Annotated in this window: 61 protein-coding genes, 13 tRNA genes, 3 rRNA genes and 3 pseudogenes (2 of these 80 running past the window's edge); 73 read left to right on the top strand and 7 right to left on the bottom strand. The window is 41.4% G+C overall.

Translation table 11 applies throughout. The annotated features are described in order from the left end of the window. The 47 genes and pseudogenes from comA to rplQ all read left to right on the top strand — a co-directional run. Window positions 1-190 carry the end of a peptide cleavage/export ABC transporter ComA gene (gene comA, locus BZG42_RS00375; protein WP_155996236.1) on the top strand. The gene continues 1,964 nt to the left of window position 1, outside the view, so only the last 190 of its 2,154 coding nucleotides appear in the window; the start codon falls outside the window, past its left edge; its stop codon occupies window positions 188-190. A 5-nt stretch (window positions 191-195) separates the two neighbouring features. Then, entirely contained in the window at window positions 196-1,566 is a 1,371-nt protein-coding gene (locus BZG42_RS00380; protein WP_328706654.1) for a bacteriocin secretion accessory protein, read from the top strand. Between the two features lie 429 nt (window positions 1,567-1,995). Further along, the gene (ruvB, locus tag BZG42_RS00385; protein ID WP_155996235.1) at window positions 1,996-2,994 is read left to right on the top strand and encodes a Holliday junction branch migration DNA helicase RuvB; all 999 of its coding nucleotides are present in this window, start codon (window positions 1,996-1,998) and stop codon (window positions 2,992-2,994) included. 170 nt (window positions 2,995-3,164) lie between these two features. Further along, window positions 3,165-3,788, top strand: coding sequence for an HAD-IA family hydrolase (locus BZG42_RS00390; RefSeq protein WP_155962542.1), 624 nt, complete (start codon window positions 3,165-3,167; stop codon window positions 3,786-3,788). Window positions 3,789-3,890: 102 nt separating this feature from the next. Further along, window positions 3,891-4,790, top strand: coding sequence for a helix-turn-helix domain-containing protein (locus tag BZG42_RS00395; RefSeq protein WP_155996234.1), 900 nt, complete (start codon window positions 3,891-3,893; stop codon window positions 4,788-4,790). Between the two features lie 215 nt (window positions 4,791-5,005). After that, on the top strand, window positions 5,006-6,235 hold the full coding sequence (locus tag BZG42_RS00400; protein WP_155996233.1) for a bifunctional folylpolyglutamate synthase/dihydrofolate synthase: 1,230 nt from the start codon (window positions 5,006-5,008) through the stop codon (window positions 6,233-6,235). Window positions 6,236-6,436: 201 nt separating this feature from the next. Then, window positions 6,437-7,936: a quinol oxidase gene (locus BZG42_RS00410; RefSeq protein WP_155996232.1), complete on the top strand. Its 1,500-nt coding sequence runs from the start codon at window positions 6,437-6,439 to the stop codon at window positions 7,934-7,936. 137 nt (window positions 7,937-8,073) lie between these two features. Beyond that, window positions 8,074-10,011 (top strand): DNA mismatch repair endonuclease MutL, encoded by a 1,938-nt coding sequence (gene mutL / locus BZG42_RS00415; protein WP_155996231.1) that lies wholly within the window; start codon window positions 8,074-8,076, stop codon window positions 10,009-10,011. Between the two features lie 28 nt (window positions 10,012-10,039). Beyond that, window positions 10,040-10,630 (top strand): Holliday junction branch migration protein RuvA, encoded by a 591-nt coding sequence (gene ruvA / locus BZG42_RS00420; protein ID WP_155969326.1) that lies wholly within the window; start codon window positions 10,040-10,042, stop codon window positions 10,628-10,630. Window positions 10,631-10,679: 49 nt separating this feature from the next. Further along, complete coding sequence (locus BZG42_RS00425) at window positions 10,680-11,234, top strand: DNA-3-methyladenine glycosylase I (RefSeq protein WP_024532323.1); 555 nt, start codon at window positions 10,680-10,682, stop codon at window positions 11,232-11,234. 58 nt (window positions 11,235-11,292) lie between these two features. Further along, window positions 11,293-12,475 (top strand): annotated as a pseudogene (locus BZG42_RS00430) (competence/damage-inducible protein A). Window positions 12,476-12,526: 51 nt separating this feature from the next. Next, entirely contained in the window at window positions 12,527-13,669 is a 1,143-nt protein-coding gene (gene recA, locus BZG42_RS00435) for a recombinase RecA (protein ID WP_024532325.1), read from the top strand. Window positions 13,670-14,197: 528 nt separating this feature from the next. Beyond that, entirely contained in the window at window positions 14,198-14,596 is a 399-nt protein-coding gene (spx, locus tag BZG42_RS00440; RefSeq protein ID WP_024532326.1) for a transcriptional regulator Spx, read from the top strand. Window positions 14,597-14,699: 103 nt separating this feature from the next. Beyond that, window positions 14,700-14,966 carry an IreB family regulatory phosphoprotein gene (locus BZG42_RS00445; RefSeq protein WP_002939360.1) on the top strand — a complete coding sequence of 89 codons (267 nt, stop codon included), beginning with the start codon at window positions 14,700-14,702 and terminating at the stop codon, window positions 14,964-14,966. Next, entirely contained in the window at window positions 14,966-15,385 is a 420-nt protein-coding gene (gene ruvX, locus BZG42_RS00450; protein WP_032537883.1) for a Holliday junction resolvase RuvX, read from the top strand. The genes BZG42_RS00445 and ruvX overlap by 1 nt, the downstream gene beginning before the upstream one ends. A gap of 11 nt (window positions 15,386-15,396) precedes the next feature. Beyond that, entirely contained in the window at window positions 15,397-15,702 is a 306-nt protein-coding gene (locus BZG42_RS00455) for a DUF1292 domain-containing protein (protein ID WP_024532328.1), read from the top strand. 324 nt (window positions 15,703-16,026) lie between these two features. Beyond that, window positions 16,027-16,572: a nucleotidyltransferase family protein gene (locus tag BZG42_RS00460; RefSeq protein ID WP_236563891.1), complete on the top strand. Its 546-nt coding sequence runs from the start codon at window positions 16,027-16,029 to the stop codon at window positions 16,570-16,572. 93 nt (window positions 16,573-16,665) lie between these two features. Beyond that, entirely contained in the window at window positions 16,666-17,136 is a 471-nt protein-coding gene (locus tag BZG42_RS00465; protein WP_155996229.1) for a sigma-70 family RNA polymerase sigma factor, read from the top strand. Window positions 17,137-17,669: 533 nt separating this feature from the next. Beyond that, window positions 17,670-17,978, top strand: a complete 309-nt coding sequence (gene rpsJ, locus BZG42_RS00470; RefSeq protein ID WP_002939332.1) for a 30S ribosomal protein S10 — start codon at window positions 17,670-17,672, stop codon at window positions 17,976-17,978. Between the two features lie 265 nt (window positions 17,979-18,243). Beyond that, entirely contained in the window at window positions 18,244-18,870 is a 627-nt protein-coding gene (rplC, locus tag BZG42_RS00475; protein WP_024532330.1) for a 50S ribosomal protein L3, read from the top strand. Between the two features lie 24 nt (window positions 18,871-18,894). Next, window positions 18,895-19,518 carry a 50S ribosomal protein L4 gene (gene rplD, locus BZG42_RS00480; RefSeq protein WP_024532331.1) on the top strand — a complete coding sequence of 208 codons (624 nt, stop codon included), beginning with the start codon at window positions 18,895-18,897 and terminating at the stop codon, window positions 19,516-19,518. Beyond that, window positions 19,518-19,817, top strand: coding sequence for a 50S ribosomal protein L23 (locus BZG42_RS00485; RefSeq protein ID WP_024379978.1), 300 nt, complete (start codon window positions 19,518-19,520; stop codon window positions 19,815-19,817). The genes rplD and BZG42_RS00485 overlap by 1 nt, the downstream gene beginning before the upstream one ends. A gap of 17 nt (window positions 19,818-19,834) precedes the next feature. Further along, entirely contained in the window at window positions 19,835-20,668 is an 834-nt protein-coding gene (rplB, locus tag BZG42_RS00490) for a 50S ribosomal protein L2 (protein ID WP_024391479.1), read from the top strand. 90 nt (window positions 20,669-20,758) lie between these two features. Beyond that, on the top strand, window positions 20,759-21,040 hold the full coding sequence (gene rpsS / locus BZG42_RS00495) for a 30S ribosomal protein S19 (protein ID WP_000533766.1): 282 nt from the start codon (window positions 20,759-20,761) through the stop codon (window positions 21,038-21,040). A 17-nt stretch (window positions 21,041-21,057) separates the two neighbouring features. Continuing rightward, window positions 21,058-21,402, top strand: coding sequence for a 50S ribosomal protein L22 (gene rplV / locus BZG42_RS00500; protein ID WP_002936662.1), 345 nt, complete (start codon window positions 21,058-21,060; stop codon window positions 21,400-21,402). A 12-nt stretch (window positions 21,403-21,414) separates the two neighbouring features. Further along, entirely contained in the window at window positions 21,415-22,068 is a 654-nt protein-coding gene (rpsC, locus tag BZG42_RS00505; RefSeq protein WP_024391478.1) for a 30S ribosomal protein S3, read from the top strand. Between the two features lie 3 nt (window positions 22,069-22,071). Then, complete coding sequence (rplP, locus tag BZG42_RS00510) at window positions 22,072-22,485, top strand: 50S ribosomal protein L16 (protein ID WP_024532333.1); 414 nt, start codon at window positions 22,072-22,074, stop codon at window positions 22,483-22,485. A gap of 9 nt (window positions 22,486-22,494) precedes the next feature. After that, window positions 22,495-22,701, top strand: a complete 207-nt coding sequence (rpmC, locus tag BZG42_RS00515; RefSeq protein WP_024532334.1) for a 50S ribosomal protein L29 — start codon at window positions 22,495-22,497, stop codon at window positions 22,699-22,701. Window positions 22,702-22,724: 23 nt separating this feature from the next. Continuing rightward, window positions 22,725-22,985, top strand: coding sequence for a 30S ribosomal protein S17 (rpsQ, locus tag BZG42_RS00520; protein WP_000440801.1), 261 nt, complete (start codon window positions 22,725-22,727; stop codon window positions 22,983-22,985). A gap of 24 nt (window positions 22,986-23,009) precedes the next feature. Further along, window positions 23,010-23,378, top strand: a complete 369-nt coding sequence (rplN, locus tag BZG42_RS00525; protein ID WP_002936658.1) for a 50S ribosomal protein L14 — start codon at window positions 23,010-23,012, stop codon at window positions 23,376-23,378. 79 nt (window positions 23,379-23,457) lie between these two features. After that, entirely contained in the window at window positions 23,458-23,763 is a 306-nt protein-coding gene (rplX, locus tag BZG42_RS00530) for a 50S ribosomal protein L24 (RefSeq protein ID WP_024532335.1), read from the top strand. 23 nt (window positions 23,764-23,786) lie between these two features. Continuing rightward, complete coding sequence (rplE, locus tag BZG42_RS00535; protein ID WP_018377731.1) at window positions 23,787-24,329, top strand: 50S ribosomal protein L5; 543 nt, start codon at window positions 23,787-23,789, stop codon at window positions 24,327-24,329. Window positions 24,330-24,343: 14 nt separating this feature from the next. Further along, complete coding sequence (locus BZG42_RS00540) at window positions 24,344-24,529, top strand: type Z 30S ribosomal protein S14 (protein ID WP_024532336.1); 186 nt, start codon at window positions 24,344-24,346, stop codon at window positions 24,527-24,529. A 587-nt stretch (window positions 24,530-25,116) separates the two neighbouring features. Beyond that, window positions 25,117-25,515 (top strand): 30S ribosomal protein S8, encoded by a 399-nt coding sequence (gene rpsH, locus BZG42_RS00545; RefSeq protein ID WP_024532337.1) that lies wholly within the window; start codon window positions 25,117-25,119, stop codon window positions 25,513-25,515. 362 nt (window positions 25,516-25,877) lie between these two features. Next, complete coding sequence (rplF, locus tag BZG42_RS00550) at window positions 25,878-26,414, top strand: 50S ribosomal protein L6 (RefSeq protein WP_024532338.1); 537 nt, start codon at window positions 25,878-25,880, stop codon at window positions 26,412-26,414. 88 nt (window positions 26,415-26,502) lie between these two features. Beyond that, entirely contained in the window at window positions 26,503-26,859 is a 357-nt protein-coding gene (gene rplR, locus BZG42_RS00555; RefSeq protein ID WP_002936641.1) for a 50S ribosomal protein L18, read from the top strand. A gap of 18 nt (window positions 26,860-26,877) precedes the next feature. Continuing rightward, entirely contained in the window at window positions 26,878-27,372 is a 495-nt protein-coding gene (gene rpsE, locus BZG42_RS00560; RefSeq protein WP_024532339.1) for a 30S ribosomal protein S5, read from the top strand. 14 nt (window positions 27,373-27,386) lie between these two features. Continuing rightward, window positions 27,387-27,569 (top strand): 50S ribosomal protein L30, encoded by a 183-nt coding sequence (rpmD, locus tag BZG42_RS00565; RefSeq protein ID WP_024532340.1) that lies wholly within the window; start codon window positions 27,387-27,389, stop codon window positions 27,567-27,569. A gap of 131 nt (window positions 27,570-27,700) precedes the next feature. After that, entirely contained in the window at window positions 27,701-28,141 is a 441-nt protein-coding gene (rplO, locus tag BZG42_RS00570; RefSeq protein ID WP_024532341.1) for a 50S ribosomal protein L15, read from the top strand. A 13-nt stretch (window positions 28,142-28,154) separates the two neighbouring features. Next, a complete protein-coding gene (secY, locus tag BZG42_RS00575) occupies window positions 28,155-29,465 on the top strand; it encodes a preprotein translocase subunit SecY (protein WP_155996228.1) in 1,311 nt (436 codons plus the stop codon). 93 nt (window positions 29,466-29,558) lie between these two features. Next, window positions 29,559-30,197 carry an adenylate kinase gene (locus BZG42_RS00580; protein WP_024532343.1) on the top strand — a complete coding sequence of 213 codons (639 nt, stop codon included), beginning with the start codon at window positions 29,559-29,561 and terminating at the stop codon, window positions 30,195-30,197. Between the two features lie 124 nt (window positions 30,198-30,321). Then, the gene (infA, locus tag BZG42_RS00585) at window positions 30,322-30,540 is read left to right on the top strand and encodes a translation initiation factor IF-1 (RefSeq protein WP_002936627.1); all 219 of its coding nucleotides are present in this window, start codon (window positions 30,322-30,324) and stop codon (window positions 30,538-30,540) included. Window positions 30,541-30,564: 24 nt separating this feature from the next. Continuing rightward, complete coding sequence (gene rpmJ, locus BZG42_RS00590; RefSeq protein WP_001808836.1) at window positions 30,565-30,681, top strand: 50S ribosomal protein L36; 117 nt, start codon at window positions 30,565-30,567, stop codon at window positions 30,679-30,681. A gap of 19 nt (window positions 30,682-30,700) precedes the next feature. Next, the gene (rpsM, locus tag BZG42_RS00595; protein WP_002936622.1) at window positions 30,701-31,066 is read left to right on the top strand and encodes a 30S ribosomal protein S13; all 366 of its coding nucleotides are present in this window, start codon (window positions 30,701-30,703) and stop codon (window positions 31,064-31,066) included. 17 nt (window positions 31,067-31,083) lie between these two features. After that, window positions 31,084-31,467 carry a 30S ribosomal protein S11 gene (gene rpsK, locus BZG42_RS00600; RefSeq protein ID WP_004195509.1) on the top strand — a complete coding sequence of 128 codons (384 nt, stop codon included), beginning with the start codon at window positions 31,084-31,086 and terminating at the stop codon, window positions 31,465-31,467. Between the two features lie 43 nt (window positions 31,468-31,510). Then, a complete protein-coding gene (locus tag BZG42_RS00605; protein WP_024532344.1) occupies window positions 31,511-32,449 on the top strand; it encodes a DNA-directed RNA polymerase subunit alpha in 939 nt (312 codons plus the stop codon). A gap of 14 nt (window positions 32,450-32,463) precedes the next feature. Then, window positions 32,464-32,850, top strand: a complete 387-nt coding sequence (gene rplQ / locus BZG42_RS00610) for a 50S ribosomal protein L17 (protein ID WP_024532345.1) — start codon at window positions 32,464-32,466, stop codon at window positions 32,848-32,850. Between the two features lie 204 nt (window positions 32,851-33,054). Here the strand turns inward: rplQ and BZG42_RS00615 are convergent, their stop codons facing one another. After that, window positions 33,055-34,311, bottom strand: coding sequence for an ISL3 family transposase (locus BZG42_RS00615; RefSeq protein ID WP_159780049.1), 1,257 nt, complete (start codon window positions 34,309-34,311; stop codon window positions 33,055-33,057). A gap of 130 nt (window positions 34,312-34,441) precedes the next feature. Here BZG42_RS00615 and BZG42_RS00620 point away from each other — a divergent pair. From BZG42_RS00620 to BZG42_RS00705, 18 genes and pseudogenes are all read left to right on the top strand, one after another. Further along, window positions 34,442-34,747: pseudogene (locus BZG42_RS00620) on the top strand (ATP-dependent zinc metalloprotease FtsH); the annotation flags it as partial. 233 nt (window positions 34,748-34,980) lie between these two features. Continuing rightward, complete coding sequence (locus tag BZG42_RS00625; RefSeq protein WP_120171140.1) at window positions 34,981-35,253, top strand: hypothetical protein; 273 nt, start codon at window positions 34,981-34,983, stop codon at window positions 35,251-35,253. A gap of 328 nt (window positions 35,254-35,581) precedes the next feature. After that, a 16S ribosomal RNA gene (locus BZG42_RS00630) occupies window positions 35,582-37,140 on the top strand. Window positions 37,141-37,307: 167 nt separating this feature from the next. Beyond that, window positions 37,308-37,380, top strand: a tRNA-Ala gene (locus BZG42_RS00635). Between the two features lie 294 nt (window positions 37,381-37,674). Next, window positions 37,675-40,577 (top strand): 23S ribosomal RNA (locus tag BZG42_RS00640). A 221-nt stretch (window positions 40,578-40,798) separates the two neighbouring features. After that, window positions 40,799-40,914: ribosomal RNA gene (gene rrf, locus BZG42_RS00645) — 5S ribosomal RNA — on the top strand. The 16S, 23S and 5S rRNA genes sit together here with 13 tRNA genes alongside, the layout of an rRNA operon. A 116-nt stretch (window positions 40,915-41,030) precedes the next feature. Next, window positions 41,031-41,103: transfer RNA gene (locus tag BZG42_RS00650), tRNA-Val, on the top strand. Window positions 41,104-41,188: 85 nt separating this feature from the next. Further along, a tRNA-Gly gene (locus tag BZG42_RS00655) sits at window positions 41,189-41,259 on the top strand. A 33-nt stretch (window positions 41,260-41,292) separates the two neighbouring features. After that, window positions 41,293-41,366: transfer RNA gene (locus BZG42_RS00660), tRNA-Ile, on the top strand. A gap of 8 nt (window positions 41,367-41,374) precedes the next feature. Beyond that, window positions 41,375-41,446: transfer RNA gene (locus BZG42_RS00665), tRNA-Glu, on the top strand. A 5-nt stretch (window positions 41,447-41,451) separates the two neighbouring features. Then, window positions 41,452-41,541 (top strand) — tRNA-Ser (locus BZG42_RS00670). A 67-nt stretch (window positions 41,542-41,608) separates the two neighbouring features. Next, a tRNA-Met gene (locus BZG42_RS00675) sits at window positions 41,609-41,682 on the top strand. A gap of 14 nt (window positions 41,683-41,696) precedes the next feature. Next, window positions 41,697-41,769: transfer RNA gene (locus BZG42_RS00680), tRNA-Phe, on the top strand. 20 nt (window positions 41,770-41,789) lie between these two features. Then, window positions 41,790-41,870 (top strand) — tRNA-Tyr (locus BZG42_RS00685). A gap of 7 nt (window positions 41,871-41,877) precedes the next feature. After that, window positions 41,878-41,948, top strand: a tRNA-Trp gene (locus BZG42_RS00690). Window positions 41,949-41,956: 8 nt separating this feature from the next. Continuing rightward, a tRNA-His gene (locus tag BZG42_RS00695) sits at window positions 41,957-42,029 on the top strand. Window positions 42,030-42,039: 10 nt separating this feature from the next. Then, a tRNA-Gln gene (locus BZG42_RS00700) sits at window positions 42,040-42,111 on the top strand. Between the two features lie 11 nt (window positions 42,112-42,122). Next, a tRNA-Leu gene (locus tag BZG42_RS00705) sits at window positions 42,123-42,206 on the top strand. Window positions 42,207-42,430: 224 nt separating this feature from the next. On the opposite strand, the pseudogene BZG42_RS09990 reads toward BZG42_RS00705, so the two are convergent. Next, window positions 42,431-42,604 (bottom strand): annotated as a pseudogene (locus BZG42_RS09990) (transposase family protein); the annotation flags it as partial. Window positions 42,605-43,175: 571 nt separating this feature from the next. On the opposite strand from BZG42_RS09990, the gene BZG42_RS00715 reads away from it, so the two are divergent. The 4 genes from BZG42_RS00715 to BZG42_RS00730 are packed head-to-tail and all read left to right on the top strand — an operon-like array spanning window position 43,176 to window position 46,656. Further along, the gene (locus BZG42_RS00715) at window positions 43,176-43,619 is read left to right on the top strand and encodes a zinc-dependent MarR family transcriptional regulator (protein ID WP_120171195.1); all 444 of its coding nucleotides are present in this window, start codon (window positions 43,176-43,178) and stop codon (window positions 43,617-43,619) included. Beyond that, entirely contained in the window at window positions 43,620-44,324 is a 705-nt protein-coding gene (locus tag BZG42_RS00720) for a metal ABC transporter ATP-binding protein (protein ID WP_024532267.1), read from the top strand. Beyond that, a complete protein-coding gene (locus tag BZG42_RS00725) occupies window positions 44,302-45,129 on the top strand; it encodes a metal ABC transporter permease (RefSeq protein WP_165437170.1) in 828 nt (275 codons plus the stop codon). The genes BZG42_RS00720 and BZG42_RS00725 overlap by 23 nt, the downstream gene beginning before the upstream one ends. Window positions 45,130-45,138: 9 nt before the next feature. Continuing rightward, window positions 45,139-46,656 (top strand): zinc ABC transporter substrate-binding protein AdcA, encoded by a 1,518-nt coding sequence (locus tag BZG42_RS00730; RefSeq protein WP_155962607.1) that lies wholly within the window; start codon window positions 45,139-45,141, stop codon window positions 46,654-46,656. A gap of 60 nt (window positions 46,657-46,716) precedes the next feature. On the opposite strand, the gene BZG42_RS09995 is transcribed toward BZG42_RS00730, so the two are convergent. From BZG42_RS09995 to BZG42_RS00740, 3 genes are all read right to left on the bottom strand, one after another. Then, window positions 46,717-47,010 (bottom strand): IS3 family transposase, encoded by a 294-nt coding sequence (locus BZG42_RS09995; RefSeq protein WP_236563892.1) that lies wholly within the window; start codon window positions 47,008-47,010, stop codon window positions 46,717-46,719. A 63-nt stretch (window positions 47,011-47,073) separates the two neighbouring features. Then, window positions 47,074-47,601, bottom strand: a complete 528-nt coding sequence (locus BZG42_RS10000; RefSeq protein ID WP_236563893.1) for an IS3 family transposase — start codon at window positions 47,599-47,601, stop codon at window positions 47,074-47,076. Further along, window positions 47,598-47,918 (bottom strand): transposase, encoded by a 321-nt coding sequence (locus tag BZG42_RS00740; protein WP_120171198.1) that lies wholly within the window; start codon window positions 47,916-47,918, stop codon window positions 47,598-47,600. Before BZG42_RS00740 ends, BZG42_RS10000 begins: the two co-directional genes overlap by 4 nt. A gap of 141 nt (window positions 47,919-48,059) precedes the next feature. Between BZG42_RS00740 and BZG42_RS00745 the strand changes: the two genes are divergently transcribed. Both BZG42_RS00745 and BZG42_RS00750 read left to right on the top strand, forming a co-directional pair. Further along, complete coding sequence (locus tag BZG42_RS00745; protein ID WP_165436957.1) at window positions 48,060-48,500, top strand: CopY/TcrY family copper transport repressor; 441 nt, start codon at window positions 48,060-48,062, stop codon at window positions 48,498-48,500. 1 nt (window position 48,501) lies between these two features. Further along, window positions 48,502-48,711, top strand: coding sequence for a heavy-metal-associated domain-containing protein (locus tag BZG42_RS00750; RefSeq protein WP_155974028.1), 210 nt, complete (start codon window positions 48,502-48,504; stop codon window positions 48,709-48,711). Window positions 48,712-48,940: 229 nt separating this feature from the next. Here BZG42_RS00750 and BZG42_RS00755 read toward each other — a convergent pair whose 3' ends face one another. Together BZG42_RS00755 and tyrS are read right to left on the bottom strand one after the other, a co-directional pair. Beyond that, on the bottom strand, window positions 48,941-49,342 hold the full coding sequence (locus tag BZG42_RS00755; RefSeq protein ID WP_024532272.1) for an HIT family protein: 402 nt from the start codon (window positions 49,340-49,342) through the stop codon (window positions 48,941-48,943). 59 nt (window positions 49,343-49,401) lie between these two features. After that, entirely contained in the window at window positions 49,402-50,658 is a 1,257-nt protein-coding gene (gene tyrS / locus BZG42_RS00760; RefSeq protein WP_120171201.1) for a tyrosine--tRNA ligase, read from the bottom strand. 317 nt (window positions 50,659-50,975) lie between these two features. Between tyrS and pbp1b the strand changes: the two genes are divergently transcribed. Beyond that, complete coding sequence (pbp1b, locus tag BZG42_RS00765) at window positions 50,976-53,375, top strand: penicillin-binding protein PBP1B (protein ID WP_024532274.1); 2,400 nt, start codon at window positions 50,976-50,978, stop codon at window positions 53,373-53,375. A 495-nt stretch (window positions 53,376-53,870) separates the two neighbouring features. Next, on the top strand, window positions 53,871-56,649 hold the 5' portion of the coding sequence (rpoB, locus tag BZG42_RS00770; protein WP_120171202.1) for a DNA-directed RNA polymerase subunit beta. 782 nt of this gene lie beyond the right edge of the window; only the first 2,779 of its 3,561 coding nucleotides appear in the window; it begins with the start codon at window positions 53,871-53,873; the stop codon falls past the right edge of the window.

Here is a 56,649-nt window from a genome sequence, read left to right on the forward strand (position 1 = left end):
GACGGAGAAGCGAATTGTTGATAATTTGCTCGCCTTGGATAAGACATTGATTTTTATTGTTCATCGTCTAACCATTGCGGAACGAACAGAGCGTGTCGTTGTACTTGATAAGGGAAAAATTGTGGAACAAGGTTGTCATAGAGAACTACTCGATCAACAGGGATTTTATGCACATTTAGTAAATAGTTAGGAGAAATGATGGAACATCAGCTATTAGAGAGTGGGGAATTTTACCATCGGCGTTATCATAATGCGGCAAGTAGAGTCATATTGCCAAGTTTTGCTTTATTAGTCTTTTTGATGATGTTTGCCTTCTTTGCTAAGAAAGAACTGACGGTAGTGACTCGAGCAACTGTTGAGCCACTTCATGTTTTATCCAAAATTCAATCCACAAGCAACAATCCTATTAAGATGAATTATTTGAAAGAAAATCAGGAAGTTGCTGTGGGTGATGTTTTGGTTGAATATCAGTCTTCCAGTGAGCAGATTCAAGAAGAAGGTATTAAGAAAAAAATTACTCTGTTAAAGGAGCAATTATCTCAGCTTGAACTGTTGAAAAAGAGTTTAGAATCGGGAGAAAACCAGTTTCCTCAAGAGGATAAGCATGGTTATTCACAAACCTTTGTTGATTATCGAAATAAATTATTGACATTGGAGAGCAATGTAGAGCAGCAGAATACCACGATTGCTGCTCAGAATGCAGCTACCAGTCAATTGCAGACGGAATTAGGTAATATAGTCAAAACCAGTCAAAAGGCATTGTCAGATTATAAGAATCTCAGAATGGCCATTCAATCTGACGCTGAAATTTCTGAGGATAATGCAGGTTATTCACTCTATGTGGGATATACAACTCAATTATCTCAAGCAGCTGGTATAGCTGAAAAAACAACTCTTAAACAGCAGATGTTAACGCAGGTAGATAACCAGATTAGTCAATTAGAAAATCAGTTGGCTACTTATCGGGTACAGTATGCTGGGGCGGGAGCTCAACAAGCCTATGCCACTAATTTAGATAGTCAGTCTGCATCGCTCAAATCCCAATATTTGACCAAGGTTGCCCAAGAGTGGACTTCTCTAACAAGTCAATTAGGTGAACTTGAAGGGACATTGGGGTTACAAGAAAATATGAGAGCTAAGACAAAGATTGTAGCCAATCAAGCAGGGATTATTCATCTAAATAGTGAAGTTGAGGGAGCATCTATGATTGCAGAAGGTACGATCATTGCTCACATTTATCCGAGTTTGGCTGAGATTAAAAAGGTAAAAGTTACCGCCTATGTATCCTCGAAAGATGTTGCCAGCCTGTCTGAGGGAGATGTGATTCATTTTTCTGCTCAAGCTAGTCAAGCAGGACAGATTCGCCTGACTTCTACCATCACTTCTATTGCAACCAGTGCGACCAAGACAGAAGCAGGAAATTTCTTTAAGATTGAAGCGGAGGCAGACTTATCAAAAGCATTTGCTGAGAAAATACGGTATGGATTAGAAGGGAAATTTGTGGTAATTACAGGAGAGAAGACTTATTTTCAGTATATTGTAGATGAATTTTTAGGGAAAAAATAATTTTTCTCTACTAGAGTAAAACTTTTTTGATAAGCTGGAGAAGTTTTTCAGTTTTCTTTAAGTTTTTTAAGCTACAATTCAATCAAGCTAGAAATGGCGTAATCTTTTTCATACTAATCTCCTGAAAATACTGAACTCGTTGGGTTCAGTATTTTCATTTTATGCTGTATTAGTTACTACTTCAAACATACCAATATAACACATTAGAGATGCGCCATTTTTGTAATCATGAGATGGAAAAATAATAAATCATCAAAAAGGTTGAAAGATACTCAGTCCAGTCCCCATTGTGGAGAGGAGATAGGTATTTTCTGTGTTTTGTAGAACTTATAAAGCCAAAAATAACGGATTTTTGGAATTTTTATCCTTGTAAGCGGTTCTTTTATTTTCTCAATTGGACTGCTGCCAAAGCTGTGTTATAATAGTTTTATGAGTAGAATGTTGGATATGGAACAAATGCCGGATGAAGAATATGTTGAACGTACTCTTCGTCCGCAAAAGTTAAACGAGTATATTGGACAGGATAAGGTTAAAAATCAGTTAAAAATTTTTATCGAAGCAGCCAAACTTCGAGACGAAGCCTTGGATCATACATTGTTGTTTGGACCACCGGGTCTTGGTAAGACTACTATGGCCTTTGTTATTGCCAATGAATTGGGGGTTAATCTCAAGCAAACTAGCGGTCCTGTTATTGAAAAGGCCGGTGATTTAGTTGCTCTTCTCAATGATTTGGAGCCGGGAGATGTCCTTTTTATCGATGAAATTCATCGGATGCCGATGGCTGTTGAGGAGATTCTCTACAGTGCTATGGAGGACTTTTATATTGACATTATGATTGGAGCTGGTGAGACCAGTCGCTCGGTACATTTGGATCTTCCTCCCTTTACCTTGATTGGTGCGACAACACGGGCTGGTATGCTGTCCAATCCTTTGCGTGCTCGTTTTGGGATTACCGGACACATGGAATATTATGAGTTGGCAGATCTGACCGAGATTGTTGAACGAACCGCTACAATCTTTGACATGGAAATCACACACGAAGCCGCCATTGAGTTAGCACGGCGTTCTAGAGGGACTCCTCGAATTGCAAACCGTCTTCTCAAGCGCGTGCGAGATTTTGCTCAAATAATGGGTGATGGTCTCATTGATGATATCATTATAGACAAGGCCCTAACCATGTTGGATGTAGATCGGGAGGGACTGGATTACGTGGACCAGAAGATTCTGCGAACCATGATTGAGATGTATGGTGGAGGTCCTGTTGGTCTCAATACCTTGTCGGTCAATATCTCCGAGGAGCGTGAGACAGTTGAGGATATGTACGAGCCTTACTTGATTCAACAGGGATTTCTCATGCGGACACGGACTGGTCGGGTAGCTACAGCCAAGGCTTATAAACATTTGGGATATCCTTATATGGAAAAATAATGGCAGAGTTTCTTTGCCTTTTTAACTGGAAATACATATCTAGTATCGTTAATCTTTTAGCAAAGGGCTACTATCCTAACTGAAGTATACAAAATGTCTTTGCTTAAGTTGGTGGAAAATGAGGCTACGGATGAATTGGATAGTCTATCAATTTATGATATGGAGATAAGATGAAACTGACATTTATTTGGGATTTAGATGGAACCCTGTTGGATTCTTATGAAGCAATTCTAGCAGGTATTCAAGAAACCTATGAACAATTTGATCTGCCTTTTGATCGCGAGGAGATTCGAGATTATATTTTAAAGTATTCCGTCAAGGATTTGCTGATGCGGGATGCCAAGGAGTATGGACTGAATAGCGATGAGCTTAATCGTGTGCGAGCAACTTCCTTGAGGGAAAAGAGTACTTTGATTCCTTTGATGATTGGTGCGCGTGAAATACTAACTTGGGCAGCAGAGAAGGGGATTCAACAGTTTGTCTATACCCATAAGAGCAACAATGCTTTTCAGGTTTTAGCTGATTTGGGCATTGATTCCCACTTTGTAGAAATTGTTACGAGTGACTCAGGTTTTGCACGGAAACCGAGTCCAGAGGCTTTGCTTTACCTCATCGAAAAGTATCAATTAAATCCAGCAAGCACTTACTATATCGGTGACCGATTACTGGATTTGCAAACTGCCTTGAATGCGGGGATTCGCAGTATTAACCTGAAAATTGATGGTTTTGAGAACAATTGTAAAATTGCTACATTAAATGATATAAAGCAACTAATAGAGAATAAAAATATCTAGAACAACTAAAATCTACTTATTTTTGAATAATCTAATAAAGTATAGAATGTTGTTATAATTTTGTGTATAATATGCAGGAATGTTTTGTTGGAGGTCTGAGATATGGATAATAAGGAATTTGGTCAGCGTGTACGGCAACTACGAGAACAAGCAATGATAACACGAGAACAGTTTTGTGATGATGAAATGGAACTCTCTGTTCGTCAGTTAACTCGGATTGAGGCTGGTACCTGTAAGCCAACATTTTCTAAGATAAATTTTATCGCTGATCGTTTGGGGATGGGTCTATATGAACTAATGCCAGATTACATCAAACTACCAGAGAGATATTCAAAATTGAAATTTGATGTTCTGCGAACGCCTACATATGGGAATGAGGGATTGGTAGAAACACGCAATGAAATGATTGCGGAGATTTATGACGAATACTATGATGATCTGCCAGAAGAAGAACAAATAGCAATGGATGCTTTTCAATCCATTATTGACGTGTTTGAAACTAAATCTACTCAATATGGTCGTGAAATATTGGATGACTATTTTGAACAAGTATATAGAAAAGAAAAATATACCATCAACGATTTATTGATTCTTAGGCTATACCTTGAGCACATAAGGTTCGAGGAAACCTCATCGCAAATGTTTCAGATTTTTTTGGATATGGTTAAGCATTTTCCAAATCAAACGGAAGCTATAGATCCGGGTGATTTATTCATATTCCGAGATATTATGCTTACTTCAATAGGGATATTAGGAACAAAAGAGCAATTTGGCTATATCCCTGTGTTATTTGATACACTGGATAAACTGATGATGTCTACTCAAGATTTCCAAAAGAAACCAATTTTGAATCTTCTTAAGTGGAAATATGAACTGCGTATTCATGGGAATAAAGAACGTGCACGTGAGTTTTATGAAGAAGCAGTTCTGTTTGCGAAAATGATTGCAAGTCCTCATTTGGCTGAAAAATTAGAGGAGGAGTGGGCTAACGATAGTCAATAACAGGACATTTCTGTCCTGTTGTTTTGTGTACTAAAAATGTAAAATTGATTTATCAAAAGTAAGGAGAAGAATAATGTTTGCATTTTTAGCGGCTTTTATCAAATTTGGAGATTTTTCAACTGATTGGTGGAATCTATGATTTTCATCTAAAGTATCTAGCAAAGTCAGCCTTTGGTTGACTTTTTTGTTATACTAAAAAGTATCGAGGAGGTTCTATGTTAATAAATTGGTTACAAGCAAAACAAGGTGCCGTTTTTCGCTACAAGGTAGAAAAGATTGATTACGCTCTCAAACTATTGGGGAATCCTCAGCTTGCAGTTCCAGTTATCCATGTAGCTGGAACCAATGGTAAGGGCTCAACGATTGCATTCATGTGTCAACTTTTTCAAGCTCATGGTCTACACGTCGGTAGTTTTGTATCCCCTCACATGGTAACGGTTCATGATCGAATCTGTATTGATGGTCATCCTATTTCGGATTATGATTTTCGAGTATACCTACAAGAAGTTTATGATGTGGAGCAGAAAGTGGCAGACCGCTATGAACCCTTTCGCTATTTTGAAGTGATGCTGCTCATTATGTTTCTTTATTTTAGGGAGCGACAACCAGATGTGGCTTTGATAGAAGTCGGTATCGGTGGTCTCTTGGATGCAACAAATGTTGTCTCACCAGCCATCAGCGTCATCACCTCTATTGGTATGGATCACCAAGATTTATTGGGGTCAACTGTAAGGGAGATCGCAGAGCAGAAAGCTGGAATTATCAAAGAAGCAGTGCCGGTCATTTTAGGTCCATTGTCCCCAGAAGCTACAATTATTTGCCGACAGATTGCAGGAAAAAAACGAGCCCCTGTTTATCAATTTGGGCAAGAATTTACCTATCAATCCGGCAGTTTCTATAACCCGGATTTAGCCTTATCGGATTTAGTTTTAGGACTCAAAGGTCGGCATCAAGAAGAGAATGCAGCTCTGGCTATTCAGACCCTTCATTTGTATTTAAAAGGTATTGTTGAGCAAGGTGTTAGATCAGAACGGATTCAGCAAGCTCTTACCGAAACTATGTGGGCGGGACGTTTGGAATTAGTAGCTGAGAATCCAGCTATTTATCTGGATGGTGCTCACAATATTCCTGCTATCGAGCGTTTGATAGAATTTATTCAGGAACAAGAAGAGCCTATAACACTCCTTTTTTCAGCCCTCCGTCGGAAAGACTTTCAAGAAATGTTGGTATTGCTAGAGGAAAAATTGCCTAAAGCATCGCTTGTTTTGACACATTTTGCTTATGATGGAGCCTTATCAGAGGAGGATCGTGAAGGAAGAGCCTATGTAGCTGACTATCGGGCGTTCGTAGAACAATGGCAGTCCGAGGGGAAAGGTATCTTGTTTATTACCGGATCGCTCTACTTTATTTCAGAAGTGCGTCAGTTATTTGACAAAACTAAATAACGGTAGAAATCCTTTGCTTTTGCGAATAAATAAGTATGACAGATCAAGAAAAAGTAGCCTTTTTAAAGGAATTTGTAAAGACCAAGCGCCATACTTTTCGACAACTGGAGCAATTCGCCAAAATTTACAGAAGCCTTGATAGAAAATGACATTGAGGAGGCTTTTTGATATAATAGGAGAAGTGAATCCAAGGAGAAGAAAATGACAGAATTAGATGTAATTCCTCATGAAAGTCGTCGTAGTCGTAAGGCTTCACGAAAACAAGTAGCAAGGTTAAATGAAGACTTTCAAGAAGGATTGTTAAAAACTAAAATCTGGCCAGCAGCGATATGGAGTTTAGTATTAAGTATCTGTAGTGTTGCTAATCCACTATTGACTCCATTTGCGACAAACTTACAAACGCAAAATTTGTATGCAGGGATGGCTATGACGGCAGGTCAAAATCCTTATGGCGATTTCTTTGGGACAAGTGGTGTATTGTACTATTTGTTAGCTCTGCTCGGTCATATTGGCAGAGGGGTCTTTGTTTTTGGAATTTTCCAGTTTTTTGCGTTGCTGATAGCAGGAATTTATTTTTATAAGATTGTTGCCTATTTTAGTCAGTCAGAATACCTTGCTACTAATTTCAGTCATTGGTTTTACATTTTTATTATGACTCTTGGCTTTGGTGGATTGTATGCAGAAATGTTTGCTCTCCCCTTCATTTTTACCAGTATTTGGTTTTTGATGCGTTATTTTGAACACGCAGTCCGAGATGAAGCTTTTATTCTCTACGGAATTGATGCGGCTCTGGTTTTTCTTATCTATCCCAAGAGCCTGATATTATGGCTGGTCGCTGGCTTGGTGTTATTTGTCTTCAACGCCAAACACAGACAAGTTGCTCGTGGATTCTACCAGATATTGGCAACTATTTTTGGCTTTCTTCTAATCTTGTATGTAGTGGGGTATTATGCCTTTGAAGCACAAATCTTAGGATCAGCTATTCGGCAAACATTCTTATACAATTTACGTTTAGATTTCCAACATGCCAATTTATATTGGGCTTCGGCGATTGTACTAGGTTTTCTGCTGCTATCTGGATTTTTCAAAGGATTGATCCAAACTTTTCTTTCTCTTAAGAAGGAGGTGCATGGTTATATCAAAATTCTTACTCTTTTGACTTTCTTCACCCAGTTGATATTTATTGTTGGAAATGTCAATTTTCAATGGAGTCAGTTAGTGATCTTACTGCCATATAGTTTCATTATGACTGTTATCCACCTTCAAAATAGATTTGAACAAGAGCGTAGTTACTTGCGTCAACAATTCTTCTTGCCTGCCTTCATTTGTTTAGGAATTTTTGCTCAACCAGCTCATGCTTATCTATTGCAGAGTGATGTGTCAGCAGATCGTGAGAGGGTTGCTAGCTATATCGGTGAGCAAACCAAGGAAGCAGATAGGATTTATGCTTGGGATACGAGTGCTAGCATCTACCTATCCAGCAGACGCCTGTCATCTGCTACAATTATTACAGCCGTTCCTTACTTAAATACTGATGAGAATAAGAGTAGTTTGATTTACGATTTCAATAAGAACGAGGCAAAGTTTGTAGTTGTTAATAAAAACATTCCAATCTTAGATGAAGTACAGATGAGTCTAAAATCACAGTATGAACCTGTTCGGACAACGGATTACTTTATTGTGTATCAAAAGAATAAATGATTGCTTCGGCAGTCATTTTTTGTACCCGTTTGTAAAAAGGAGATAAACCTGATATGTGGTATAATGATAGGATAAGTACTCTGTGAAAACTAATACTATAATATTGATATTTTTAAAAACATAGTAAGGAAAAAATTATGTCACATATCATTGAATTACCAGAAATACTAGCCAACCAGATTGCTGCAGGAGAAGTCATTGAGCGTCCAGCCAGTGTGGTCAAGGAGTTGGTTGAAAATGCCATTGATGCTGGTGCTAGCCAAATTGAAGTTTGCATCCAAGAAGCTGGTCTCAAAACTATCCAAATTACGGACAATGGTGAAGGGATTGCACCAGATGAGGTGGCTCTAGCTCTTCGTCGTCACGCTACCAGCAAGATTAAGAGTCAATCAGATCTCTTCCGTATTCGGACACTGGGTTTTCGAGGGGAAGCCCTTCCTTCTATCGCTTCTGTCAGCTATATGACGATTGAGACAGCTACGGTTGATTGCTCCCATGGTATACATTTAGAAGCAAAAGGGGGAATTATTGAGAAAGAAGAACCGATCAGTCGCCCTGTTGGTACGCAGGTTACTGTAGCGGATCTATTTTATAATACCCCCGCTCGACTCAAGTATATGCGTAGCCAGCAGGCCGAATTATCGCACATTGTAGATGTTGTCAATAGATTGAGCCTAGCTCATCCAGAAATAGCCTTTACCTTGAAGAATGAGGGACGAGACTTGATTCAGACTGCTGGAACAAGCAAATTGCGCCAAGCTATTTCAGGAATTTATGGCATTGCTTCGGCTAAAAAAATGGTTGAGATTGAAGCAGAGGACTTGGATTTTCGGGTATCTGGTTATGTTTCTCTACCAGAATTAACCAGAGCCAATCGTAACTACATTTCCATCTTCATCAATGGTCGATATATAAAAAATTTCCTGCTCAATCGAGCTATTTTAGATGGATATGGTAGCAAATTGATGGTAGGACGCTTTCCGTTGGCTGTCATTTCCATTGAGATTGATCCTTATCTGGCGGATGTCAATGTGCATCCAACCAAGCAAGAAGTCCGCATTTCTAAAGAAAAGGAATTGATGACACTCATTCGAGAGGCTATTGGTGGCGCACTCAAGGAGCAAGATTTGATACCAGATGCTCTTGAAAATCTGGCTCAATCTAGTACGCGGACGAAAATAAGAGTAGAGCAGGAAACATTGCCTCTCAAGGAACCCAAAATCTACTATGATACGGTCAAGCAAGATTTTTTCCTCAGACCAGAAGTGGTATCAGAGGACATCAAGCCCTTGGAAGAGGACGACTGCACAAAACTAGAGTTGCAGCCTGAAGAGAAAGTGAGGCCTGTTCAATTTGCAGAACGCCGATCTCCTGATTTTGAAGACCAAGACCATCCAAGTTTAACGATTAAAGAACTGTCTAAGTTGGCAAATAAACTTGACCAGGAAGAGGCATCAACTTTTCCAGAATTAGAATATTTTGGGCAAATGCACGGGACTTATTTGTTTGCTCAAGGCAAGACAGGATTGTACATCATTGATCAACATGCTGCTCAAGAGCGAGTTAAATACGAGTATTATCGTGAAACAATCGGTCAGGTTGACAGTTCAGCTCAGCAATTACTAGTACCCTATATTTTTGAATTTCCGCAAAATGATGCTCTCACCCTTACTCACAAAATGGATGCCCTCCATCAAGTAGGGATTCATCTGGAAGAATATGGTTCCAATCAGTTTATCTTGAGAGAACATCCTATCTGGATGAAGGAAGAGGAGATTGAGTCAGGGATTTATGAAATATGCGACATGCTACTTTTAACAGATCAAGTGTCCATTAAGCAGTATCGGGCAGAGTTGGCGATTATGATGTCCTGCAAGCGATCTATCAAAGCCAATCACGCTCTGGATGATTATTCTGCACGAGATTTGTTACGACAGTTATCCCATTGTCAGAACCCCTATAATTGTCCGCATGGACGACCTGTCTTGGTGCACTTTAGCACATCAGACATGGAAAAAATGTTTCGCAGGATTCAAGAAAACCATACCAGCCTGAGAGAATTAGGCAAATATTAACATGTTGACACATCAGTAAGAGGAATATATGTACGACTATATCAAAGGAATTTTAACAAAAATTACTGCAAAATATGTTGTGGTAGAAGCAAATGGCATTGGTTACATCTTACAGGTGGCAAATCCTTATGCTTATTCTGGTCAAGTTCAGCAACCGGTTACCGTCTATACTCATCAAGTTATTCGTGAGGATGCCCATCTGTTGTATGGGTTTGCGACAGAGATGGAAAAATCAGTTTTTCTCAGTTTGATTTCTGTTTCTGGCATCGGTCCAACTACTGCCTTGGCTATTATTGCTGTCGATGATAATGATGGGTTGGTTCGTGCTATTGAGCAAAAAAATATTACTTATCTAACTAAGTTTCCAAAGATTGGTAAAAAAACAGCTCAGCAGATGATTTTAGACTTGGAAGGCAAGTTTGTTATGAGCGAAGAGATGAGACCTGCTCAGCCGACAGTAGCTGTGAATGAAAATATTGCTCTTGAAGAAGCTATGGAAGCCATGGAGGCCCTCGGTTATCGTCCAACCGAACTCAAGAAGATTAAGAAGTTCTTTGAAGGGACATCTGACACTGCTGAAAATTACATTAAATCAGCCTTGAAGATGCTGATGAAATAACAAGAATGGTCAAATGGACCTATTTTAAATATCGGACGGAGGTATTTTCATGCCAAGATGTTCTTGGGTAAATGTAAATAACCCACTTTATATTGCCTATCATGACGAAGAGTGGGGTAGACCTCTTCACGATGAACAGGCGCTGTTTGAGTTGCTTTGTTTGGAGTCCTACCAAGCTGGACTATCTTGGGAGATTGTTCTTAACAAACGTCAGGCCTTCCGATCTGCCTTTTTCGATTTTGATATTCAGAAGGTTGCTAAAATGACAGATATGGAGTTGGATAGCCTTTTGGATAATCCAGCTATTATTCGTAATAAAGCAAAACTCTACGCCACTCGTGCTAATGCACAGGCTTTTTTGAAGGTGCAGGAGGAATTTGGTACATTTGACCATTACCTCTGGTCATGGGTTGAGTTTACACCGCTAGACAATCCTGTTAAGTCCTTTTATGATTTGCCAACCAAGAGTGACTTATCCGACCGTCTATCTAAGGATTTGAGGAAGAGAGGGTTCAAGTTCGTCGGTCCTGTTTGTGTCTATTCCTACTTACAAGCAGCGGGATTGCTAAATGAACATGAAAAAACGTGTGATTTTTCAAAATAATCAGATGGATGACGAATTATATAGATGAGCAGGTAATGCAATTTCTAGAAGGAGGAATATGAAAGCAGAACTAATCGCTGTTGGAACGGAGATTTTAACAGGGCAGATTGTTAATACGAATACTCAGTTTCTATCCGAAAAATGTGCAGAGCTGGGAATTGATGTCTACTTCCACACAAGTGTTGGAGACAACCAAGGTAGACTTTTACAGGTGCTGGATATAGCCAGTAGACGCAGTGATTTGGTCATTCTATGTGGAGGTCTTGGCCCTACGGAAGATGATTTAACCAAACAAACATTAGCTCGATTTTTAGGGAAAGAATTAGTTTTGGATGAGCAGGCCAAGCTTAAATTAGACCGTTTTTTTGCTAGTCGTCCAGGTCGTATTCGCACACCTAACAATGAACGTCAGGCACAGATTGTAGCAGGAAGTACCCCCTTGCAAAATCCTGCTGGTTTAGCTGTTGGGGGATTGATTGAGCAAGAAGGAATAACCTATGTTGTACTTCCAGGCCCTCCGAGTGAGCTAAAAGCTATGTTTACTACCAGTCTATTGCCGATGCTAGGCAATTCTCATAGCCAACTTTACTCACGGGTTCTGAGATTTTTTGGTATTGGAGAAAGTCAGCTGGTGACGATTTTAGCAGATTTGATTGATAATCAGACTAATCCAACTTTAGCACCTTATGCTAAAGTCGGTGAAGTCACCTTGCGCCTGTCTACCAAAGCTACTTGCCAAGAAGAAGCAGATCAAGTATTGAATCGTTTAGAAACACAAATTTTGCAACGTGATAAACTAGCAGAGTATTTCTATGCCTATGGTGAAGAAAATAGTCTGGTGAAATTGGTGGCGACCAGCTTGGCGGGGAAAGAGCAAACTCTGGCTGTATGGGAACAGGGGACGGGTGGGCTCTTACAAGCAGAATTGAGTTTGGCGCTGGCCGAACAGCCTTATTTTATCGGAGGTAGGGTTGTTGGTCAGAAAGGAGCTGCTTCGGGCAATTTGTCTGTTCAAGCAAGCGGTATTCGTGACGATCTACAAGCCGATTGTAGGTTTAGCTATGTCGGTTTTTATCAAGCCGTCCTCAACGGTAGACAACGTTCTTGCCAAGATCTCACTGGCCTTATCAAGTCCTTCTGGAGTTATTCAAAAGGAGCTAGATTTGGGAGGTTATTCATGGCAACATATCCGTCAACTAGCTTGTTTACAAGCTCTAGATTTTGTACGAAATACTTTGTGAAATAACAGAGTTTTGCTATAATGATTTAAGTAAGAAAAGAGGAGAAAAGCATTGGCTAAGAAACCAGGAAAAAAATTAGAAGATATTACAAAGAAATTTGGTGATGAGCGTAAAAAAGCATTGGATGATGCCTTAAAATCAATTGAAAAAGATTTTGGTAAGGGCGCTGTCATGCGCTTGGGTGAGCGTGCGGAGCAGAAGGTTCAGGTAATGAGTTCTGGAAGCTTGTCTATTGACATCGCTCTTGGTGCGGGTGGCTATCCTAAAGGTCGTATCATTGAGATTTACGGACCAGAAAGTTCCGGTAAAACAACGGTTGCCCTTCATGCTGTAGCCCAAGCTCAAAAAGAAGGAGGAATTGCAGCCTTTATTGATGCTGAGCATGCTTTGGATCCTGCCTATGCAGCAGCTCTTGGGGTCAATATTGATGAGTTGCTCTTGTCACAGCCAGATTCAGGTGAGCAAGGTCTTGAAATTGCAGGAAAATTGATTGATTCAGGAGCAGTTGACTTGGTTGTTGTTGACTCTGTTGCTGCTCTTGTACCACGCGCAGAAATTGATGGGGATATTGGTGATAGCCATGTCGGGTTACAGGCGCGTATGATGAGTCAGGCAATGCGTAAGCTATCAGCTTCTATCAATAAAACCAAAACCATTGCCATTTTTATCAACCAATTGCGCGAAAAAGTGGGAGTCATGTTTGGTAATCCTGAAACCACACCAGGTGGACGTGCTTTGAAATTTTACGCTTCAGTTCGTATGGATGTTCGAGGAAATACTCAAATTAAGGGAACTGGCGATCAGAAAGATCAAAATGTCGGTAAGGAAACCAAGGTGAAAATTGTGAAAAACAAGGTGGCTCCACCGTTTAAAGAGGCTATTGTGGAAATCATGTACGGTCAGGGAATTTCACAAACCGGTGAGTTGATTGAGATTGGTAGCAATCTTGGTATCATTCAAAAAGCAGGTGCTTGGTATTCTTACAATGGAGAAAAAATTGGCCAAGGTTCGGAGAATGCTAAGAAATTCCTTGCAGATCATCCGACTATTTTCGAAGAAATTGACCGTAAAATCCGTATTCACTATGGGTTAATCGAGGAAGAATCCGGTTCAACTGAGGTAATCGAAGATCCTACTTTTGAAGGACAAGATGTTATTCTGGATCTAGATGGTGGCATTGAATTAGAAGAATGATCCTTTTCTTGATAAGTAAGAATCTGCAGTGAGTTTTTAAACCTGTAGTTACATTTTACGAATGGTGTTCACATCATGATTGAATACAGACAAACATATTTTAGGTGTTTGTCTTTTTATACTTTCTAGAAAAGTTATCATTTGGATAAAACAAAAGACTATGAAACTATCGGAAGCATAAAATAGATACAAGACAAGTACGAATTTTTGATAGAGGTAAATTATAGAGAGCTTCCCCGAATTTGTAGGAGAATGAATATCAAAAATTTTTCCATGAGGTCTCGGTAACATTCTATCAGATTGATACGTATTGTGTTTGTTCGATTTTCTTTCTTGAACGATTATTTTCCAGCTTTCTTGAGCTAGACTAGATTTTATTTTTACGGAACTTAAACATAAAAAATCATAAAAACCGAATTTTTCCCAAAAAATTTAAAGTTTTTTTGAAAAATAGGTCTACAGACTGAGGGATTCTATGGTATAATAGTTTATAATCTGCTTAATAAGATGTAGCAAAGGGGTGACTACATGATTAAAATTTATACGGTATCTAGTTGTACTTCTTGTAAGAAAGCGAAAAACTGGTTAAATGCTCACCAGCTATCCTATAACGAGCATAATCTTGCAAAAGAGGCTATCACCAAGGAAGAAATCTTGAATATTTTGACAAAAACTGAGAATGGTATTGCAAGTATCGTGTCGTCAAAGAACCGTTATGCCAAGAGTTTGAATTTTGACATTGAAGAGTTGAGTGTAAACGAAGTTATTGACTTGATTACTTCTAATCCGCGTATTTTAAAGAGTCCAATTTTGATCGATGAAAAGCGTCTTCAAGTAGGATATAAAGAGGACGATATTCGCGCATTTTTGCCTCGGGCAGTGCGTAATGTTGAAAATGCTCAGGCCCGCATGAGAGCAGCTTTATAAGATTGTATGGAAAGAACTCTGTTTGAGGGTTCTTTTTGCGCTTTCTTTGAGAATAATTCAAATTTGTGATATAATGATAAAAATAGGGAAAGAAGGTGTGAGTATGGGGTTTACTGAAGAAACTGTTCGTTTTCGCCTAGATGACACCGATAAGCAAGAGATTAGTAAAACATTAACTAGTGTTTATCGTTCATTGGAAGAAAAGGGCTACAATCCGATTAATCAGATTATTGGCTATGTGTTAAGTGGGGATCCTGCCTATATTCCTCGATATAATGATGCCCGTAATCAGATTCGTAAGCATGAACGTGATGAGATCATCGAAGAATTGGTGCGTTACTACTTGAAAGGAAATGGGATTGATCTCTAATGAGGATAATGGGATTAGATGTCGGTTCAAAGACAGTTGGCGTGGCCATTTCAGATCCACTTGGTTTTACAGCCCAAGGTTTGGAGATTATTCCGATTGACGAGAAGAAGGGTGAGTTTGGGCTGGAACGCTTAACAGAATTGGTCAGTCAATACAAGGTTGAGAAGTTTGTTGTCGGTCTGCCTAAAAATATGAACAATACTAGCGGTCCGCGCGTAGAAGCGAGTAGAGCCTATGGTGATCTGCTAGTGGAACGCTACAAACTCCCCGTTGAGTATCAAGATGAGCGGCTAACAACTGTCGCAGCAGAGCGGATGTTGATTGAGCGGGCGGATGTCAGTCGAAGCAAGCGTAAAAAAGTTATTGACAAGTTGGCTGCTCAGCTGATTTTACAGAATTACTTAGATAGAATATTTTAAAGGAGACTCTAATGGCACATCATCATGACCACGAACACGACGAACGTGAATTGATTACTTTGGTGGATGACCAAGGTAATGAAACACTTTTTGAAATCTTATTGACAATTGACGGTCAAGAGGAATTTGGCAAGAACTATGTTCTCTTGATTCCTGCGAGCGCAGAAGAAGACGAGAACGGTGAAGTTGAAATTCAAGCTTACTCATATATTGAAAATGAGAATGGTACAGAAGGCGACTTACAACCAATTCCAGAAGATGCGACAGCAGAATGGGATATGATTGAAGAAGTTTTCAACAGCTTTATGGAGGAATAAAAAGGTCCAGTGGACCTTTTTATCATGAGCTTGAAAATTAGCAAGCGAGCAAGGGTCCAGAGGACCTTTTTATCATGAGCTTGAAAATTAGCAGGCGAGTAAGGGTCCAGAGGACCTTTTTATCATGAGCTTGAAAATTAGCAAGCGAGTAAGGGTCCAGAGGACCTTTTTGTTATAATCACAAAAATAGGTCAGCGAGTTAAAGTTCGGATGGACTGTGTTTGGAAGCTTAAAGTTGAAACGATTGGGAAGTCTTTTGTGCACTCACTAATAAAAGATAGAAAAATATAAAAGGTGACATTTCTCATGCTTTGGAGAAGATGGATGATTGAAGAATTCAAAAAAAGTCTGCAAGCAGCTCCGGATATATTGGCTATATTGGAGATTATTGCTGAGCTTAATCTGGCAGATTGCTGGCTCTGTGCTGGGACTATTCGTAATTTCGTTTGGAATCAATACAGCTTTGATCGAGATACGGATGTGGATGTCGTGTTTTTTGATGAACAAATATCTTATGAAGAAACGTTGGTATTGGAATCTCATTTGCGTAAAAACTATCCTGAGTATAGATGGGAAGTGAAAAATCAAGTCTATATGCATATTCATAGTCCAAATACTCCCCCTTACAAATCTAGTAAGGATGCGATAGAAAAATTTCCAGAAAGATGCACGGCAATAGGCCTCCGTCTGGTAGAAGATGGACAACTAGAAGTTTATTCCCCTTTTGGAGTGGAGGATATGTATAATTATCTAGTCAGACCGACACCGCATTTTAAGATTGATCCTGAACGTATGCTTCTCTACCGAGCAAGAATGACTAAGAAAAAGTGGTTGGATAAATGGCCAACACTAACGATAGAAGGTATATAACGATCTCCAATAGAAATAAGTGGACAAAAATGTCCTGTTGAATCAATGCCCTTTTCGATAAACTAAGACCATCAATGTAAAGGAGATCAGGTCATGGAATTTGAAAAGGTTTATTCAAAAGTGAAAGGGATCGTTCACAAGGCTCGTAAAGATTTTTATGTCAAACTATGGGAAAAGGGAGACTGGGAGCAAGAAGGGATGATGGTCTTGTTTGAATTATTGGATGCACAACCAAATCTCTTGGAGGAGTCTGATAGATTATACTGTTATTTCAAGGTGAAATTTAGAAACCATATCAAAGATGTGATTCGCAAACAAGAAAGTCAGAAGCGAAAATTTGATCGAATGACGCACGAAGAAATTCATGGTCTCTCACACATGATTCAATCACCTGGTCTAATCAATGATGAGTTATTGATGCTGCGAGCTGCTTTGAGAGAGTACCGGAAAAATCTTTCACCGAGCCAGCAAGAAAATTATGAAAAACTCATGAGTGGTCAATGTTTCAATGGTCGTCGCAAAATGATTCGTGACCTGCAGGAATACTTGAAAGATTTTCGCTAGTGAAACAAGTACAGTTGCTAAGGCTTTTATAGCTTCCTAATTTTCAACTGTTCAGGAGTAAATAGTTAGGAGTTGTAAATAGAGTATACGCAGTTCGTTTCAAAAGCTGTAGCTAATAATCTAATACTTCCTTATTTTAAGTATTGCTTTTTAATCATCTGGTGGATTGATTTTGTCAGGTGAGGCATGCTCAAAGCTTCTTAGTGATTGGAAAATGCACCGAGGAAGTGTTTTTCTAATTTCATCATTTTTCAATGTTGCGGCAGCAGATCGAGTTCCTTCATTTATTTTGAAAGATAAGCAAAGATGATTACAGTGTCCCAAAGCTATAGCTTCGGGATTTTTTTAAAAAATTGGGTATAATTCCTTGCATTGTCAAGGAAAATCTGATAAACTATTCTGGTGCCGTAAAAATTACGGTTGTAGCTTTGATGCAAGAGGTTGCGACACGCTCGGTTGCATTGCCACGCAACTCGTGTTGGTTTTCTTGTGGAGCTAGCCTATTATTTTAAATAGACGAAAAGGAGAAAAAGATGGCAAACAAAAAAATCCGCATCCGCTTGAAGGCGTACGAACATCGTACACTTGATACAGCTGCTGCAAAAATCGTTGAGACTGCAACTCGCACAGGTGCTCAGGTAGCAGGTCCGGTTCCGCTTCCAACAGAACGCAGCCTCTACACAATCATCCGTGCGACTCACAAGTACAAAGATTCTCGTGAGCAGTTCGAAATGCGTACACACAAGCGCTTGATCGATATCATTAACCCAACTCAAAAAACAGTTGATGCTTTGATGAAATTGGATCTTCCAAGTGGTGTAAACGTCGAGATTAAATTGTAAGAAGCCATACGGCGAAAGCAAGTGTTCAAATGGACTTGAACACGAGCTAGACTCTGTGTGAAAGAGGAATACGTAATCGTTTCAATCTTGGTGATCACGGTTGTGGATTCCTTGTAAGTATAAACTTTTCAATGAGACGAAAGTTTCTCTGTCAAGTTTTCTATTTTCGCCCTGAGTTTGATGCTCTTTGTATCTTGATTTTGAGCATAAAAAACGCTCGTTAAAAACTTTTTAAATATAAAATAAGAAAAGGAATAATTTTCTCATGACAAAAGGAATCTTAGGGAAAAAAGTGGGAATGACTCAAATCTTCACTGAATCTGGTGAATTTATCCCTGTTACTGTCATCGAAGCAACTCCAAACGTTGTTCTTCAAGTGAAAACTGTTGAGACTGATGGCTATGCTGCGGTCCAAGTTGGTTTTGATGACAAACGCGAAGTTTTGAGCAACAAACCTGCCAAAGGCCATGTAGCTAAAGCTAACACAGCTCCTAAGCGCTTCATTCGTGAATTTAAAAACATTGAAGGCTTGGAAGTTGGTGCGGAACTAACAGTTGAACAATTTGCGGCTGGAGATGTTGTGGATGTAACTGGTACATCTAAAGGTAAAGGTTTCCAAGGTGTTATCAAACGCCATGGACAATCACGTGGCCCTATGGCTCACGGTTCTCGTTACCACCGTCGTCCAGGTTCTATGGGTCCTGTTGCACCTAACCGTGTATTTAAGGGTAAAAACCTTGCAGGTCGCATGGGTGGCAACCGTGTAACAATTCAAAACCTTGAAATTGTACAAGTTGTTCCAGAAAAGAACGTTATCCTTATCAAAGGTAATGTACCAGGTGCTAAGAAATCTCTTATCACTATCAAATCAGCAGTTAAAGCTGGTAAATAATAAGGAAAGGGGAAATCAGTCGAAATGGCAAACGTAACATTATTTGACCAAACCGGTAAACAAGCTGGTGAAGTAGTTCTTAATGATGCAGTCTTTGGTATTGAGCCAAACCAAGCAGTTGTCTTTGATGTCATCATCAGCCAACGTGCTAGCCTTCGTCAAGGTACTCACGCAGTTAAAAACCGCTCAGCAGTTTCAGGTGGCGGACGCAAACCATGGCGTCAAAAAGGAACTGGGCGCGCTCGTCAAGGTTCTATCCGTTCACCACAATGGCGTGGTGGTGGTGTAGTCTTTGGACCAACTCCACGTTCATATGCGTACAAACTTCCACAAAAAGTTCGTCGCTTGGCACTCAAATCTGTCTACTCAGAAAAAGTTGCTGAAAACAAATTTGTAGCTGTTAACTCGCTTGAATTCACAGCTCCAAAAACTGCTGAATTTGCAAAAGTACTTGCAGCATTGAGCATTGATTCTAAAGTCCTTGTTATTCTTGAAGAAGGAAACGAATTCGCAGCTCTTTCAGCTCGCAACCTTCCAAATGTGAAAGTTGCTACTGCAACAACTGCAAGTGTCCTTGACATTGCAAATGCAGACAAACTTCTTGTAACTCAAGCAGCTATCTCTAAAATTGAGGAGGTTCTTGCATAATGAATTTGTATGATGTTATCAAAAAACCTGTCATCACAGAAAGCTCAATGGGCCAACTCGAAGCAGGCAAGTATGTATTTGAAGTTGACACTCGTGCACACAAACTCTTGATCAAACAAGCTGTTGAAGCAGCGTTTGAAGGTGTTAAAGTTGCAAATGTTAACACAATCAACGTGAAACCTAAAACAAAGCGCGTAGGTCGCTATGTTGGTCGCACAAATAAAGTGAAAAAAGCAATCATCACATTGACTGCTGATTCAAAAGCGATCGAATTGTTCGCTACAGCTGACGCTGAATAATCAAAGGAGGAATTAACGTGGGTATTAAAGTTTATAAACCAACGACAAATGGCCGTCGTAACATGACTTCTTTGGACTTTGCTGAAATCACAACAAGCACTCCAGAAAAATCATTGCTTGTTGCCTTGAAAAACAAAGCTGGTCGTAACAACAATGGTCGCATCACTGTTCGTCACCAAGGTGGCGGTCACAAACGTTTCTATCGTTTAGTGGACTTCAAGCGTAATAAAGATGGTGTTGAAGCGGTTGTTAAAACGATCGAATACGATCCAAACCGTTCAGCAAACATCGCTCTTGTACACTACACGGATGGTGTCAAAGCTTATATCATCGCTCCTAAAGGTCTTGAAGTTGGTCAACGTATCGTTTCAGGTCCAGAAGCAGACATTAAGGTTGGTAACGCACTTCCGTTAGCAAACATCCCTGTCGGTACGGTTGTTCACAACATTGAGTTGAAACCAGGTCGCGGTGGTGAGTTGGTACGTGCTGCTGGTGCATCTGCACAGGTTCTTGGTCAAGAAGGAAAGTACGTTCTTGTTCGCCTTCAATCAGGTGAGGTTCGTATGATCCTTGGTACTTGCCGTGCTACTGTTGGTACTGTAGGTAATGAACAACATGGTCTTGTTAATCTTGGTAAAGCCGGCCGCAGCCGTTGGAAAGGTATTCGTCCAACAGTTCGTGGTTCTGTAATGAACCCGAACGATCACCCACACGGTGGTGGTGAAGGTAAAGCACCGGTTGGTCGTAAAGCACCATCTACACCATGGGGTAAACCAGCTCTTGGTTTGAAAACTCGTAACAAGAAAGCTAAATCAGACAAACTTATTGTTCGTCGTCGTAACCAAAAATAAGCTTAGGTTACTAGCTGAATTCCGCCAACTCGGTAGCCCGCATTGCGGGCAAGCCGCTGTGGTACATATTTTAAAGGAGAACACATTAAAATGGGACGTAGTCTTAAAAAAGGACCTTTCGTCGATGAGCATTTGATGAAAAAAGTTGAAGCTCAAGCAAATGACGAAAAGAAAAAAGTAATCAAAACTTGGTCACGTCGTTCAACGATTTTCCCAAGTTTCATTGGCTATACAATTGCGGTTTATGATGGTCGTAAACACGTGCCTGTATATATTCAAGAAGACATGGTAGGTCACAAGCTTGGTGAATTTGCGCCAACTCGTACTTATAAAGGTCATGCTGCTGACGACAAGAAAACTCGTCGTAAATAATTTAGGAGGAAAACACAATGGCAGAAATTACTTCAGCTAAAGCAACTGCTCGCACAGTACGTGTTTCACCTCGTAAATCACGTCTTGTCTTGGATAATATCCGTGGCAAAAGTGTGGCAGACGCAATTGCAATCTTGAAATTCACACCAAACAAAGCTGCAGGCATCATCGAAGGAGTTTTGAACTCAGCGATTGCCAACGCTGAAAACAACTTTGGTTTGGAAAAAGCAAACTTAGTAGTAAGCGAAGCATTCGCAAACGAAGGACCAACTCTCAAACGTTTCCGTCCACGTGCGAAAGGCTCAGCTTCACCAATCAACAAACGCACAGCTCACATTACTGTAGTTGTGGCAGAGAAATAAGGAGGTAAAAACGTGGGTCAAAAAGTACATCCAATTGGTATGCGTGTTGGCATCATCCGTGATTGGGATGCTAAATGGTATGCTGAAAAAGAATACGCGGATTACCTTCATGAAGATCTTGCAATCCGCAACTTTATCAAAAAAGAATTGGCTGATGCATCAACATCAACAATCGAAATCGAACGTGCTGTAAATAAGGTTATCGTTTCTATCCACACTGCTAAGCCAGGTATGGTTATCGGTAAGGCTGGTAGCAACGTTGATGCACTCCGTGCTCAATTGAACAAATTAACTGGTAAGCAAGTGCATATCAATATCATTGAAATCAAACAACCTGACTTGGATGCACACCTTGTCGGTGAGTCAATCGCTCGTCAATTGGAGCAACGTGTGGCGTTCCGCCGTGCTCAAAAACAAGCTATCCAACGTACGATGCGTGCTGGTGCCAAGGGTATCAAAACGCAAGTTTCTGGACGTTTGAACGGTGCTGATATTGCTCGTGCAGAAGGCTACTCCGAAGGAACAGTTCCTCTTCACACACTTCGTGCGGATATCGACTATGCTTGGGAAGAAGCTTTGACAACTTACGGTAAACTTGGTGTTAAAGTATGGATTTACCGTGGCGAAGTCCTTCCGGCTCGTAAAAACACTAAAGGAGGTAAATAACAGATGTTAGTACCTAAACGTGTAAAACACCGTCGTGAGTTCCGTGGAAAAATGCGCGGTGAAGCCAAAGGTGGAAAACAAGTAGACTTCGGTGAATATGGTCTTCAAGCAACCACTAGCTCATGGATTACAAACCGCCAAATAGAAGCTGCCCGTATCGCTATGACTCGTTATATGAAACGTGGTGGTAAAGTTTGGATTAAAATCTTCCCACACAAGTCATACACTGCTAAAGCTATCGGTGTACGTATGGGTTCTGGTAAAGGTGCACCTGAAGGTTGGGTGGCTCCAGTTAAACGCGGTAAGGTTATGTTTGAAGTAGCTGGTGTTTCTGAAGAAATCGCACGTGAAGCATTCCGCCTTGCTGGTCATAAATTGCCAGTTAAAGTTAAATTCGTAAAACGTGAAGCAGAATAAGGAGGAGACATGAAACTTCAAGAAATTAAAGATTTTGTAAAAGAACTTCGTGGCCTTTCTCAAGAAGAACTTGCAAAACGCGAAAACGAGTTGAAGAAAGAACTCTTTGACCTTCGTTTCCAAGCTGCTGCTGGTCAACTTGAGCAAACTGCTCGTTTGAACGAAGTTAAGAAACAAATTGCACGTATCAAAACTGTGCAATCTGAAGCTAAATAATAGATTGGGAAAGGAGAATTTCAATGGAACGCAATAATCGTAAAGTTCTTGTTGGACGTGTAGTATCTGACAAAATGGACAAAACCATCACAGTTGTAGTTGAAACAAAACGTAACCACCCAGTCTATGGTAAACGCATCAACTACTCTAAAAAGTACAAAGCTCATGATGAAAACAATGTTGCTAAAGAAGGTGATATTGTTCGTATCATGGAAACTCGCCCACTTTCAGCTACAAAACGTTTCCGTCTTGTAGAGGTTGTGGAAGAGGCAGTTATCATTTAATCAACCTGAAAGGAGAAAATTGACATGATTCAAACAGAAACTCGTTTGAAAGTTGCTGACAACAGTGGCGCACGCGAAATCTTGACAATCAAAGTGCTTGGTGGTTCAGGACGTAAATTCGCTAATATCGGCGACATCATCGTTGCTTCAGTGAAACAAGCTACTCCTGGTGGTGCGGTTAAAAAAGGTGACGTTGTAAAAGCCGTTATCGTTCGTACTAAGACAGGTGCTCGTCGTGCTGATGGTTCGTATATCAAATTCGATGAGAATGCTGCAGTTATCATCCGTGAAGACAAAAACCCTCGCGGAACTCGTATCTTTGGCCCAGTGGCGCGCGAATTGCGTGATGGCGGTTTTATGAAAATCGTTTCATTGGCACCAGAAGTACTTTAATCTGACAAACTAAGTCCCCTGTTACCTCCTTTGAGGTTCAGGGTGCCCATTAGGGCGTAAGAATAATAGGAGAAATCAAATGTTTGTAAAAAAAGGCGATAAAGTTCGCGTAATCGCTGGTAAAGACAAAGGCGTTGAAGCAGTTGTCGTAACAGCACTTCCAAAAGTAAACAAAGTTGTTGTTGAAGGTGTCAATATCGTCAAGAAACACCAAAAACCAAACAGCGAAAATCCTCAAGGTGCTATTGTTGAAAAAGAAGCGCCAATCCATGTGTCAAACGTTCAAGTTCTTGACAAAAACGGTGTTGCGGGACGCGTTGGTTACAAATTTGTAGATGGCAAAAAAGTTCGCTACAACAAAAAGTCAGGCGAAGTGCTTGACTAATCACGAAGGAAAGGAGAAGTATAATGGCAAATCGTTTAAAAGAAAAATATCTTAATGAAGTAGTTCCTGCTTTGACTGAACAGTTCAACTATTCTTCAGTTATGGCTGTGCCAAAAGTTGATAAGATTGTTTTGAACATGGGTGTTGGTGACGCTGTTTCTAACGCCAAGAACCTTGAAAAAGCTGCTCAAGAATTGGCTTTGATTTCAGGACAAAAACCACTTATCACTAAAGCTAAGAAATCAATCGCCGGCTTCCGTCTTCGTGAGGGTGTTGCAATCGGTGCAAAAGTTACTCTTCGTGGTGAGCGTATGTATGAGTTCTTGGATAAATTAGTTACAGTTTCACTTCCACGTGTCCGTGACTTCCACGGTGTACCAACTAAGTCATTCGACGGACGTGGTAACTACACGCTTGGTGTGAAAGAGCAATTGATCTTCCCAGAAATCAACTTTGATGATGTTGATAAAACTCGCGGTTTGGATATCGTTATCGTTACAACTGCTAACACTGACGAAGAATCACGTGCATTGCTTACAGGCCTTGGTATGCCGTTTGCAAAATAAGAGGGAGAGAATAAATGGCTAAAAAATCAATGATCGCTAAGAACAAACGTCCAGCTAAGTTCTCTACACAAGCTTACACACGCTGTGAAAAATGTGGTCGTCCACATTCAGTTTACCGCAAATTCCAATTGTGCCGTGTATGCTTCCGCGACTTGGCTTATCTTGGACAAATTCCAGGTGTAACAAAAGCGTCTTGGTAATATCATGATGTGAGAGCGTTAAGTAACCACGGCAAAAATAGGAGTTTTGACGAAGAAGTTTACTTCTAGAAAAAACTATCTTTTTTGCAAAGGTTGTAGCTCGAACTCAAATAATATGATGCGAGTGCGTAAAAAACTCAAAGTGAAAACAGGAGTCTTGACGAAGGCGTTTTGCGCCTAGGAAAGACTATCTTTTTCACACAGAGTTTAGCACGAGTTCAAATCTCATGATGCAAAGGATGCTAAGAAATCCGTATGAAAATAGGAGTTTTGATGAAGAAGTTGTTGAAGCTATCGTGTTTTCATTAGGATTTTCGTCCGTGCTCAAATAACATGATACTACGGGCGTAACGGACTAAGTGAAAATAGGAAATCTAACAATGAACGCTCGAGTTCTAGGCAGATTTGCACCTAAAGGTAGCCACATCTGTAAACTGGCTAAAGTTATAACGGCTGCGTTTCTTTTTCACAAAGTCCATAGTCCGAGTTCAAATTGGCTTGCAGACTGATTTGGACAAATACCTGCCCTTCGGGCAACATTAACTGGTAAGTGCTATGCAAACTGCCAGTAAGAGGAGAAAAAACAAATGGTTATGACTGACCCAATTGCAGATTTTTTGACACGTATTCGTAATGCTAACCAAGCAAAACACGAAGTGCTTGAAGTACCTGCATCAAACATCAAAAAAGGCATTGCTACAATCCTTAAAAACGAAGGTTTTGTAAAAAATGTTGAATTCATCGAAGATGACAAACAAGGTATCATCCGTGTATTCTTGAAATACGGACCAAACGGCGAAAAAGTTATCACTAACTTGAAACGCGTTTCAAAGCCAGGTCTTCGTGTTTATTCAAAACGTGAAGATATTCCTAAAGTTCTTAATGGACTCGGTATCGCAATCATCTCAACTTCTGAAGGTCTTTTGACAGATAAACAAGCTCGTCAAAAGAACGTTGGTGGTGAAGTTGTTGCATACGTTTGGTAATTGATGATGTGAGAGCGTAAAGCTACCAAAGCAAAAATAGGAAATCTGACGAAGAATGCTCGCATTCTAGGAAGATTTATCATTTTTGCACAGGTAGTAGCTCGAACTCAAATCATGATACAAGAGGCGTTTAGCCCAGTGTTCTAATCAACATAGCTGATTTGGGCAGTATCAAATTACTCACTCATTTGAACACGGGCTAAAGCCGGTGTGAAAAAGATAAACGACCCTAGAAGCTTAGACTTCTTCGTCTAGTTTCCAATTTTCACTTTGGCTTTTATATGCCCTTAGTATCATGAGTGCCCGTGAAAACTCGTCATTCTAAGGAATGGCCTGATAATCTAACAGGAGAAAATAAAAATATGTCACGTATTGGTAATAAAATTATTACATTGCCTGCCGGTGTTGAGATTGCTCAAAACAACGGTGTGGTAACTGTAAAAGGACCTAAAGGGGAATTGACTCGTGAATTCCCAACCGCTATTGAAATTCGTGTGGAAGGTACTGAAGTAACTCTTCACCGTCCAAATGATTCAAAAGAAATGAAGACTATTCACGGTACTAGCCGTGCTAACCTCAACAACATGGTTGTTGGTGTTTCTGAAGGCTTCAAAAAAGAACTTGAAATGCGTGGTGTCGGTTACCGTGCACAATTGGCTGGTAACAAATTGACATTGGCTGTTGGTAAATCACATCCTGATGAAGTGATTGCACCAGAAGGTATTACATTTGAAGTTCCAACACCAACACAAATCATCGTGTCTGGTATCAACAAAGAAGTTGTTGGTCAAACAGCAGCTTATATCCGTAGCCTTCGCGCTCCTGAGCCATACAAAGGTAAGGGTATTCGTTACGTTGGTGAATTTGTTCGCCGTAAAGAAGGTAAAACAGGTAAATAATAGCTTGCTGGGGTGGTTTAACCGCCTGGCTAACTATTTCTCAAAGTGTTTCGTAAGAAACATAATCATACATTAAGAGGTGAATATTGTGATTTCAAAACCAGATAAAAACAAAATCCGCCAAAAACGCCACCGTCGCGTTCGCGGTAAAATCTCTGGAACTGCTGCTCGCCCACGTTTGAACATTTTCCGTTCTAATACAGGCATCTACGCTCAAGTGATTGATGACGTAGCGGGTGTAACGCTCGCAAGCGCTTCTACTCTTGATAAAGAAGTTTCAAAAGGTACTAAGACAGAACAAGCTGTTGTTGTTGGTAAACTCGTTGCTGAACGCGCGGTAGCTAAAGGTATTTCTGAAGTGGTCTTTGACCGCGGTGGATATCTCTATCACGGACGTGTGAAAGCTTTGGCTGAATCAGCTCGTGAAAACGGATTGAAATTCTAATAGGGAGGACACTAAGAAATGGCATTCAAAGATAACGCAGTTGAAATTGAAGAGCGCGTAGTAGCCATCAACCGTGTTACAAAAGTTGTTAAAGGTGGACGTCGTCTTCGTTTTGCAGCTCTTGTGGTTGTTGGTGATCGCAACGGTCGCGTAGGTTTCGGTACTGGTAAAGCTCAGGAAGTACCAGAAGCTATCCGTAAAGCAGTTGAGGCTGCTAAGAAAAATATGATTGAAGTACCAATGGTTGGTACAACAATTCCTCACGAAGTTCGTTCAGAGTTTGGTGGAGCTCGTGTATTGTTGAAACCTGCTTCTGAAGGTTCTGGGGTTGCTGCCGGTGGTGCAACTCGTGCCGTAATTGAATTGGCAGGTATCGCAGATGTGACTTCTAAGTCACTCGGTTCAAACACACCAATCAACATTGTTCGTGCAACTGTTGAAGGCTTGAAGCAATTGAAACGTGCTGAAGAAGTAGCTGCGCTTCGTGGCATTTCAGTTTCTGATTTAGCATAAGAAAGGAGATACTCATGGCTCAAATTAAGATTACTTTGACTAAGTCTCCAATCGGTCGCAAACCAGAGCAACGTAAAACAGTTGTTGCACTTGGACTTGGTAAATTGAACAGCTCAGTTGTTAAGGAAGATAATCCAGCCATCCTTGGTATGGTTAAGGCAATCTCTCACTTGGTAACTGTAGAAGAAGTTAAGTAATAGAACAAATAGACTGAGTCGCATGGAGAAATCTTTGCGACTTCTAGTCCATTTTCATTAGAAGCGAGTTTGTGGTTGAAGACTCTTTGCTCACCACAGGCGCTAGCATATAAAAAGAGAGGAAAATAATAATGAAACTTCATGAATTACAACCTGCTACAGGTTCACGCAAAGTCCGCAACCGTGTAGGTCGCGGTACATCATCAGGTAACGGTAAAACTTCAGGTCGTGGTCAAAAAGGCCAAAAGGCACGTAGCGGTGGCGGTGTTCGACCAGGTTTTGAAGGTGGACAAACTCCGTTGTTCCGCCGTCTTCCAAAACGTGGTTTCACTAATATCAACGCTAAAGAATACGCAATCGTTAATCTTGATCAATTGAACGCTTTTGAAGATGGTGCAGAAGTAACACCAGTTGTGCTTATCGAAGCTGGAATTGTCAAAGCTGAAAAATCAGGAATCAAAATTCTTGGTAACGGCGAATTGACGAAGAAATTGACAGTTAAAGCTGCTAAATTTTCTAAATCAGCTCAAGAAGCAATCACTTCCAAAGGTGGTTCAGTAGAAGTCATCTAAGAGGTGACAGCCTATGTTTTTAAAACTTTTAAAAGATGCCTTAAAAGTAAAATTGGTGCGTAGTAAAATTTTATTTACTATCTTTATCCTTTTTGTCTTCCGAGTGGGGACCCATATCACAGTACCGGGAGTAAATGCAAAGAGCCTTGAGGCTCTATCAAACGTTCCTTTCTTGAATATGTTAAGCTTGGTTTCAGGGAACGCTATGCGTAATTTTTCAGTTTTTGCACTGGGAGTCAGCCCGTACATTACAGCTTCCATCATTGTTCAGCTTTTGCAAATGGATATTTTACCTAAATTTGTTGAGTGGGGCAAGCAAGGTGAAGTTGGTCGTCGGAAATTGAATCAAGCAACTCGTTATATTTCCTTAGGGCTTGCATTTGTTCAATCTATTGGTATTACAGCAGGTTTCAATGCTTTATCTGGTGCAAAATTGACAAATATGCCTTTGAATTGGCAAACCTATCTATTGATTGGATCAATTTTGACAACAGGTTCTATTGTTGTGACTTGGCTGGGGGAACAAATTTCTGAAAAAGGCTATGGTAATGGAACCTCAATGATTATCTTTGCAGGTATCATTTCTTCGTTACCAGGAACTTTCCATGAAATTTATGTTGATCGTTTCGTCAATATTGAATCCGGCCGCTTAGGGGAATCTGCTCTCTTTGTTGCAGCTCTGCTTATAATGATCTTCTTCGTTGTTTACTTCACGACCTTTGTGCAGCAGGCAGAGTACAAATTACCGATTCAATATACAAAGCGAGCGCAGGGAGCACCTTCTAGCTCATATCTGCCATTGAAATTGAATCCGGCAGGAGTTATCCCAGTAATTTTTGCAGGTTCAATCACAGCAGTACCAACTTCTGCAGTGCAGTTCTTTGCAAGTCAAAACAAGAGTGTTGGCTGGTTGCAGGCGATTCAGGAATATTTTGATTATTCAACGGTTAAAGGGATGATTGTTTATGCAGGTCTGATTGTTGCCTTTACATTCTTTTATACCTTTGTTCAGGTTAATCCTGAAAAGACGGCAGAAAGTCTTCAGAAGAGCGCAGCTTACATCCATGGTGTTCGTCCAGGTAATGGCACTGAGCAATACCTATCAAAACTTTTAACAAGATTGGCAGTAGTTGGAGCGCTGTTCCTAAGTTTTGTGGCCTTGCTACCAATTCTTGCACAGAATCTCTTTGGACTTTCTTCTAGCATTGCTTTTCTTGGTACAAGTTTGATTATCGTAATTTCAACAAGTATTGAAGGGATTAAGCAATTAGAAGGCTACTTGCTTAAGAGAAAATATGTAGGTTTCCTGGAAATTACAGAATAGAATATAGGTTGACCTAGTCAACCTTCTATTTTGTTTTTAGATAAGTTTGTCACTGTTGGCAAATTTATGTGAAAACAAAATAAGGAGTTTGTCATGAATCTTTTAATTATGGGTTTACCAGGTGCTGGTAAAGGAACACAAGCAGCTAAGATTGTTGAGAAATTTAATGTTGCTCATATTTCGACTGGTGATATATTCCGTGCAGCAATGGCTAATCAGACTGAACTGGGATTGCTGGCTAAGTCATATATTGACAGAGGCGATCTAGTTCCAGATGAAGTTACAAATGGTATTGTGAAAGAACGCTTGGTTCAAGATGATATCAAAGAAAAAGGCTTCCTGTTGGATGGTTACCCACGTACTATTGATCAAGCGCAGGCGCTAGATGCAAGTTTGGCTGAGCTAGGGATTGACTTGCAAGGTGTTATCAATATTACAATTGACCCATCTAAATTGGTGGAACGATTAAGTGGACGTATCATTCACAAAGAAACAGGCGAAACCTTCCACAAAGTATTCAATCCACCAGTTGGAGATTACAAAGAAGAAGATTTCTATCAACGAGAAGATGATAAACCAGAATCTGTGCAGCGCCGATTAGAAGTGAATATTGCACAAGGTCAGCCAATTATTGATCATTATCGTGCGAAAGGTTTGGTCCATGATATTGAAGGGGATCAAGATATCGAGGTTGTTTTCCAAGCAATTGAGAAAGTGTTATCAAAATTGTAATAAACTAATAGATTTAGCTTGCGTTTTTTCTGCAAATATGATAGACTAGGCTAGTCTGACTTATAATTGTTACCTCTGTGTTCAGAGGGCATCAAATCGATATTTAGAGAGGGGATGCTTTTGCATGGCAAAAGAAGATGTGATTGAAATTGAAGGCAAAGTAGTAGATACAATGCCAAATGCTATGTTTACTGTTGAGTTGGAAAATGGACACCAAGTCCTTGCAACTGTTTCTGGTAAAATCCGTAAAAACTACATTCGTATTTTGGTCGGTGACCGCGTAACTGTTGAGCTTAGTCCGTATGACTTGACACGTGGACGTATCACATACCGCTTTAAATAGTCGAAATACTTGGAGGGATTAAACATGAAAGTAAGACCATCGGTCAAACCAATTTGCGAATACTGTAAAGTTATTCGTCGTAATGGTCGTGTTATGGTGATTTGCCCAGCAAACCCTAAACACAAGCAACGTCAAGGTTAAGAAATAGAAAGGAGAAAACATGGCTCGTATTGCTGGAGTTGATATTCCAAACGACAAACGCGTAGTTATTTCATTGACTTATGTTTACGGCATCGGTCTTGCAACTTCTAAGAAAATTCTTGCAGCAGCAGGTATTTCAGAAGATGTGCGTGTTAAAGATTTAACATCAGATCAAGAAGATGCTATCCGTCGTGAAGTTGATGCTATCAAGGTTGAAGGTGACCTCCGTCGTGAAGTTAACTTGAATATCAAGCGTTTGATGGAAATCGGTTCATATCGTGGTATCCGTCACCGTCGTGGACTTCCTGTCCGTGGACAAAACACTAAAAACAATGCCCGTACTCGCAAAGGGAAAGCCGTTGCGATCGCAGGTAAGAAAAAATAATATAGGAGGTAGAAAAATTGGCTAAACCAACACGTAAACGTCGTGTGAAAAAGAATATCGAATCTGGTATTGCTCATATTCACGCTACATTTAATAACACTATTGTTATGATTACTGATGTGCATGGTAACGCGATTGCTTGGTCATCTGCTGGCGCTCTTGGTTTTAAAGGTTCTCGTAAATCTACACCATTCGCAGCTCAAATGGCTTCAGAAGCAGCTGCTAAATCTGCACAAGAACACGGTCTTAAAACAGTTGAAGTTACCGTTAAAGGCCCAGGTTCAGGTCGTGAGTCTGCTATCCGCGCTCTTGCTGCCGCTGGTCTTGAAGTAACAGCAATTCGTGATGTGACTCCTGTACCACACAATGGTGCTCGTCCTCCAAAACGTCGCCGTGTATAATCAGACATCCATACACAGCTTTTCGTTTAAGAGGGAGTAAGAAATGATTGAGTTTGAAAAACCAACAATAACAAAAATTGATGAAAATAAAGATTACGGCAGATTTGTTATCGAGCCATTAGAACGTGGTTACGGAACAACTCTTGGTAACTCTCTTCGTCGTGTACTTCTTGCTTCACTTCCAGGTGCTGCAGTGACATCAATTAAAATTGATGGTGTACTCCACGAATTCGACACAGTTCCAGGTGTTCGCGAAGATGTTATGCAGATTATTCTCAACATCAAAGGCATTGCTGTAAAATCTTATGTCGAAGACGAAAAGAAAATAGAACTTGCTGTAGTAGGTCCGGCTGAAGTGACAGCAGGTGACATTCTTACAGATAGTGACATTGAAATTGTAAACCCCGACCATTACCTCTTTACTATTTCTGAGGGAGCTACTTTTAATGCGACTTTGACTGTCAATTCAGGTCGTGGTTATGTACCAGCAGAAGGAAATAAAAAGGATGATGCGCCGGTGGGCACACTTGCTGTAGATTCTATCTATACGCCAGTGAAAAAAGTTAATTATCAAGTTGAACCAGCACGTGTTGGTAGCAACGATGGTTTTGACAAATTAACACTTGAAATCAACACAAATGGTACCATTATACCGGAAGATGCACTCGGTCTTTCAGCGCGTATTCTGATGGAACACCTTGGTCTATTTACAGACCTTACAGATGTTGCGAAATCAGCAGAAGTAATGAAAGAAACTGAAGTAACATCAGATGATCGGATGCTCGACCGTACGATTGAGGAATTGGACCTTTCCGTGCGCTCATATAACTGTTTGAAACGTGCAGGGATTAATACTGTATTTGATTTAACAGAAAAATCTGAGCCAGAAATGATGAAAGTGCGTAATCTTGGCCGTAAGAGTCTCGAAGAAGTCAAGGTTAAGTTGGCTGACCTTGGTCTAGGATTGAAAAAAGATAAATAATATAGGAGGAAATCATGGCATACCGTAAACTAGGACGCACTAGCTCACAACGTAAGGCAATGTTGCGCGATTTGACAACTGATTTATTGATCAATGAATCAATCGTTACAACTGAAGCTCGTGCTAAAGAAATCCGTAAAACAGTTGAAAAAATGATCACACTTGGTAAACGTGGTGATTTACACGCACGTCGTCAAGCTGCTGCATTTGTTCGTAATGAAATTGCATCTGAAAACTACGATGAAGCAACTGACAAGTATACTGCTACTACAGCGCTTCAAAAATTGTTCTCAGAAATTGCACCTCGTTACGCAGAACGTAATGGTGGATATACTCGTATCCTCAAAACAGAACCACGTCGTGGTGATGCTGCCCCAATGGCAATTATCGAACTTGTATAAGATCATCAATTTTGTTGAGTGTTATGATGATGGAATTTGTGAGGAATTCTTAGTCTAGCTCTGGTCTACCGCTGAGCTTGTCTCAGCGGTAACACTCATCATATTGGTTGGACGCTTGTTTACGAAATTACTCTGAGTAGCGGAATGATTTCGTAAGCAGGCGTTTTTTGCGGTTCTTTGTCAACTGTAGTGGGTGACTTATAGCTAAGCGCGAGAGGAGACGAACTTCGTCTTCTCATTTTTGATGTTCAAAGCGATTAAGATACGTTTCTTGAACTTGTCAAAGTTCTTGTAACCAAAGGCATTGCGCTTGATGTCTTTGATGAGTTTGTTAGTGGCCTCAAGTTTAGCGTTAGAGTAAGGCAATTCAATGGCGTTAGTGATGTAGTTTTTATAGCGAATAAATGTGCTCAAAGCGGTTTTAAAGGTGCGATTGAGATGAGGTAAAGCGTCTTGAATTAAGCCCCAAAACTGCTCAGTATTCTTCTCTTGCAGGTGGAAAAGGAGTAACTGGTACAGGTCATAATAAGATTTTAACTCAGGGACTAGTTTGAACATCTTATTGAGACATTCTCTAGGCGTTAGAGTCTCTCTAAAAGTTCTAGAGTAGAAAGCCTTAGGAGATAGTTTCCGACTATCTTTTTGAATAAGTCTCCAGTAGTACTTAAGAGCTCTGTATTCAAGAGATTTATCGTCAAATTGCTTCATGATTTCAATACGTGTTTGCTTGAGAGCTCTATTGATGTGCTGGACAATGTGGAAACGATCGAGGACAATTCTGGTATTTGGAAATAATTTCTTAATGAGAGGGATATAGCTCCCTGACATATCGACAGTGACGACTTTAACTTTTTTTCTAGCTTCTTTCGAGTACTTGAAGAAATGATTTCGGATGGTTGTTTGACGTCTGTCATCAAGGATGGTAATGATTTTCTTGGTGTTAAAATCCTGAGCAATAAAGGCCAGTTTTCCCTTCTGGTAGGAGAACTCATCCCAGGAAAGCACTTCTGGCAAAGTAGTGTACTCCTCTTGGAAATGAAATTGCTTGAACTTGCGATAGACAGTAGAGGTAGAGATAGCGAGCTTAGCAGCGATATGGGTAAGAGCCTCTCTGTTGAGCAATAGGTGAGCGATTTTCTGTCTCACTATTTCAGAAATTTGGCAATTTTTCTGAACGAGAGATGTTTCAGAAACAGTTACTTTTCGACAGGACTTGCACTGAAATCGTCTCTTTTTCAAACGAATGAGGCTAGGGAAACCGGCGATTTCAATAAAAGGGATTTTAGAAGGCTTTTGGAAATCGTATTTGATTTGTTTTCCTTTACAGTGTTTACATTTGGGAGGGTGATAATCAAGTGTAGCGGTGACTTCGATATGGGTATCGTGTTGAATGGCTTTATTTAAGATGATATTTTTGTCTTTAATTCCGATGAGTAATGTGGTATTATTGATGTGTTCCATAAGATACTTTCTAATGAGTTGTTTAAGCGCTTTTCATTATAAGTCTTATGGGACTTTTTTGATACTCAAAAAGCCCTATAATCTCCACAGTGGGGTTTACCCACTACAGAAATTATAGAGCCTTCTCTGCCACTCGATGTTTGGAGGTCGTACGCTTGAGAAGCACATTTCAGACCAGACGGCATATGAACTGGATAATGAAGTGCGCAATCTTCTCAATGAGGCACGTGACAAAGCAGCTGAGATTATCCAGGACCATCGAGATACTCACAAGCTTATAGCCGAAGCTCTTTTAAAATACGAAACATTGGACAGTGTTCAAATCAAGTCACTTTATGAGACAGGTAAAATGCCAGCAAACTCAGAAACTGAAGAAGAAGACGTGCATCCTCTTTCATTTGATGAAATAAAAGAAAAGATGAATACAACTCCTTAGTCACATTATTTATAAAACTATAGACACTTAGAGAGAACGAAAATAGACAATTCGTTCTCTTTTCTTGCTTATTATTCTCTTCTAAGTCTCTGAGGCAGTTTGTATAGTTTGTCACATAAGCAATTATTCCGATCTGACTGTGTAGTGCTTAAACAATAAACTGACAAAGATGTCCTGTTCATCGTATGTCTACTCCTGTTATAGTATCTACTAGTAGGAGGAACCAAAGAATAATGAAGAAAACGTCCCCAAAACAAGTCATTGAAGGCTATCATATTATGAAGAGCAGAAGAATTGTAGCTCTTCCCTCGTCACGAAAAGCTACAGATTCCAAGATACTCACAGATTCGAGCTTTATAAAATTACGTCAAAAACTACGTCAATTTAGCGCCAATTTAAGTCCTGAAGAAGCAAAAGAATACAGCAAAATTATTAGCGGACAATCTTCACCAGCTCAAGCATCCATACTCCATTCACTTTATGAGTATCTTGAACAAGAAGATTAACACGCATACTGGACGAAATATAAAAAAACCAGGCGTAAGGTATTGACAGTAGCTTAATAAGGTGATAGAATGAATGAGTTGTCACGAGGAGTAATTCATAGTGTCAGATATCAAAAATGAAAAAAAGCAAAAAAAAGTAAAAAAAGATATTGACAAAGTTAAGTAGACGTGATAAACTAAGATAGTTGTCTCGTGAGAAGCGAGGACAAGTAATAAGACCTTTGAAAATTGAAGAAGACGAACCAAACGTGCAGGGTGGACTTTTAAAGATAGAAGTCCGTCAATGAACAAAAACAATAAGTCAGTAGAGACTGACCAGAAAAAAACTTTATATGAGAGTTTGATCCTGGCTCAGGACGAACGCTGGCGGCGTGCCTAATACATGCAAGTGGAACGCAACTTTTCATCCGTTTCTTCGGAAACATCTGAGAAGTTGAGTCGCGAACGGGTGAGTAACGCGTAGGTAACCTGCCTGATAGCGGGGGATAACTATTGGAAACGATAGCTAATACCGCATAAGAGCTTTAGTGGCATCATTGGAGCTTAAAAGGAGCAACTGCTTCACTATCAGATGGACCTGCGTTGTATTAGCTAGTTGGTGGGGTAAAGGCCTACCAAGGCAACGATACATAGCCGACCTGAGAGGGTGATCGGCCACACTGGGACTGAGACACGGCCCAGACTCCTACGGGAGGCAGCAGTAGGGAATCTTCGGCAATGGGGGGAACCCTGACCGAGCAACGCCGCGTGAGTGAAGAAGGTTTTCGGATCGTAAAGCTCTGTTGTAAGAGAAGAACGTGTGAGAGAGTGGAAAGTTCTCACAGTGACGGTATCTTACCAGAAAGGGACGGCTAACTACGTGCCAGCAGCCGCGGTAATACGTAGGTCCCGAGCGTTGTCCGGATTTATTGGGCGTAAAGCGAGCGCAGGCGGTTTCGTAAGTCTGAAGTAAAAGGCTGTGGCTTAACCATAGTACGCTTTGGAAACTGCGGAACTTGAGTGCAGAAGGGGAGAGTGGAATTCCATGTGTAGCGGTGAAATGCGTAGATATATGGAGGAACACCGGTGGCGAAAGCGGCTCTCTGGTCTGTAACTGACGCTGAGGCTCGAAAGCGTGGGTAGCGAACAGGATTAGATACCCTGGTAGTCCACGCCGTAAACGATGAGTGCTAGGTGTTGGGTCCTTTCCGGGACTCAGTGCCGCAGCTAACGCATTAAGCACTCCGCCTGGGGAGTACGGCCGCAAGGCTGAAACTCAAAGGAATTGACGGGGGCCCGCACAAGCGGTGGAGCATGTGGTTTAATTCGAAGCAACGCGAAGAACCTTACCAGGTCTTGACATCCCAGTGACCGCCCTAGAGATAGGGTTTCTCTTCGGAGCACTGGAGACAGGTGGTGCATGGTTGTCGTCAGCTCGTGTCGTGAGATGTTGGGTTAAGTCCCGCAACGAGCGCAACCCCTATTGTTAGTTGCCATCATTCAGTTGGGCACTCTAGCGAGACTGCCGGTAATAAACCGGAGGAAGGTGGGGATGACGTCAAATCATCATGCCCCTTATGACCTGGGCTACACACGTGCTACAATGGCTGGTACAACGAGTCGCAAGTCGGTGACGGCAAGCTAATCTCTTAAAGCCAGTCTCAGTTCGGATTGTAGGCTGCAACTCGCCTACATGAAGTCGGAATCGCTAGTAATCGCGGATCAGCACGCCGCGGTGAATACGTTCCCGGGCCTTGTACACACCGCCCGTCACACCACGAGAGTTTGTAACACCCGAAGTCGGTGAGGTAACCGTTAAGGAGCCAGCCGCCTAAGGTGGGATAGATGATTGGGGTGAAGTCGTAACAAGGTAGCCGTATCGGAAGGTGCGGCTGGATCACCTCCTTTCTAAGGATAAGCAAGTAATGAGAACGTTACGAAATCCGTATGAAGATAGGAAATTCGTATAGAAGTCAGTAGACTTCAAGGGAATTTATCATTTTCACTAGGAATTTAGTTCGAATACACTTGCTCGGAATCCTGTACGTAGTCTTCTTCAATTTTGAGAGGTCTGTGGGGCCTTAGCTCAGCTGGGAGAGCGCCTGCTTTGCACGCAGGAGGTCAGCGGTTCGATCCCGCTAGGCTCCATCGGTAACGAAAGTTACCAAACAGAATACAAAAGTTCAAGTAGTTGAACACGACCTCATTTTCTAGGAAAAGAGATAAACTTCCTAGTGTGCAAGGCACACTTCGTCAGTTTCCTATTTTTCTACAAAAATGTCCCATTGTGGGAACGGTCTTTGTATCCTATCTTTGTCCATTGAAAATTGAATATCTATATCAAATTCCATTTATTTTAAGAAATAAATGAATAGTAACAAGAAAATAAACCGAAACGCTGTGAATTAATGAGAATTCTAGTTAAAAGAACTAGGTTAATAAGGTTAAGTTAATAAGGGCGCACGGTGGATGCCTTGGCACTAGAAGCCGAAGAAGGACGTGACAAACGACGAAATGCCTTGGGGAGCTGTAAGTAAGCATTGATCCATGGATGTCCGAATGGGGGAACCCACTAGCTAGATGGCTAGTATCCACATCTGTTAAGGGTGTAGGAGGGAAGACGCAGTGAACTGAAACATCTAAGTAGCTGCAGGAAGAGAAAGCAAAAGCGATTGCCTTAGTAGCGGCGAGCGAACCGGCAGGAGGGCAAACCAGAGAGTTTACTCTCTGGGGTTGTAGGACTGCAATGTGGACTTATGATTGATAGACGAATGACTTGGGAAGGTCAGCCAGAGGAGGTAATAGCCCTGTAGTCGAAATCGATGATATACCTAGCAGTATCCTGAGTACGGCGAGACACGCGAAATCTCGTCGGAATCCGGGAGGACCATCTCCCAACCCTAAATACTCTCTAGTGACCGATAGTGAACCAGTACCGTGAGGGAAAGGTGAAAAGTACCCCGGAAGGGGAGTGAAATAGAACCTGAAACCGTGTGCCTACAAGAAGTTCGAGCCCGTTAATGGGTGAGAGCGTGCCTTTTGTAGAATGAACCGGCGAGTTACGTTATGATGCGAGGTTAAGTTGAAGAGACGGAGCCGAAGGGAAACCGAGTCTGAAAAGGGCGCATTAGTATTATGACGTAGACCCGAAACCATGTGACCTACCCATGAGCAGGTTGAAGGTGCGGTAAGACGCACTGGAGGACCGAACCAGGGCACGTTGAAAAGTGCTTGGATGACTTGTGGGTAGCGGAGAAATTCCAAACGAACTTGGAGATAGCTGGTTCTCTCCGAAATAGCTTTAGGGCTAGCGTTGACATAAAGATTCTTGGAGGTAGAGCACTGTTTGGATGAGGGGGCCATCTCGGTTTACTGATTTCAGATAAACTCCGAATGCCAAGTAATTATGGTCGGCAGTCAGACTGCGAGTGCTAAGATCCGTAGTCGAAAGGGAAACAGCCCAGACCACCAGCTAAGGTCCCAAAATAACTATTAAGTGGAAAAGGATGTGGGGTTGCACAGACAACTAGGATGTTAGCTTAGAAGCAGCTATTCATTCAAAGAGTGCGTAATAGCTCACTAGTCGAGTGACCCTGCGCCGAAAATGTACCGGGGCTAAAATAGTTTACCGAAGCTGTGGATGACCTTTGAGGTCATGGTAGGAGAGCGTTCTATATGCGGTGAAGGCATACCGTGAGGAGTGCTGGAGCGTATAGAAGTGAGAATGCCGGTATGAGTAGCGAAAGATGGGTGAGAATCCCATCCACCGTAAGACTAAGGTTTCCAGGGGAAGGCTCGTCCGCCCTGGGTTAGTCGGGACCTAAGGAGAGACCGAAGGGTGTATCCGATGGCCAACAGGTTGATATTCCTGTACTAGAGTATGAAGTGATGGAGGGACGCAGTAGGCTAACTAAAGCGGGCGAATGGAAGAGCCCGTCTAAGCAGTGAGGCTTGGTATGAGTTAAATGCTTGTATCTTTAAGGTTGAGCTGTGATGGGGAGCGAAGTTTAGTAGCGAAGTTAGTGACGTCACACTGCCAAGAAAAGCTTCTAGCGATGTATCATACTCTACCCGTACCGCAAACCGACACAGGTAGTCGAGGCGAGTAGCCTCAGGTGATCGAGAGAACTCTCGTTAAGGAACTCGGCAAAATGACCCCGTAACTTCGGGAGAAGGGGTGCTGTCTTATGGACAGCCGCAGTGAATAGGCCCAAGCAACTGTTTATCAAAAACACAGCTCTCTGCTAAATCGTAAGATGATGTATAGGGGGTGACGCCTGCCCGGTGCTGGAAGGTTAAGAGGAGTGCTTAGCGTAAGCGAAGGTATGAATTGAAGCCCCAGTAAACGGCGGCCGTAACTATAACGGTCCTAAGGTAGCGAAATTCCTTGTCGGGTAAGTTCCGACCCGCACGAAAGGCGTAATGATTTGGGCACTGTCTCAACGAGAGACTCGGTGAAATTTTAGTACCTGTGAAGATGCAGGTTACCCGCGACAGGACGGAAAGACCCCATGGAGCTTTACTGCAGTTTGATATTGAGTATCTGTACCACATGTACAGGATAGGTAGGAGCCTAAGAGAACGGGACGCCAGTTTCGTTTGAGGCGCTGTTGGGATACTACCCTTGTGTTATGGCTACTCTAACCCAGATAGGTAATCCCTATCGGAGACAGTGTCTGACGGGCAGTTTGACTGGGGCGGTCGCCTCCTAAAAGGTAACGGAGGCGCCCAAAGGTTCCCTCAGATTGGTTGGAAATCAATCGCAGAGTGTAAAGGTATAAGGGAGCTTGACTGCGAGAGCTACAACTCGAGCAGGGACGAAAGTCGGGCTTAGTGATCCGGTGGTTCCGTATGGAAGGGCCATCGCTCAACGGATAAAAGCTACCCTGGGGATAACAGGCTTATCTCCCCCAAGAGTTCACATCGACGGGGAGGTTTGGCACCTCGATGTCGGCTCGTCGCATCCTGGGGCTGTAGTCGGTCCCAAGGGTTGGGCTGTTCGCCCATTAAAGCGGCACGCGAGCTGGGTTCAGAACGTCGTGAGACAGTTCGGTCCCTATCCGTCGCGGGCGTAGGAAATTTGAGAGGATCTGCTCCTAGTACGAGAGGACCAGAGTGGACTTACCGCTGGTGTACCAGTTGTCTTGCCAAAGGCATCGCTGGGTAGCTATGTAGGGACGGGATAAACGCTGAAAGCATCTAAGTGTGAAACCCACCTCAAGATGAGATTTCCCATGATTTTGAATCAGTAAGGACCCTTAGAGAAGATGAGGTAGATAGGTTGGGAGTGGAAGTGCTGTGAGGCATGTAGCGGACCAATACTAATCGTCCGAGGACTTATCCAAACTAAGTAACGAGGGCGTCAAATCCGCTTGAAAAATAGGAACCTAACGCAGTATGCTTGCATACAAGGCAGGTTATCTTTTTTCCAAGGATTTAGCCCGAGTACAATTACTCACGAGTCAATATTGACAGCAAGAGGTTTTCTTGTTAGAATATAGATATTCAATTTTGAATGGACAATATGAGTAATGAGGAATTTTTTCTCATACGAATTCATTCACAGTTAAGTGACGATAGCCTAGGAGATACACCTGTACCCATGCCGAACACAGAAGTTAAGCCCTAGAACGCCTGAAGTAGTTGGGGGTTGCCCCCTGTGAGATACGGTAGTTGCTTAGCACTATTGGAGAGAGATCTCCAGAAGGGAGTTTAGCTCAGCTAAGGAGGATTTTATCCGACTTTGTCGAAGCGTTAGCGCACGACAGGGGAACCCACTGAGTTAAGCTGCCAGATATGGGAGTTTAGCTCAGCTGGGAGAGCATCTGCCTTACAAGCAGAGGGTCAGCGGTTCGATCCCGTTAACTCCCATTAATTAAAGTACTAAAGGCATCAAAGGAGATGTGTAGTCGGCTAATCTATTCTAGCCCTAGTTTCTTAGCCTAAGTACGAATAAGCGGGTGTAGTTTAGTGGTAAAACTACAGCCTTCCAAGCTGTTGTCGCGAGTTCGATTCTCGTCACCCGCTTTGAACAGATGTTCATCAACCAAACTTAGGTTTGGGCGCGTAGCTCAGATGGTTAGAGCGCACGCCTGATAAGCGTGAGGTCGGTGGTTCGATTCCACTCGTGCCCATTTTATATGGTCCGTTGGTCAAGGGGTTAAGACACCGCCTTTTCACGGCGGTAACACGGGTTCGAATCCCGTACGGACTATATTTGGAGGATTACCCAAGTCCGGCTGAAGGGAACGGTCTTGAAAACCGTCAGGCGTGTAAAAGCGTGCGTGGGTTCGAATCCCACATCCTCCTTGAGTTATGAAGACTTTAGGAAGTCCATCTTGTTAGGCTTTTTGTCTGAGTACGATTATATTGTTGTCGCGGGATGGAGCAGCTAGGTAGCTCGTCGGGCTCATAACCCGAAGGTCGTAGGTTCAAATCCTGCTCCCGCAATTGTTTAAGAATTCGGCTCGGTAGCTCAGTTGGTAGAGCAATGGATTGAAGCTCCATGTGTCGGCGGTTCGATTCCGTCTCGCGCCATTAGTTTAATATATATATACGGAGAGATAGCGAAGAGGCTAAACGCGGCGGACTGTAAATCCGCTCCTTCGGGTTCGGGGGTTCGAATCCCTCTCTCTCCATACCTTTACGGGCATAGTTTAAAGGTAGAACTAAGGTCTCCAAAACCTTCAGTGTGGGTTCAATTCCTACTGCCCGTGTTACTATGGCGGGTGTGGTGAAGTGGTTAACACATCAGATTGTGGCTCTGACATTCGGGGGTTCGATTCCCCTCACTCGCCTATTTTATATTGGGGTATCGCCAAGCGGTAAGGCAAGGGACTTTGACTCCCTCATGCGTTGGTTCGAATCCAGCTACCCCAGTTAAGCTATATGCCGGCGTGGCGGAATTGGCAGACGCGCTGGACTCAAAATCCAGTGTCCTCACGGACGTGCCGGTTCGACCCCGGCCGCCGGTATAGTTAAAAAAGACAAGGTTTCCGAATCTTGTCTTTTTGGCTCTTTGTCAACTGTAGTGGGTGACTTATAGCTAAACACGAGAGGAGACAATGTAACCGCCCCATAACGAAGTATCTATAAAGATAATCCAACCTCCTTTAAACTGTTAATAGAAAACAGAAATGGAGGTTTTTCATTATGCCAACACCTATCGTCCCCTTAAACTCACCCCCACAGTCTTGTCACTTTGGGCGACAGTTATCTTCCCGCACCTTGACAACGGAAACGCCGTTTGCGCAGTCGGATTAATGTCTTATACCCAGCACATTCCAGATAGGGGATTTTCGATGGTTTGTTGGAAGTCGTATTTGACTGTCTGACCGTGACAGTTGTGACATACAGGTGCTGGATAGTGCAAGCTATCGCTGATTTCTTATATGTATCGCAGTCCTAATAGTTCAAGATAGTGATGTTTGTTTTTCCTAGAGTCTCAGGATTCTTCGTCAGAGTGTTTATTTTCACTTGGAACTTTTAACGTTTTCATATCTTGTATAGATGAGAAAAGGTGTACGATTTATCCTGCATGGTCTCATCGACATCCCAGACGCAGTACCAACGAATCATGTGACATAGTAGTGATAAAACTTATGTAATGGAAGTAGAGCAGGGAGCTGCTTATTTCAATTCTGTTCCTGAAAAGATGGTGGACTGAAAGCGTGAATGATGACTATTGTTCACAAATATAGAATAGCACAAATAGAATGAGATATGAGGGATTTATGTTCTCTCGTTAAAAGTTAGTTAAACTGTCGTGCGCTAGACTAGCACGCACGGTGGTGTGAGAGGGGTTGGAGATTAACCCCTACCCAATTTTTAGATAGATAGTATATTTGTTTGATTTACGGATAGAGGGCGGAGTGCTTTGCTCTTGTGTTTTTTCCTTATGCGTGATATACTTAATAGGTTAATTAAAGGGTTAAGGGCTTGTTATGAATCATATTGCGTTAGAAATTGAAAAGTGTCTTCATGAAATTGTCTTGAGTTCAGAAAACCAATTGGAGATTCTGGTTGGTTCTTGTAAAAGCACGGTTAAGCTGACGAACACCCAAGAGCATATTTTGATGCTGATTGAAAAAGAGGCTTATACCAATACAGAGATTGCAAAACAGTTAAATGTTAGTCAGGCAGCCATTACAAAGGCAACTAAGTCTCTAGTCGCTCAAGGGCTTTTGGTAGGGGTACGTGATGCGAAAGATGCTCGGATTGTGCGGTTCAGTTTGACAGAGGAGGCTAAGCCGATTGCGGTAGAGCATGCGCATCATCATGCCCATACCCTGGAGGTCTATGAGGAGTTGCTAGCAAATTACAGTGTAGAGGAGCAGGAGCTTATCGGGCGTTTTATGAATGATTTGGTGGAGAAGATTAAGAAATAGATGAGATATATTACGGTTGAAGATTTATCTTTTTACTATGACAAAGAGCCAGTTTTGGAACATATTCATTACCATCTTGATAGTGGTGAGTTTGTGACGCTGACCGGTGAGAATGGAGCTGCTAAGACCACCTTGATTAAAGCTACTCTGGGCATATTAAAGCCCAAGCAAGGGAAGGTATCTATTGCTGAGAAAAGCACTAAGGGGAAGAAGTTACGAATGGCCTATCTGCCTCAGCAAATAGCCAGTTTCAATGCTGGATTCCCAAGTACGGTCTATGAATTTGTAAAATCTGGTCGTTATCCCCGTCAGGGATGGTTTCGTCGGCTGACCGAACACGATGAAAAACATGTACGTATTAGCTTAGAATCTGTTGGTATGTGGGAACATCAGGACAAAAAATTGGGCTCTTTGAGTGGGGGACAAAAGCAACGTGCAGTGATTGCCCGTATGTTTGCATCAGATCCAGATATTTTTGTTCTGGATGAACCTACAACGGGGATGGACAGCGGTACGAAGGAGGCTTTTTATGATTTGATGCATCATTCTACAAAAAAACATGGTAAGTCAGTGTTGATGATTACCCATGATCCGGATGAATTAAGGAAGTATGCAGATAGAAATATCCATTTGATCCGCGATCAGCACTCTCCTTGGCGTTGTTTTAATGTCCATGAAACAGATGGGGAGGTTGCTCGTGTTTGATTTGTCTATTTTTAACTATGACTTTATGCAGCGAGCTTTTTTGGCTATCATTGCCATGAGTCTGTTTTCACCAATTTTGGGTGTATTTCTGATTTTAAGGCGACAAAGTTTGATGAGTGATACACTCAGTCACGTTTCATTGGCTGGTGTGGCTTTCGGTATAGTTTTGGGGATTTCACCAACTGTTTCAACGGTTCTTATCGTGATTGTTGCAGCCGTATTCTTGGAATATCTGCGAACGATTTATAAGAATTTTATGGAAATCGGAACAGCTATTCTGATGTCAACTGGTTTGGCTATCTCGTTTATTGTGATGAATAAGTCTGGAGGGAAGTCGGGACTCAACTTGGAACAGTATCTTTTTGGTTCCATTGTAACAATCAGTCAAGAACAGGTGGCAGCACTATTTGGGATTGCCTTGATTGTCATCATACTGACCGTGCTCTTTTTACGCCCCATGTATGTTTTGACTTTTGATGAGGATACGGCTTTTGTGGATGGATTACCTGTGCGGGTGATGTCCATTGCTTTCAATATTGTGACCGGTGTTGCGATTGCTTTGATGATTCCCGCTGCTGGAGCTTTGTTGGTTTCGACGATTATGGTTTTACCGGCTTCAATTGCCTTACGCCTAGGAAAAAGTTTTAAGACAGTACTCTTTATGGGGATGGTGATTGGGTTCCTTGGAATGGTTATGGGGTTGCTTACTTCCTATTATATGGAGACACCGGCTAGCGCAAGCATTACATTGATTTTCATTAGTATCTTTTTGCTGGTGAATTTGGTTCAGAAATTAAAAAAATAAGGAGTTAAAATGAAGAAGATTGGCTTATTGATGTTATTTGTTTCAGCTTTATTCTTGGGAGCTTGTGGGAATGGCAAGACTTCTACAAATGGTAAGTTGAATATTGTGACAACCTTTTATCCTGTTTACGAGTTTACCAAACAAGTAGTGGGTGATGAGGCTACTGTTGATTTATTAGTTAAGGCAGGTACCGAAGTTCATGGTTATGAGCCTTCAGCCAAAGATGTTGCGCGTATTCAGGATGCGGATGCCTTTGTATACGAAAACGAAAACATGGAAACTTGGGTTCCTAAGCTTAAGAAATCAATTGACGCGAAAAAGGTTACTGTGATTAACGCTACAGAAGGGATGCTCCTATTGCCAGGTGGTGAGAAAGAGCATGAGGGCCATGATCATGGTCATGGAGAGGATGGCCATAGCCATGCTTACGACCCTCATGTATGGTTATCTCCTGAACGCTCTATCCGCTTGGTAGAAAATATTCGTGATGGTTTGGTCGCTAAATACCCAAATAAGAAGGAAGTCTTTGAGAAAAATACAACAGCCTATATTGAAAAATTGAAGGCCTTGCATGCAAAATATTCTGAAACATTATCTGCGGCTAAGCAAAAATATTTTGTCACTCAGCATACAGCTTTTGCATATCTAGCTTTGGATTATGGTTTGAAACAAGTCTCTATCACAGGCGTTTCAGCAGATAAAGATCCAACGCCTTCACGTTTGGCAGAATTGACAAAATATATCAATAAATATGGCATTAAATATATCTATTTTGAGGAGAATGCTTCTAAATCTGTAGCAGAAACCCTTGCCAAAGAAACCGGTGTTCAACTAGATGTGTTGAATCCTCTGGAAAGTTTGACAGACGAAGATATGAAGAAGGGGAAAGATTATATTTCTGTGATGGAAGATAATCTAGCTGCGCTTGAAAAAACAACTTCTCAGGCTGGTTCTGAAATTTTACCAGAGGAAGGCGAAACAACAGCCAAGACGGTCTATAATGGGTATTTTGAAGACAGTGCTATAAAAGATCGTACTCTTTCAGATTATGCTGGAGAATGGCAGTCAGTTTATCCTTATCTTTTAGATGGTACTCTAGATCAAGTTTTTGATTATAAGGCAAAGCTAAAGGGCGGCATGACTGCAAAAGAGTATAAAGATTACTATACTATTGGTTACAAGACAGATGTTGATCATATCAATATAAAAGATGATACAATGGAATTTGTAGTAGGTGACAAAAAAGAGAAGTTTACCTATAAGTATGTTGGTTACAAGGTTTTGACCTATAAAAAAGGGAATCGTGGTGTTCGTTTCTTGTTTGAAGCTACGGATGCTAATGCAGGTAGATTTAAGTATGTGCAATTTAGCGATCACAATATTGCTCCTGTTAAGACTGGTCATTTCCACATCTATTTTGGTGGAGAGAGTCAAGAAAAACTTCTGGAAGAATTGGAAAACTGGCCTACGTATTATCCAAATAGTCTAACTGGCTTGGAGATTGGACAGGAAATGCTAGCACACTAAAAATAAAAAGAAGGCCGAAGTGTCAAGCCCCGTCTAAAATAGACAGTGTAAAAAAGAATATTAGTTAGTAAGGTATGACTCCCTGAATTCCATAGGGGTCATACCTTTTAATATTTCTTGTGGTCTATCATAGTTATACCAGTCCATGTAGTCTTTAATTTGTTGGATGAGTTCATCTCTGTTATTAGGAGGAAAGAGCCGTAAGGACTCACTCTTGAGATGGGAAAAGAAATTTTCACAAGAAGCATTGTCATAACAATTCCCTTTTCCAGAATGGGAAATCGTAACACCATACTGGTCTAGTTTTCTGAGATAAAGTTGGTTGGTGTACTGAAAACCTCGATCAGAATGCAAGACACAAATGTGTGTGGCATCCCAATTTTCATTGAAGACGAGGTCTAAATTTTCAAAAACGAGCTAATTATCGCTATAATCTGAAAGAGTATATGCTAGAATAGAGTTGTCATAACAATCTTTTATGACGCTAAGGAACATCCTTCCCTGTTTGTGGTAAACATAACTGACATCCGTTGTTAGTTTCTGGAGAGGACGTTCTGCTTTAAAGTTTCGGGCAAGCACGTTGTAGTGGACGTGTCTTGCCTTTTCATTTATCTCACGCTGCGTGCAAGAATGATAGCGTTTCTTTCGAATTGGCGACTTCAAACCCAGAATACGCATATAGCGTAGGACAGTTTTAGGATGACAGAAAATATCGTATTTTCTTCTCAGTTGATAACAAATGAAACGATAACCTTTCTGAGTCTCATTAAAAATAGCTGTAATGACCTGTGCTAGGTCAGGGTTAAACCGCTTGTGTTCAGGTTTTCCATTGCTCAACCAGAGGTAGTATGATGACCTAGGGAAACCCAAATAGGCACATAAACGGGAGATGGAATAACGTTCTTTCAATTGTTCAACGACTTGATAAAGGTGGATTCTTCTCACTTTCTGAGGAGAGTCCTTAAGGTTTTTAAAATGTCATTCTCCATACGAAGAAAGGCATTCTGTTCTTCTATTGTCATTTCATCAAGATTGGTTGATTTTGGGCGACCAGTTGATTTAGCACCTCTTAAATCTTGGTGGAGCAATTGTGGATTTTCGTGATATTTTCTAGTCCATGTGAGGACTTGATTGTTTGATTTCAAGCCATACTTTTTTACAATTGAGTCCATACCACCACTTTTCCCACTAAGATAGTCCTCGACTACTTGTATTTTGAATTCAGGTGGATACTTTGTAAATTTACTTCCTTTTTTAGCCATGAGAAAAGAACCTCCTTATAAGAACAGTATAGTACTTTTTATACTGTCCATTATAAGGGGTTCTTTTCAAAGAGAATTCGGTCTTTCTTCTTGACATGATTTGACTACAAGTGTAAACTGAAAATAATTGGAGGTGATGCGGTGGAACAGACCATTTCGGCTGCCGAGTGGCAGGTAATGCGAGTGCTATGGGCACAGCCTGGGGTAACCTCTCAGGAAATTATTCAGGCTTTACAGAAGGGGTTCGATTGGCAGGCAACGACGATTAAAACTCTTTTAGGGCGTTTGCGGAAAAAGAATTATCTACGTATGGTCAAGGAAGCTAGCAAGTATCGTTATTATCCGCTGGTTAGTGAAGAAGCACATTTGCAGAGGCAAGTAGAAACTTTGTTAGCGACTATGTGTTCAACAAAACAGGGGCAGGTGGTGGAAAAACTGCTAGACATAGGGATGTTTTCCCAAAAAAGTCTGGAAAATTTAGTGAAAAAAATTCGGCAGTTGCAGGAAACAGCGCCTGAACAGATTGTTTGTCGATGCTTAGCAGGACAATGTACTTGTGGGTGCCATCAGAAAGGAACTTGATATGAAACAACTCTTGAAATTGAAAAATATGTCTTGTCAAAATTGTGTCAAACATGTGACTAAGTATTTATTGAATTTGGAAGGTGTGGAAGAAGTGCACATTCATTTAAAGGAAGGATTGGCTGAGGTTGAGACTTCGGTAGTTTATGGATTGGAACGCTATCAAGAGGTTCTGGAAGAGACGATTTATGATGTTGAGGAGCTGGTATAGTTAGGCTCACATATTGCGAATGTACTTCTTAAGATTGGCTCTAATGGGGCGATTTTAGTCCATTTGTCTGGAATCTTTATGGAAATCTATATCTCCTGTATCTTCTGATTTTGAGTAACGGTTTGGGAAAATCATAAAAGGCTTAGAAGCACATCGGTAAAAATGTGGATACTAAGCCTTTTTTGAATGAGTCGTGTCGAGAATAGGCTCCTTCTACTGGGGAGAAGCATCAAAAGCGTTTTTCGTGACTGTCTTTTAGTGCTTGGAGGAAGTGAGTGAGGTCTAGCTGGATTCGTCTGGGGGATAGCTGCTCCCAAAAATCATCTGTGCGAAAACGAGGAATGAGGTGGATATGGAAGTGGGTACCAGGGTCAAACAAACGATCGTTGCAAGCAAGGGTCACTCCATCAATCGCTAGATGTTGGCAAAGCTGTTCGGTTAGGAGAGCTTCTAAGTCAGCCAACTCGTAGCGGGTGGCCGGGGGAAGTTGACTAAGTTTGTCATAGTGTTGTTTGCTGATAATGAGCAGGTGTCCAGTCTGAATAGGATCGATATCCCATACGATTTTGAAATTCTCTGTTTGGTAGAGAATATCTTCTTTCCTGATTTGCTCACAAAAAATACAAGTCATAAGCAGCTCCTTATAAAAATATGCTAAAAGGAAATCGGTTAGGATTTCCTTTGTTTGTTCTAATAAGTCAATACGGAGTATTTTTTCTTACCGCGGCGGATAACGGTCAGCTCATCATCAATCTTATCACTGTCTGAAAGGGTGTAGTTCAGATCTTGTATGCGTTCACCATTTATATAAATGGCACCGTTTTGCACATCTTCACGAGCTTGACGTTTGGAGCTGACAATACCGGAGGTAACCAGTAGTTCAATGATGTTAAGATTATCATCAGCTTGGACTGCATAGTTAGGAACATTGCTGAGCCCTTGCTTGAGTTCTTTGGCGGAAAGGTTTTTGATGTTTCCAGCAAAAAGTTGTTCGGTAATATTGAGGGCTTGTTTATAAGCTTCTTCACCGTGAACCAAGGTAACTACCTCACGAGCCAAGATTTTTTGAGCTAGACGTTCATGGCGGGCAGCATCAAATTCTTTTTCGATTTCAGTGATTTCATCCAAGCTTAAGAAGGTAAAAATCTTAAGGAAGCGGACAGCATCGTCATCCATGACATTGAGCCAAAATTGGTACATTTCGTAAGGAGAGGTTTTATCAGCATCTAACCAAACGGCATTACCTTCAGACTTACCAAATTTTTTACCGGTTGAGTCGGTAATAAGGGGAACTGTCAAGACATGCCCTTGCTTGTCTGCTTTGCGGCGGAGCAATTCGGTTCCTGCGGTCATGTTGCCCCACTGATCTGAACCTCCGATTTGTAAAGTGACATTGTGTTTGTCATTCAGTTCGTAGAAATCGTAACCCTGCATGATCTGGTAGGCAAACTCGGTGTAGGAAATTCCTGTTTCAATCCGTTTTTTGACGGATTCTTTGCTCATCATGTAATTAACAGTGTAGTATTTGCCAACATCGCGTAGGAAATCAATGAAACTGATAGAGCTGAACCAATCGTAGTTGTTGACCATCTCAGCCTTGTTTTCTCCGTTTTCAAAATCAAGGAAACGAGATAGTTGGTTTTGGATTTTACCGACCCAGCCATCAACAGTTTCTTTGGTTTGGAGGCTTCGTTCAGCATCTTTGAAGGAAGGGTCTCCAATTAGACCTGTTGCACCACCAACCAGAGCATAGGGCTTGTGTCCAGCTAATTGTAAATGCCGAAGGACTAGGATAGGAACCAAGTGACCTAGATGCAGACTGTCAGCCGTAGGGTCGTAGCCAGAGTAGAAAGAAACTTTTCCTTCTGTTAGGGCTTTTACTAGGGCTTCTTCGTCTGTTGTTTGAAAGACCAAGCCACGAGCTTGGAGTTCTTCAAAAATATTCATTAGACTTTCTCCTTAAAATAAGATACGAGACCGTAAAAATTCGAGAGAAAAATAGGAAATCGACACTGTGTCAACAGACACAAGGAGATTTATCTTTTTTCCGACGAATTTAGGTCGAGTTCAATTAAAAGATACGAGACCGTAGAAATTCGAGAGAAAAATAGGAAATTGACGTATGAGTACTCAACACTAGGAGACATATTCTTTTTCAACGAATTTAGGTCAAAATCAATTATAAAATTTCTTCTTCATTATACCACGAAATTGCGGAAAATAAACAAAATTTGGTATAATGGAACGATGAGGAGTTATTTATTATGGCATCTAAGATAAATAAGCAAGAACTGAAAAAGAGATTTACTGATATAGGATTGGGAGATAAACTGGGAGTTTTTCTTCGTACATTGAAGGTTTTATCAGATTCGATAGTTGTATTAGCAGTACTATTTAGTCTGTTTGGCGCAGGGGTTGGGGTTGGTTTTGTTGTCAATCTATTTGACAATGTTGAGATTCCTAAGACAGAGGAATTAGTAAAGAAGGTTTCAGCAGTCAGTCGGATTTCAAAAGTTGTCTATTCAGATGGTAGCTTGGTTGCGGAAGTAAATTCTGATTTACTTCGTATGCCAGTTGCTTTAGGAGATGTTTCTGATTACTTAAAGCAGGCTGTGATAGCGACAGAGGATGAAACCTTTGAAACTCATAATGGTGTTGTACCGAAAGCTGTTTTGCGTGCCGCCTTGGGGGCTGTTGGATTTGGTTCTTCTAGTGGTGGTTCAACTTTGACGCAGCAGCTAATTAAGCAACAGTTAGTCGGGGATGCTCCGACCTTTGCTCGTAAGGCCAATGAGATTGTTTCTGCTTTGGCTCTAGAACGAAATATGAGCAAGGAAGAGATTTTGAACACTTATCTAAATGTCTCACCTTTTGGGCGGAATAATCAAGGAAAGAATATTGCTGGTGTAGAAGCAGCAGCTCAAGGTATTTTTGGTAAGTCAGCTAAGGAATTAACTCTACCTCAGGCTGCTTTTATTGCAGGTTTGCCACAGAGTCCGATTACCTACTCTCCATATACATCGGATGGTGCTCGTAAGTCGGATGCCGATATGATTCCTAGTCTTGAGCGTTATCAAGATGTTTTATTCAGCATGTACCGTGCTTCTTTTTTGACGAAGGAAGATTATGAAAGGTATAAAGAATATGATATCAAGCAGGATTTTGTTGCCCCTGCTCCTGTAATGACTGATACCAAAGATTATCTCTATTACGAGGTGATGGAAGAAGCTCAACAGATGATGTTTAATTATTTGGTGAAGCGAGATAAGGTCTCTGAGGGGGATCTAAAAAATGATGAGACAAAAGCCTCATATAAAGAATTAGCTAAACAAGAACTTAGTCAGGGTGGATATACGATTAAGAGTACAGTAGATAAATCTATCTATGCGGCCATGCAATCAGTGGTGGCAAATCATGGATCTGTACTAGATAATGGAAACAAATATGTAGAGACAGGTAGTGTCCTAATTGATAATGCTACGGGGGCTGTTTTAGGTTTTGTAGGTGGTCGTGATTATGCAAAAAATCAAAATAACCATGCCTTTGATACTTTGCGCTCACCGGCTTCAACTATCAAGCCGTTGTTGGCCTATGGTATTGCGATTGATCAAGGGTTGATGGGATCGGCAAGTATTCTTTCCAACTATCCAACTAATTTCTCTAGTGGTCAGCCGATTATGTATGGTACTAGTCGCGGTACAGGAATGATGAACTTACAGACTGCTATTGATATGTCTGTCAATATCCCTGCTTTTTGGACTTATAAGATGTTGCAGAATGCGAACATAGATGTCAAAGGCTACATGGAAAAAATGAATTATCATATTCCAGTGTATGACATTGAAAGTTTGCCACTCGGTGGAGGAATTGAAGTTTCTGTTTCAACGAACACTAATGCTTATCAAGCTCTAGCTAACGGTGGTGTCTACCATAAGCATTATATTGTGGAAAATATTACGGCAGCAGATGGGACGGTGGTATACCAGCATGAAGCTGCTCCTGTCCAGGTTTATTCCAAAGCGACTGCAAGTATTATGAACCAACTCTTGCGACAGGTAGTGAGTTCAGGATATACAACAACATTTAAGAGTCGCTTGAGTGGTCTCAATCCACAGGCGGCAGCATCTGATTTTATCGGGAAAACAGGTACCAGTAACGAGGTGAACGATGTTTGGCTCATGTTATCTACTCCGAGGGTGACTTTGGGGACCTGGGCTGGAAATGACGATAATTCAGAGATGTATGTGTGGACAGGCTACCATAATAACTCACAATATGTAGCTCATATGGTCGATGCTCTTTATCGGGTTAAGGCAGATATGTTTACGGGACGGTTTGAATTGGATCGCAGTATCCTTGCGTCCAATGTTCTGGCCTCTACTGGTCAACGTCCGGGGATGGCACAGGTCAATGGTCGTCAAGTGACTGTTGGTGGTGCAGTAACCACGAGTTACTGGGCAAAGAATGGTGCGCCTGTAACCAATTATAATTTTATGATTGGGGGTACGGATAATGACCGAGCTCAGGCTTGGAATAGCATTCTTAGCTCGCAAACAAATGTCCCAGATAGTTCAAGCAACTCTAGCTCTCAGGCAACACAGACAACTCAAACGTCTGAAACACAAACGGCAACAGATGAACAAAATAGCGATGATTTTCCTTGATTTTTTCTAGTGACTATGCTATAATGATGTAAATAATTTGTCGTGTGTCTTGTTTGAAATATTGTCCAAACAAGACTTACAGCAGTTAAATCAAACTTTTTTAAAGGAAGATTTAGCTGCTCTTTTTGTGTCTATATGGGATTTTTGTGGTAGATGTTATCTATTCTTAAAGATTCCAAATTTTCAGAAAAAGGATGAATGGTAGTCATTGCAATGACTATTGATACATTAGACCTAAATTAGTGTGAAGAAAAGAAATGCAATCGTTTTGGCTTTAGCTGATGGCTCGCCTCTATGGTGTTCCTTGTGTCCAACGACACGGCATTACTCTTCTATTTTCACTTTAGTTTTAACGGTCTCGTATCTTAATTGAACTCGACCTAAATTCGTCGGAAAAAAGATAAATCTCCTTGTGTCTGTTGACACAGTGTCGATTTCCTATTTTTCTCTCGAATTTCTACGGTCTTGTATCTTATGTATAAAAGGAGAAAACTTTTGGCAGGACATGAAGTTCAGTACGGCAAGCACCGTACCCGTCGTAGTTTTTCAAGAATCAAGGAAGTTCTTGATTTACCGAATTTGATTGAAATTCAGACAGATTCTTTCCAAGACTTTTTGGACTACGGTTTGAAAGAAGTCTTTGAGGATGTGCTTCCAGTATCAAACTTTACGGATACCATGGAATTGGAATTCGTTGGTTATGAATTGAAAGAGCCTAAGTATACATTGGAAGAGGCACGTGCACATGATGCTAACTACTCAGCCCCTATTTATGTGACTTTCCGCCTTGTCAACAAAGAAACAGGTGAAATCAAGACTCAGGAGGTCTTCTTTGGTGAGTTTCCGATCATGACGGAGATGGGAACCTTTATTATCAACGGTGCAGAACGGATTATTGTTTCTCAGTTGGTTCGTTCACCGGGTGTTTACTTTAATGATAAAGTAGACAAGAATGGTAAAGTTGGTTATGGTTCAACAGTCATCCCGAACCGTGGTGCTTGGTTAGAATTAGAGACTGATTCAAAAGATATTGCTTACACTCGTATTGACCGTACTCGTAAAATTCCGTTCACGACACTTGTGCGTGCTCTTGGTTTTTCAGGTGACGATGAGATTTTTGACATCTTTGGTGATAGTGAGTTGGTTCGCAATACCATTGAAAAGGATATTCACAAAAATCCAGCAGATTCTCGTACCGATGAAGCACTCAAAGAAATTTATGAGCGTCTCCGTCCGGGTGAGCCGAAGACTGCTGAAAGTTCCCGTAGCCTTTTGACTGCTCGTTTCTTTGATTCACGTCGCTATGACTTGGCGCCGGTTGGTCGTTACAAGATCAATAAGAAGCTCAGTCTTCGTACTCGCTTGCTCAACCAGACTCTGGCTGAGCATGTGATTAACGGTGAAACAGGTGAAATTGTTTTGGAAGCTGGCACAGTATTGAGTCGTGATGTGCTTGAAAGAGTAGAAGCTCAGTTTGACGAACTCAACTTGGTGGAATACATTCCAAATGATTCTGCTGTCCTTCTTGAGCCAGTTCTTTTGCAAAAATTTAAGATTGTTGCGCCTAAGGATCCAGAACGAGTTGTGACGGTTATTGGCAATGCCAATCCATCTGAAAATGTTCGTACAGTGACACCTGCGGATATCTTGGCTGAAATGAGCTACTTCCTTAACTTGTCCGAGGGTCTTGGTCGTGTAGATGATATTGACCACTTGGGTAACCGTCGTATCCGTGCGGTTGGTGAGTTGTTGGCAAACCAAGTTCGCATTGGTTTGACGCGTATGGAGCGCAACTTGCGTGAGCGTATGTCCGTTCAAGATAATGAAGTATTGACTCCGCAGCAAATCATCAATATTCGTCCTGTAACGGCTGCTATCAAAGAGTTCTTCGGTTCATCACAGTTGTCTCAGTTCATGGATCAACACAACCCGCTTTCAGAGCTATCTCACAAGCGTCGTCTATCAGCCTTAGGACCTGGTGGTTTGACTCGGGATCGTGCAGGTTATGAAGTTCGAGACGTTCACTACACTCACTATGGTCGTATGTGTCCGATTGAAACACCTGAGGGACCAAACATTGGTTTGATTAACAACTTGTCGTCTTATGGACACCTTAACAAGTATGGTTTCATTCAAACTCCATATCGTAAGATTGACCGTGCAACAGGTACGGTTACTAATGAAATTGTGTGGTTGACAGCCGATGAAGAAGATGCTTATATCGTGGCTCAGTCAACATCACCACTGGATAAAAACAACCGTTTCGTTGACAAGATTGTCATGGGGCGTCACCAAGGGAACAACCAAGAATTTCCTGCTGATTCAGCTGACTTTATGGATGTTTCACCTAAACAGGTAGTTGCGGTTGCGACAGCATGTATCCCTTTCTTGGAAAATGATGACTCTAACCGTGCCCTTATGGGAGCCAACATGCAACGTCAGGCTGTTCCATTGATTGATCCAAAGGCTCCTTACGTTGGTACTGGTATGGAATACCAAGCAGCCCATGATTCTGGTGCGGCTATTATCGCTCAACACAATGGTAAGGTAACCTATGCAGATGCGGACAAGGTAGAAGTTCGCCGCGAGGATGGTTCGCTTGATGTGTACCGCATATCTAAATTCCGCCGTTCAAACTCAGGTACGGCCTATAACCAACGTACACTCGTTAAATTGGGTGATATAGTTGAGAAAGGTGACTTTATCGCAGATGGTCCATCTATGGAAAACGGGGAAATGGCTCTTGGTCAAAACCCAATCGTTGCCTATATGACTTGGGAAGGATACAACTTCGAGGACGCTGTTATTATGAGTGAACGTTTGGTGAAGGATGATGTTTATACATCTGTTCATCTGGAGGAATACGAATCAGAAACACGTGATACGAAGTTAGGTCCTGAAGAAATTACTCGTGAAATTCCAAACGTTGGTGAGGATGCACTCAAAAACTTGGATGAAATGGGAATTATCCGTATCGGTGCAGAAGTTAAAGAAGGCGATATTCTTGTTGGTAAAGTCACACCAAAAGGTGAGAAAGATCTTTCTGCTGAGGAGCGTCTCTTGCATGCTATCTTCGGTGATAAATCACGTGAAGTACGTGATACTTCTCTTCGTGTACCACACGGTGCAGATGGTGTTGTTCGTGATGTGAAAATCTTTACGCGTGCTAACGGTGATGAGCTACAGTCAGGTGTCAATATGCTGGTGCGTGTGTATATCGCTCAAAAACGTAAGATTAAGGTCGGAGATAAGATGGCCGGTCGTCACGGTAACA

Origin of the sequence: Streptococcus sp. DAT741 (genome assembly GCF_009866825.1) — a bacterium.
GTDB classification, from domain to species: Bacteria; Bacillota; Bacilli; order Lactobacillales; family Streptococcaceae; genus Streptococcus; species Streptococcus ruminantium.

Bases quoted from the DNA above. Each gene is read 5' to 3' on its own strand.
- BZG42_RS00380 (WP_328706654.1), top strand. From the start codon at position 196: ATGATGGAACATCAGCTATTAGAGAGTGGGGAATTTTACCATCGGCGT.
- ruvB (WP_155996235.1), top strand. From the start codon at position 1,996: ATGAGTAGAATGTTGGATATGGAACAAATGCCGGATGAAGAATATGTT.
- BZG42_RS00390 (WP_155962542.1), top strand. From the start codon at position 3,165: ATGAAACTGACATTTATTTGGGATTTAGATGGAACCCTGTTGGATTCT.
- BZG42_RS00395 (WP_155996234.1), top strand. From the start codon at position 3,891: ATGGATAATAAGGAATTTGGTCAGCGTGTACGGCAACTACGAGAACAA.
- BZG42_RS00400 (WP_155996233.1), top strand. From the start codon at position 5,006: ATGTTAATAAATTGGTTACAAGCAAAACAAGGTGCCGTTTTTCGCTAC.
- BZG42_RS00410 (WP_155996232.1), top strand. From the start codon at position 6,437: ATGACAGAATTAGATGTAATTCCTCATGAAAGTCGTCGTAGTCGTAAG.
- mutL (WP_155996231.1), top strand. From the start codon at position 8,074: ATGTCACATATCATTGAATTACCAGAAATACTAGCCAACCAGATTGCT.
- ruvA (WP_155969326.1), top strand. From the start codon at position 10,040: ATGTACGACTATATCAAAGGAATTTTAACAAAAATTACTGCAAAATAT.
- BZG42_RS00425 (WP_024532323.1), top strand. From the start codon at position 10,680: ATGCCAAGATGTTCTTGGGTAAATGTAAATAACCCACTTTATATTGCC.
- spx (WP_024532326.1), top strand. From the start codon at position 14,198: ATGATTAAAATTTATACGGTATCTAGTTGTACTTCTTGTAAGAAAGCG.
- BZG42_RS00445 (WP_002939360.1), top strand. From the start codon at position 14,700: ATGGGGTTTACTGAAGAAACTGTTCGTTTTCGCCTAGATGACACCGAT.
- ruvX (WP_032537883.1), top strand. From the start codon at position 14,966: ATGAGGATAATGGGATTAGATGTCGGTTCAAAGACAGTTGGCGTGGCC.
- BZG42_RS00455 (WP_024532328.1), top strand. From the start codon at position 15,397: ATGGCACATCATCATGACCACGAACACGACGAACGTGAATTGATTACT.
- BZG42_RS00460 (WP_236563891.1), top strand. From the start codon at position 16,027: ATGATTGAAGAATTCAAAAAAAGTCTGCAAGCAGCTCCGGATATATTG.
- BZG42_RS00465 (WP_155996229.1), top strand. From the start codon at position 16,666: ATGGAATTTGAAAAGGTTTATTCAAAAGTGAAAGGGATCGTTCACAAG.
- rpsJ (WP_002939332.1), top strand. From the start codon at position 17,670: ATGGCAAACAAAAAAATCCGCATCCGCTTGAAGGCGTACGAACATCGT.
- rplC (WP_024532330.1), top strand. From the start codon at position 18,244: ATGACAAAAGGAATCTTAGGGAAAAAAGTGGGAATGACTCAAATCTTC.
- rplD (WP_024532331.1), top strand. From the start codon at position 18,895: ATGGCAAACGTAACATTATTTGACCAAACCGGTAAACAAGCTGGTGAA.
- BZG42_RS00485 (WP_024379978.1), top strand. From the start codon at position 19,518: ATGAATTTGTATGATGTTATCAAAAAACCTGTCATCACAGAAAGCTCA.
- rpsS (WP_000533766.1), top strand. From the start codon at position 20,759: ATGGGACGTAGTCTTAAAAAAGGACCTTTCGTCGATGAGCATTTGATG.
- rplV (WP_002936662.1), top strand. From the start codon at position 21,058: ATGGCAGAAATTACTTCAGCTAAAGCAACTGCTCGCACAGTACGTGTT.
- rplP (WP_024532333.1), top strand. From the start codon at position 22,072: ATGTTAGTACCTAAACGTGTAAAACACCGTCGTGAGTTCCGTGGAAAA.
- rpmC (WP_024532334.1), top strand. From the start codon at position 22,495: ATGAAACTTCAAGAAATTAAAGATTTTGTAAAAGAACTTCGTGGCCTT.
- rpsQ (WP_000440801.1), top strand. From the start codon at position 22,725: ATGGAACGCAATAATCGTAAAGTTCTTGTTGGACGTGTAGTATCTGAC.
- rplN (WP_002936658.1), top strand. From the start codon at position 23,010: ATGATTCAAACAGAAACTCGTTTGAAAGTTGCTGACAACAGTGGCGCA.
- rplX (WP_024532335.1), top strand. From the start codon at position 23,458: ATGTTTGTAAAAAAAGGCGATAAAGTTCGCGTAATCGCTGGTAAAGAC.
- rplE (WP_018377731.1), top strand. From the start codon at position 23,787: ATGGCAAATCGTTTAAAAGAAAAATATCTTAATGAAGTAGTTCCTGCT.
- BZG42_RS00540 (WP_024532336.1), top strand. From the start codon at position 24,344: ATGGCTAAAAAATCAATGATCGCTAAGAACAAACGTCCAGCTAAGTTC.
- rpsH (WP_024532337.1), top strand. From the start codon at position 25,117: ATGGTTATGACTGACCCAATTGCAGATTTTTTGACACGTATTCGTAAT.
- rplF (WP_024532338.1), top strand. From the start codon at position 25,878: ATGTCACGTATTGGTAATAAAATTATTACATTGCCTGCCGGTGTTGAG.
- rpsE (WP_024532339.1), top strand. From the start codon at position 26,878: ATGGCATTCAAAGATAACGCAGTTGAAATTGAAGAGCGCGTAGTAGCC.
- rpmD (WP_024532340.1), top strand. From the start codon at position 27,387: ATGGCTCAAATTAAGATTACTTTGACTAAGTCTCCAATCGGTCGCAAA.
- rplO (WP_024532341.1), top strand. From the start codon at position 27,701: ATGAAACTTCATGAATTACAACCTGCTACAGGTTCACGCAAAGTCCGC.
- secY (WP_155996228.1), top strand. From the start codon at position 28,155: ATGTTTTTAAAACTTTTAAAAGATGCCTTAAAAGTAAAATTGGTGCGT.
- BZG42_RS00580 (WP_024532343.1), top strand. From the start codon at position 29,559: ATGAATCTTTTAATTATGGGTTTACCAGGTGCTGGTAAAGGAACACAA.
- infA (WP_002936627.1), top strand. From the start codon at position 30,322: ATGGCAAAAGAAGATGTGATTGAAATTGAAGGCAAAGTAGTAGATACA.
- rpmJ (WP_001808836.1), top strand. From the start codon at position 30,565: ATGAAAGTAAGACCATCGGTCAAACCAATTTGCGAATACTGTAAAGTT.
- rpsM (WP_002936622.1), top strand. From the start codon at position 30,701: ATGGCTCGTATTGCTGGAGTTGATATTCCAAACGACAAACGCGTAGTT.
- BZG42_RS00605 (WP_024532344.1), top strand. From the start codon at position 31,511: ATGATTGAGTTTGAAAAACCAACAATAACAAAAATTGATGAAAATAAA.
- rplQ (WP_024532345.1), top strand. From the start codon at position 32,464: ATGGCATACCGTAAACTAGGACGCACTAGCTCACAACGTAAGGCAATG.
- BZG42_RS00615 (WP_159780049.1), bottom strand. From the start codon at position 34,311: ATGGAACACATCAATAATACCACATTACTCATCGGAATTAAAGACAAA.
- BZG42_RS00625 (WP_120171140.1), top strand. From the start codon at position 34,981: ATGAAGAAAACGTCCCCAAAACAAGTCATTGAAGGCTATCATATTATG.
- BZG42_RS00715 (WP_120171195.1), top strand. From the start codon at position 43,176: ATGAATCATATTGCGTTAGAAATTGAAAAGTGTCTTCATGAAATTGTC.
- BZG42_RS00720 (WP_024532267.1), top strand. From the start codon at position 43,620: ATGAGATATATTACGGTTGAAGATTTATCTTTTTACTATGACAAAGAG.
- BZG42_RS00725 (WP_165437170.1), top strand. From the start codon at position 44,302: ATGGGGAGGTTGCTCGTGTTTGATTTGTCTATTTTTAACTATGACTTT.
- BZG42_RS00730 (WP_155962607.1), top strand. From the start codon at position 45,139: ATGAAGAAGATTGGCTTATTGATGTTATTTGTTTCAGCTTTATTCTTG.
- BZG42_RS00740 (WP_120171198.1), bottom strand. From the start codon at position 47,918: ATGGCTAAAAAAGGAAGTAAATTTACAAAGTATCCACCTGAATTCAAA.
- BZG42_RS00750 (WP_155974028.1), top strand. From the start codon at position 48,502: ATGAAACAACTCTTGAAATTGAAAAATATGTCTTGTCAAAATTGTGTC.
- BZG42_RS00755 (WP_024532272.1), bottom strand. From the start codon at position 49,342: ATGACTTGTATTTTTTGTGAGCAAATCAGGAAAGAAGATATTCTCTAC.
- tyrS (WP_120171201.1), bottom strand. From the start codon at position 50,658: ATGAATATTTTTGAAGAACTCCAAGCTCGTGGCTTGGTCTTTCAAACA.
- pbp1b (WP_024532274.1), top strand. From the start codon at position 50,976: ATGGCATCTAAGATAAATAAGCAAGAACTGAAAAAGAGATTTACTGAT.